This is a genomic window from Pedobacter sp. BMA (genome assembly GCF_001027745.1).
GTDB lineage: Bacteria > Bacteroidota > Bacteroidia > Sphingobacteriales > Sphingobacteriaceae > Pedobacter.
In genome coordinates this window covers 173,015-230,685 of record NZ_LECU01000007.1, presented here as the reverse complement: position 1 = coordinate 230,685, position 57,671 = coordinate 173,015, and the positions used below count along the sequence as shown (strand labels likewise).

Below are 57,671 nucleotides of genomic sequence, written 5' to 3'. Positions count from 1 at the left end.
AGGATGCAGCCTATTATCTAAGCGCCGGAGATGCCGACTGGCCCTTGAATGAGGATAGCGGGCGAAAGTTGGAAAAACTGGATGATGAAGCAGGGCTCTCAGATAAAACACTCATTACCACTGTGGCCGGCGAACAGTTTTATCGGCTTTGCAACTGGCAGGAGACCAATAGCCACATCAACTACCGCCGTTTTTTCACTGTAAACAGTTTAATTTGCCTGAATGTACAGGAACAACAGGCTTTTGATTTATACCATAGCTATATTATAGAACTGGTTGAAAAGGGCGTTTTCCAGGGATTACGGATAGATCATGTAGATGGTTTATATGACCCGAAGCAATACTTCGAACGGTTGCGCAAAGCCGCCGGCGAGGAAGTTTATATTGTGGTGGAAAAGATTCTGGAACAGGGAGAGGAGATGCCTGCTGATTGGCCTGTCCAGGGAAATACGGGATATGATTTTCTGGCAGTGGCGAATAATCTGCTTACCAATAAAAAGGCTAAAAAGCCCTTCAACAAATTGTATGAGGAGGTTACCGGAAAAACGCCGGACCACGAAGCTTTGTTGTATGAAAAAAAACAGGCCATTTTAACGGAGCACATGGCAGGAGAACTGGAAAATCTGTGTGACCTCTTTGATCAGTATCGGCTGGGTGTTGAATACAGCACCACACGGAAAAGACTCAGGGAAGCCATTGGCCTTCTACTCCTGGAAATGCCTGTTTATCGGTACTATGAATATACATTTCCCCTAAACAAGCAGTATCATAAAAAAGTGGAAGCACTGATTTTATCTGCTGAACAAAGGAATAAGAAAAGTACGGCCCCTACCTTACTGCGGCAATTGTTTCTCGACATTCCACAAAGGGCAGACCTACATTATAATGAATGTTTGGGGCAGTTTTTTCAGCGTTGCATGCAATTTACCGGTCCGCTGATGGCAAAAGGTGTTGAGGATACTTTGATGTTTACCTACAATCGCTTTATTGGCCATAATGAGGTGGGTGATGCGGCCGATGCTTTTGGTATTGGGGTCAACGCCTTCCATAAATGGATGGTGAAGCAGCAACAAATGTGGCCATACAGCATGAATGCAAGTTCTACCCATGATACCAAAAGAGGCGAAGACGTGAGGGCCAGGCTGAATGTGCTTACGGATATTCCCAAAGAATGGAAAAAACTTCTTGCTGAGCTGGGTGAATCGATAGCGGTTTTAAAAGGCAGATTTTCAGATTTGCAGGGCATGCACCGGAACGACCGGTATATGCTGATACAAACACTTATCGGCGTAATGCCATTTGCAAAAGATCATGATGAGCAACTCAGCGAAAGGCTGGAGCAGTTTGTGCAAAAGGCACTCCGGGAAGCGAAGAAGAGATCAGACTGGGCGGCACCTAATGAAGAATATGAGGCCGAGTTGTCAGGCTTTGCGACGGCTCTTACAGATAACAAAAACAAAAGTAGTAAGCAGCTTCAGGATTTTATAGCGCGAATTGCCGATTTCGCCATTGTAAATAGTTTGGTACAGCTGATTTTAAAGTTTACCTGTCCGGGTATTCCGGATGTATACCAGGGTACTGAATTATGGGATTTAAGCATGGTAGATCCTGATAACCGGAGGGCAGTTGATTACCCTGAGCGGAGCAAACGCTTAGAATCATCTTCCACCCAAACCCTCCATGAGCTTTGGCAGAGCCGTTTAACAGGAACAATCAAACTGAAACTGGTGCAACAACTAATGGGTTTGCGAAAATCCGCGTCGGATATTCTGGAGGAAGGTGACTACATTCCACTTAAAGTAAAAGGGAGACATTCCAAACACATCCTTTCTTATGCCAGAAAATACCGTAATGAGTGGATTGTTGTGGCTTTACCAGTTGGGTTAGCCAGGGCATGTGACGGAGCTGATATCGATGCATGTGCAGGGCTATGGAAAGATACTGAAATCATATTGCCAAAGGGTGCACCTTTAGGTTGGTCAGATTTGCTTTCGAAAAGGGAAGGACACAAAGATGTGCTGAAAAAGGGTTTGGATGTAGCTGAACTTTTTGATCAGTTGCCTTTTGCAGTGATTAAGCTTGTGAGCAGACCGGCGGAGAGAAGTGCGGGAATACTGATGCATATCAGTTCGTTGCCATCCGCTTTTGCAATCGGTGATATCGGTCCTGAAGCCTATAGGTTTGTGGATTTTCTTCAGAAAGCAGGCCAAAAATACTGGCAAATCCTTCCTATTACGCCGGTTAGTAAAGGCAATGGCTATTCGCCATATTCCAGCAATTCTTCCAGCGCTGGCAATGTGTTGTTTATCAGTCCGGAGCTGCTTTTTGAAAAGGGCTTATTAGATCAAAGTGATTTAACCGCTTTTGAGAAGCCGGCGGGAGATCAGGTTAGATTTGAAGTTGCGGGTGAGCAAAAAAGCTTATTGCTCGAAAAAGCTTATCAGTACTTTATGAGTGGTAAGTTTGATGACATTCGCCAGGATTTTAACAATTTTTTGAAGCATAATGAAAGTTGGCTAGGGGAGTATGCCTTGTATACAGTACTCCAGCAGCAACTGCAATCCGAGGAATGGTATCATTGGCCGGAACCATATAAATGCAGGGACGAAAAGACGCTTAGGGATTTTGAGGAACAATATCAACAGGAGATTGACGCGATAAAGTGGCAACAGTTCATTTTTTTTGAGCAGTGGGGCGAGTTGAAACAATATGCAAACTTACGGGGGATATCCTTTATCGGAGATCTGCCTTTCTATATCGATTACGCAGCGCATGAGGTTTGGGCAAATCCGTCACTGTTTATGCTGGATGAGGATTTGAAACCCACGGCGCTGGCTGGCGTTCCACCCGATTATTTTAATGAAGAGGGGCAGCTTTGGGGGATGCCCATATTTAACTGGGTCACAATGAAAGAAAATGGTTATCAGTGGTGGATGAAGCGGATCAAAAACAATCTGGAACATTTCGACCTGCTCCGGCTGGATCATTTCAGGGCGTTCTCTGCATACTGGTCGATACCAGCCGGGGAGAATACAGCCATTTCAGGGAAATGGGTAGATGGTCCTGCTGATGATTTTTTCAATTCCATAGAACCGGAATTAATTAATCGCCTTATTGCAGAAGATCTTGGTGAAGCGAGTGAAGGCGTTGAAGAGCTTCTAAGTAAATTCAGGCTGCCGGGAATGCGGGTGGTTCAGTTCGCCTTAGGTGCAGATGTATCTGCTTCCTCCCACATTCCTCACAATTATGAATCGCCCAATATTATTGCTTATTCTGGCACACACGATAATAATACAATTAAGGGTTGGTTTATTACCGAAGCAGATGCTGCAACCAAAAAGCGCCTTGAGGCTTACACCGGACAGGCAGTACAAAAGAAAAATATCAATAAAATCCTGATCACGCTAATCTATTCTTCTATTGCAAGGACTGCAATACTGCCTATGCAAGATATTTTAGGACTTGATGAGCGCAGCAGAATGAATACGCCCGGTACGCGAACCGGCAACTGGGGCTGGCGCCTTAAAAAAGGCTATTTAACTGACCGGCTTTCGAAAGAATGGAGCAGGCTTACAGAATTATACGGGAGACGATAGTGTATTAACTTATCGTTCATGTGTTCACCTGTTTGTGGGACAATTGAGGTTGAACACATGAACGATAAGGTTAATTAATTTTTACTTGTCATTAACGGGATTTCAAACCAGAATTCGGAGCCAACATTAATTTCACTATCTACGCCGATTTTACCGTGATGGCGGTGGATGATTTGCGACGATATGTAGAGACCTAAGCCCAGGCCTGAGAAATTGCTGGAAGATTCTTCGACTCTAAAGAAGCGGTCGAAAATAAATTCTGATTTATCTTCAGGAATACCAATACCCTGATCTTTCACTGATAATTTTAATGCTTTACCATCCGCTTTTGCCTTCACGAAAATTTCTTTTCCTTTAGGCGAATATTTAATGGCGTTGGACAGGAAATTAGAAATCACCTGCTCAATCCGGTTTTTGTCTGCATAAATGGTTACATTTTCAACCTCGCAGATTACACGCTGATCGCCGAGGTTGCCCTGAATCCCATCTATAGCTTCATTAACCACTTCCGATACCATGAATTCAGAAAAACTAAATGTCATTTTACCAGCTTGTATTTTGGTTACATCAAGCAGGTCATCCACCAGTCTGGTGAGTTTACCCACCTGCCTGTCTGCTTTATCAATAAAGGCAAAAATATTGTCAAACTTTTTGTCCCTCGCCATTTTCATAGCAAACTGCATATATCCTTTAATGCTGGTAATCGGTGTTTTGAGTTCATGGCTGGCAATGCTCATGAATTCATCTTTTTTATTCATCTGATCCCTGGTGGTGCGCTGGGCAATGATGAGGTCAGTAACTTCAAAACCAAAAAATGATATGCCGTCGATTTTTCCATTGGAAGCATATACCGGATTGATGATGAGATCGAACCAGCTATCGGTTTGCTTACCGGTAACCTGATCCTTCTGCTGAAGCTGATAGGAATTGGCAACGTAGGTTTGTCCGGTTTTCATTACCTGCTGTTCAATCTCCAGCAGTTGAGGTGTGCCGAACTGCGAGTTTTTAGCGAGTGTTTTACCTATATATTCTGTTTGACCGTCGAAGGCGGCATAAGCCTCATTCACGAACTCGTAGGTTAGTGCTGCACCGCGGCGAATGCTGATCAGGGCAGGTGCTTTTTTGAATATGCTGTGAAACTCGTCCTGCTGTTTTTTAATCAGTTGCTGCAACTCATTTCGGCGCTTTTCATTATGCTTTTGCTTGGTAATGTCGATAACATAGGTTACAGCATCAAGCTTGTTTTCCTCATCAAGGACTGCAGAACCCACCATTACGTCGATCAGCTTGCCGTTTTTAGCTCTGTATTGCTTCTCGAAAGGAGGGCAGAAGCCCTCGGTTTTAAGCAGATCGGCCGATATTCTGCTGATGGGCATGAATTCTTCAGGGGTGAGGTCGATCCAGTTGATATTACCCTGCTCAAAATCTTCAATGGTATAGCCCAGCATATCGAGGAAGATATGATTGGCGTTATCAATTCGTCCGGTTTCGATATCGGAGAAAATCATTCCAATCACATTAGAATCAAATATTTTTCTGAATTTACGTTCAGTTAAATTGAGTTTAGTTTCGGTATCAGCCAGTGTTGAGATATCGAGGATTGAACCAACCATCCGGTAAGGGATTTGATTCGCATCAATGATGATGCTGCCCCGATCAAGAATGGTGGCATAACTGTCATTGGCTTTCTTTAAACGATATTGTGCAGACCAATGCTCATCACCATTATTGATCGCATTGTATACGCTTTCCTTTACCCGTTCACGGTCATCGGCATGGATAATATCAAAGTAGAAAACAATATTCTGGTTGGTGATATCCTCAGGGTAACCAAACATGGTGTTGAAGTTGCTGCTTCGCCACATGGTATTATCCGCCAGATTCCAGTCCCAGATGGTATCGTTGGTAGCCTGGGAAACGAGGTTAAACCTGGTTTCACTTTCCGATAATTTTTGCGTTCGCTCGTTTACCTTGAGTTCAAGCTGTGAATTTAACTGTTTCAGGCTTTCGCGCGCCTGGAGAAGATCATTATAGTTGTTCCTGATTTTTTCGTCGGCCAGCTTCTGTTTCGAAATATCGGTTAAGGTAGCTACAAAGCCATCAGACATTTTTACGGCAACCACCTGTACCCAGCTTCGGTTATTCAATTGAAGTTCGAGCTGCAGGTTTGTGCCTTTCTCCACTACGCTGATATATTTTTGCATCAATGCACCATCACTAAGCTCCGCAAGGTTTTCAGAGAAGCCCGCATTTAGCAGTTCATGCTGACTGCGTTTAAGAATTCTGGTGGCCTGATCGTTTAAGGAGATACAGGTAAAGTCGGTGATAAAGTGTTGTTTATTTCTGATGGCCTTAAATGCCAGGATACCATTCGGACTCGCATTGAACACCCCTGATATGATATTATTGAGTTCGGTTAGTTTGGAAATATCTACAAAAGTAATTACTACACCATCCGTTTTTTTATCCTTTCTGATATAAGGTAATATCCTGAGAAGACTACTTGCTCCGTTTTTAAGCAATATCTCCTTCTCCATTACTTTTCCTTTAGATAACACCTGCTGAATATCATCGGTCAGATTTTCAGCAATAATGTTGTGCGAGATCTGCTCGATAGAACGACCAATATCCGCTTCGATGAGGTTGACCATTTTAATGGCCGCCACATTGAACTTCCTGATGTACATATCTGCATCAACAAAGATCTGCCCGATATCGGTACTGCGGAAATAGTTATCAAGGTCATCATTCAGGTCGATCAGCTCCTTTATCTTAAGCTGGTGTTCTGTGTTGAGGGTGTGTAATTCTTCGTTGAGTGATTGCAGTTCCTCGTTGCTGGACTGAAGCTCTTCATTTGCCGAGAGGAGCTCTTCGTTGGTTGACTGGAGTTCCTCATTTGTGGTCTCCATCTCTTCAACGGCCAGCTGCAAGTGGCTCCTGGTTTCATTCAACTCGGCTTCAAGTTCAAATATATATTCATTCTGGTTGCCATCCTGAAAGTCGAACATCCCTGCACTATCTTTTTCAGGAATATTTTCTGCAACACTTTCACCAAATACGATAAGTGTAAATCCACTACCGTGACTGGCATCTGGCGGTTGAACGGATACATTGAGGTAGGTTTCCTTATCCCCGCGTTCAAAACGCAGTCTGCGCAGGTGGATTTCCTCGTTTGCTTTCCAGGCTTTGCGTATAGCGGTGTTTAAAGTGATCGACAGTTCTTTGGAAACCATCTTCAGGATATTCAGCTCTATCTTGCCATCGGGTAGCGAAAGGTATTTGCGGTAATCTCCTATAGCATCCTGTATGATGTATGACTTATCGATATAAATTCCGATAAAGCCCAGGCCCTTAGTGACGAAATCGTTGAAGTTGCGTTCAATCTGGCTAAGGGGAGTTTCATGGATTCCGGATTTCTTTTTTTCCTGATCGGTTACTGACCGGGAACCAGTGTTATAGGTATTGTATCCGGCATAATTGATTATACCGGTTTTTTGAGATAGTTTCCACTTACCGGAGATTTCTGTTAATCCGTTTTTTAGAGATGCTGCAGTTTCACTGGACCCTAAAAAAAGGTAACCGCCATGGTTGAGTGAGAAGTGAAAGATGGACAGTATTTTTTCCTGCAGGATGCTGTTGACATAAATGAGCATATTCCGGCAGGTAACCACATCATTTTTAATGAATGGAGGAGATTTAGTTACGTCGTGTTTAGCAAAAACTACTTGTTTACGTAAGGTGGAGGTTACGCTGTAATATTTGCCATCCTGAACCACATATTTTTTAAACAGTCGGGCTGGAATTTCTTTTTTAATGTTAAGCGGGTACTGATTCCGACCGGCAATTTCGATGCTTTTGTCGTCTATATCTGTAGCAAAAATCTTAATATCGATTTTTTTCTTTGATTTTTCCACGCATTCGTTTGCAATCATGGCTACTGTATAAGCCTCCTGGCCGGTGCTACAGGCACAGACCCATATTTTTAGGGAGTCAACAGCTTTTTTTCTGCTGATGAGTTCGGTAAGTTGTTTTGAAAATGCTTCGAAGGCGCCACTGTCTCTGAAGAATTTGGTTACGCCAATTAAAAAATCTTGCCCCAATACACCAACTTCTGTATTGTTTTTGCGCAGTAGGGACACATATTCATCAAGTGTGCGCATGCCGTTTTCGTTCATGCGCCTTCCAATTCTACGGATGATGGTTGGCGTTTTGTACAAATTAAAATCGTTCCCGCTCTGCTCATATACCAGTGAGAAAATCTCATCGAGCAATTTCTCGTCGATTTTTCCATTTTCGAGCACCTTAACAGGCTCTTCATTCACGTAGTTAAACAGCTCGCGACTAATATCTGCGGGGAGGAGTACGAAGTCGGCATTTCCGGATGCAATTGCACTATTGGGCATACCATCGAACTTAGCTGATGTGGGCTCCTGAACAATCACCATACCGCCACAGTCTTTTATGGCCTGTATTCCTTTGGTGCCATCGGTTCCTGTTCCTGAAAGAATTACGGCAATGGCCTTTTCCTTTTTATCCTCGGCAAGGGTATAGAGGAAGTGATCAATTGCCGTATTGGGGGCTTTGACCAGGGATTTATCGGCTAGTTTTAAACGACCGTTACTTACGGTCATCAGTTTGTTATTGGGTATAATGTAAACGCAGTCCTGCTGTATGGCCATATTGTGTGCCGCCTCAAATACCTTCATATGGGTATGTTTGGCCACCAGTTCAACCAGTAAACTTTTATAATCGGAGGAGAGGTGCTGTATAACAATAAAGGAAAAGCTGGCATTTGCCGGCATATTATCAAAAAATTCGTGAATGGCCTCCAGTCCACCGGCAGATGCCCCGATTGCCACGATGTACTTATCAAATCTTCTTGTGCTTTCTACAGCCATTTTAATGCTCACTCGTTTTTATTTAAATGGTTTTTTCATTTCTGAATCCCAGAAGAAAATTTCTGAATGATTCTGCTGCCTCAATTTCGGTAGCTGTCCATTTCGCCGACTGTCCCCTTACAGTTTGTTGCCAAAGCTTAAAAGAGTTTCTGGGGTGATAGTTTACACCATCTTTATCGAAACTAATCGCTTCATTCGGGTTGCCACCCCAGTTAATTTCCCTGATCAATTCGGGCCTGAAAAAAATCAGTATATCCTCATTATTGGTTCCGAAGGGAATGGCTAAAATTCCACTGGCTAATTCCATGTAGGGCTCGGCCTCATCGTATGCCCGGGCTAACGATTGCGTATTATATATGCCATCAGCAGCTTTGCGTGATGCCCATAAAAGCAGGTTTTCCAATTCCCCGTCCTGTGGCGTTGAGCCGCCAGTAGAGATATTACCATTTATTTTCAGCGCAAATCCAGTTGAATTAAACAGCGAAAATACATATTTGTTTTCATCTGCTGTAAGCCCTTTCTCAATACTTTCGTTGTTAAATATGGTTTCTACTACAGCAGCTTGTATCTTCAGCATTTCGGCACTGCGTCCTAATTCTTCCTGTTTGATGACAGATGAGATGCGGTAAGATATTTCCATACTTAGCCATTCGAAAATGGACCTTATTTCGAGGCCCAGGTATTTTTCTGTGATGTGGTGGCAGGATATCAGACCCCACAACTGGCCCTCTACCATAACCCTGATGGACATGGAGGCTGCGACATTCATATTGGCCATGTATTCCAGGTGTACTGCTGCAATACTTCTCAGATTGCAGTCAGACAGGTCTAAAAATCCGTGTATAATGGGATTGATGACCGGGAAAAGCCGGGAAGCCTTATAACTTCTATTTGGGATTAGCCGGTAAGGGTTTTTGATGTATAACGCCCGGGCTTGTTTCGGCACATCGGATGCCGGAAAAGTCTGGCCAAGATAGCTTTCCAACTCTCCGGTGATCTCCTCGGCGAGTACTGTACCGTTCCACTGGTGATCAAACTGATACATGCGAATGCCATCGAATCCTGCAATCCTTCGGATTTCACGAATACTGGCCTGGCAGATTTCATTTAAATTTTCCGTAGTTTCCAATACAGAGATGAACGACCTTACTTCCTGAAAAACTTCTGAGAAGCTGCGTTCAGGAATTTTATCATCTTTTTCTATCTCCAGAATTGCGAGTTCTTTTTTAACATGAAGCAATACATTAAGGATAAGCTCTTCACCCTCCATTTGATAGGTGCACCTTAAAGGCACTCTGTTTCTTTGTCCTTTAGCGATCTCATTTTGCAGGGATTCCAAATCCAGATCGGGGAAGAGTGATGATATGCTGGTATTGATCAGCTGCCGGATATCGCTGCCAGTAAGCTCTTCGATGTTTTCGCTGCCCTGAACAATATTTAATGTCTGATGATCCAATACCAATAAATAACCATAGTCCTGGATGGAGTTGGTTTGGTGTATGGCCAGGTTTCCGCAGAATTCCGCATCGTAGTTTTTTTGATCTTCCATAGTTTAATGTCGTATCTGATAATACAGCAGGAATTTTATTTTCCTGATAATTTAATGCACGTGGATTGACGTCCGAGATAAAAGTATGTATTTTTCTGTAAAATCCGTTGATTACATTGGTTCACTTGCTTGTTGGCCGCTAATTGCAATAATCTACGCTAAGGGATATTTCCTTTTGACTAAGCGGTGACCTGTGCGGAAGCAAGCTATACCTACATTTGGTTTTAAATCTTTATTTTATGAAGAACATAGGTTTTTTATCATTCGGCCATTGGTCTGATCATCCTTCGTACCTCACTCGCAGTGCGGGTGATACTTTGCTACAGTCAATTGATTTAGCTGTAGCAGCAGAGGAAATTGGTTTGGATGGGGCTTATTTCCGGGTTCACCATTTTGCGAGGCAGCTGGCGTCGCCATTTCCCTTGCTTTCGGCAATCGGGGCAAAAACAAAAACTATAGACATTGGTACAGGCGTGATCGATATGCGGTATGAAAATCCGCTATATATGGTTGAGGATGCAGGTGCTGCCGATCTGATTTCAGGTGGTCGTTTGCAACTTGGGGTAAGCCGTGGTTCGCCGGAGCAGGTAATTGAAGGCTGGAGACACTTTGGCTATGTGCCTCAGGAGGGAGAAACCGATGCAGATATGGGTAGAAGGAAAGTACTGGAATTTCTGGATAAGCTGGATGGAACCGGATTCGCACAGCCAAATCCCAATCCGATGTTTCCAAATCCTCCGGGACTACTACGCCTGGAACCGCATTCGGCAGGGCTACGGGAGCGCATCTGGTGGGGAGCTGCATCGAATGCTACGGCAATATGGGCAGCTGAAAATGCCATGAATCTGCAAAGTTCTACCTTAAAGTTTGATGAGAACGGTAAACCTTTCCATATTCAGCAGGCCGAGCAAATCAGGCTTTATAAAGATGCATGGAAAAAAGCGGGACACAGCCGTGAGCCTAAGGTTTCGGTTAGCCGGTCTATATTTGCCCTGGTGAATGAACAGGACAGGTATTACTTTGGTAACCAGGGTAAAGCTTCCGATAGTTTTGGCTACATCGAGGCTGATCAGCGTGCAGTTTTCGGTAAAAGCTATGCGGCAGAGCCTGATGTGCTCATTGAGGAATTAAGAAAAGATGAAGCGATACAGGAGGCGGATACGGTGTTACTGACTATTCCAAACACCCTCGGGGTTGATTACAACATCCATATATTGTCGTCCATACTGGAGCACGTTGCGCCAGCATTGGGTTGGAAATAAGCGGATTTTGCTTGCGGGAAAAACATCTTATCATCATCTTTAAATTGTAAGGTTCTGTAAATCAGTTGTGCCTGAAATATCTTGAAACTTTATGTGACCAGCCATGTTGCACCAATACTCATTAATATTGATGGGACATTTATTATTCACATGAAAAAAATATTTATTTCAAGCTTATTTTCCCTGGCCTTATTTACAGGAGTGGCTCAGGCGCAGATTCAAAAAGGCAATGTTATGGTTGGCGGTAACATTACAAACATCAATTTAGGTTTAGATGATCCTAAAATTTTCAGTGTAGACATCACTCCGAAGGCAGCATGGTTTATTCAGGATAACCTGGCATTGGGTGGCTATGTAAACTTCGGTTTGGAAACTGCCAAAAATTCGAACACTACAACCAGTTACGGTGTAGGTGCATTGGGCAGATACTATGCGGGTAAAGATACCGAGGTATTGCGTCATGGTCGTTTCTTCGCAGAGGCAACAGCAGGTATTGGTGGTGTTAATGTAAGCAAAGGTGGTGGTAACACCAACGGTTTAAACCTAAGTGTTGGGCCAGGTTTTGCTTATTTCGTAACACCTAACATCGGTTTGGAAACTTTATTAAAATATAACGGATTGGTTGGATTTGGTAGTGCTACTACGCAAAGCAATTTGAACCTTTCGTTTGGCTTCCAGATTTACCTCCCTGGTCAGCGTACTGCAAATAAAGTAAAAGGCGACGTGAAGTAGTCAACCTTATGATACTAAAGACCGGCATTTAGCAATAGATGCCGGTTTTTCTGTTTTGTACGGGGCAGGCGTGGGTGGATGTTTGGTGGGTAAAAGGCGGATATAAGGTGGGTGAGAGGCGGGGAGGGATACAGATTAACTTAAAATCTTTTCTTGAAACGAATTTATCTTGATTTCCATACCTACTTTAATGATTCCGGAACCTTTGTGAAGCAGGTTCTGACCGAACATGATTTTATTATTCAGGCTGCGGTATCCTGCCAGTGTTTTAAGGGGTTCGGCACTTTTGGTGGCTGTTTGCTGGTTCACCGTAACGAGAACACACCGGGCGCAGGGTTTAACTGCAGAGAATGAGATGCTACCCATTTCAAAGGAGTCAAATGCGTCTTCTGCATGCGGTTCGCCTCCCGTAAATACAAAATTAGGACGGAAACGGTCCATGAGTACCGGTGTTTCCAGTTTTTCATTCAGCTGATCCAGTGAAGCCTGACCAATCATCAGGCAGGGGTAACCGTCTGCAAAGCTTACAATTTCCTGATGAGCTGCATATTTTGGATCGACGATTCTCCGGGCTTGTTCCGGCATACTCACCAGTCGCACCGGCATATTCATGAAACCGGAAAACCAGTCGCTCACACTTTTGTCTACCTCAATGCCTTCAGTTAAATCATCCCAGATTGTAACAGGAATAGGTTTTCCTGTAGTTTTGGCAATTGGAAAGGTAATTCGCAAAGTGGGGTTTTCCTTGTGCGCGACAGTAAGGTTTTCAGCAGTAATCGATACCTCTAAAAGTGATAATTGTGGGTACTTCCTTTGCGTAATAAACGTACCAGTGTCATCAATCAAAACCCATTTCCGGTCGTAAAACAGCCCTGTTTCTGCTATCGCAGATTCGGTTAAGCTAATGCCTCCCAATGATTTGATGGGGTATATATAAATTTCTGAAAGCTGAAACCTGTTCATGGGTTAAAGATAGCAAAGCCATCAAAAAACCAAAAGAAGTATTTATTAAAATGCTATGGTTTAGTGCCTGTTGCCTTGTATCACTTTGAAAACGTGTAAAACCTGAGGGAATAGGGCATCCATACTTTCCTGTGCGCCTTTTACTGATCCGGGAAAAGTTAAAATTAGCGTATCGCCAATTAATCCGGCAACACTTCTGGATAACATGGCATAGGGCATCCGTTCCTGTCCATAGCGCCTGGCTGTTTCCATAATGCCGTCAATAGATTTTTCAATTAATGGTGCAACCGCCTCACTGGTCACATCCCTAGGTGACAGTCCGGTTCCGCCTGTGAAAATCAACAGGTCTACCTGAGTGGCCAGTGTTTTTACTTTATCCTGAATGAGGTTGAAATCATCTGGAATTACTTCATAAGTACCTGTTTCTATTCCGAAAGATGCGAGTTTGCTGATAATGGCTTTGCCGGATTTGTCCACACCGCTACCAGATGAGATGGTGTCAGAGCACACCATTACTGCAGCTGTTAAATCTGCATAGTCCAGTTTATTAAAGTCAGTTTTTCCGCCTGATTTTTTAAGGAGCCTGATGTTTTCAATCTCAACCCCTTTGTCGATCGGTTTGAGCATATCGTACATGGTTAGCGCGGTAACTGAGGCGCCATGCATGGCTTCCACTTCTACACCTGTTTTATAAATGGTATGCACTTCTACGGCGATGATGATGGTTAAATCTTTTATTTCGTAGGTGATCGAAGTAAATTCGACCGGCAGGGGGTGACAGTCAGGAATCACATCACTGGTTTTTTTTACCCCTAATAAACCTGCTGCCCGGGCGAATTCAAATACATCCCCTTTAGGCACTTTTCTTTGTTCAATGGCTTCAATGGTTTCTTTTCGCGAAACTTTAAGGGTTGCAGTGGCAATCGCAATGCGAAGGGTATTTGATTTATGCGTAATGTTAACCATACTATTTATTTTCTTTCCACTGATGTGTACCGTCTTCAAAAACTTCTTTCCCCCAGATGGGCAGTTCCGCTTTCAGGCGTTCGACTACTTCTTCACAGGCATCAATGGCCGGTTTTCGGTGTGCGGACGAGGTGAAAACAAAAAGGCAGATTTCGCCTGCTTTAACTAAACCCAGCGATTGGTAAACATGCATGCAGGTGAGGGGGTATTTTGCGAAAACTGCTTCCCTTATTTCATCCATCTGTTTTAGAGCCACATCTTCGAAAGCGGTATAATCAATGGCCGATACCAGTTTACCGTCAATCTCATCTGCTCTGACTTGTCCCAGAAATATGCTGTGCCCACCAATATTGGTTTTGGTGCTATGCTTGCTGATGCTTGTGGAAATAAAGTCGGGTGCAATCGGGCCTTCCACGAATATATTTTTGATTTTCTTTTCACTCATGCTAAGTTGTTAAAAAGTGTTTCCTCCACTTTGCTATGCCTCCTTTTAAGCTGTACATTGTTTTTGTATGGCCATATTTCTGATACAGAGCTTCAGCTGCGGCTACACTTCTGACGCCGTGCTGGCACAGAAGCACAATATTGTTTTGTGTTATTTCAGATGATAAGAAATTATCAAATGCAGACATGGGTACCTGTTTGTAAGTTTCAGTATCCAATCTCGGAAACTCATGTTTTTCACGCACATCGATGATGATGGTGGATTCCTCTTCGCTGAGGCTTAGCATACGTTCCACATCAATTTCAATATAACTGTGGTTTAAAGGCATTGTATCTGGATCACTGGCTTCCATGACCAGGGGTGTATCATACTTCGAGGGACTTATATTCATTTCGTATTGCTCCTGGCTGAGCAGATTATAATGTAATAATTTGTTGATCAGTGGTTTCCCGATTCCGGTAATCAGTTTAATGATTTCCCCGGCGGCCATTGTGCCCATAATACCGGGTAAAACGCCTAATATACCATTTTCTGCGCAATTTGGAATTTCCCCATGAGCAGGTGGAACTGGAAATATGTCCCTGTAATTGGTTTTCCGGCCATCTGCATCCGGCACATTAAAAATGGCAAGTTGCCCTTCGAAACCCGAAACGGCTGCGAAAACCAGAGATTTATGGAGCCGTACACAGGTGTCATTGATGAGGTATCTGCTGTCGAAATTATCTGTTCCGTCGAAGATAATATCGTAATCCCTGAAAACTTCTGCAATGTTTTGAGTACTGATGCGAAGCAGGTGGATTCTATATTGGGGATCGGGGTTCATTTCCTGAAGCCTTTTTGCTGCCACGCTGGCCTTTTTAGACCCAATGTTGGCGGTTCCGAACAATACCTGCCTGTGCAGGTTAGATAATTCTATTGTGTCATTGTCGGCAATACCGATATAGCCAACACCTGCTGCTGCGAGGTATTGCAGTGCAGGGCATCCCAAACCGCCTGCACCAATCACCAACACCTTTGCCTGTAAGAGCAGTTGCTGTGCTTCGGGGCCGAAGCCACTTAAAATCAGTTGCCTTTGATAACGTTCGGTATCCATACTATCCTCCTGAAAAAGGGGGCATAATGGCAATGCTGTCCCCGTTTCTGATTTCACTTTCCTGCTGAACCAGGTTTTTGTTTAAAGCAAGTTTATATTTCATTCCGGCAAGCTGAGGAAAGGTTTTCTCCAGATAGTTTTGCAAACCGCTGGTGGTTTCAATGCCATTAATTTGTATTTTCTGATTTGGAATAAATTCCGAAATCCTGCCAAAACTGATCAATTCTATTTCCATTCTTTTAAATCTTGACGATCACGCGTGAGGTATCAACAATACGCTTACGATTTCTCCTGCTTTAAATTGTTCGCGCTCTTCATCCAGCTGAATCAGGCAGTTTGCCTGTGCAAAAGAACTCAAACGATACGACTCCTGCGCACCAAGTGGCGTGGCTTTCCCGTTTTTGAAGTTTCCCTTCAGAAAATGAGTCAGTCCTTTTGGTTTCCGATAATCGTGGGTCAGCACCCCCTCAAACGCATGTACACTGTTTTCCTTATTGGATAATCTTTTTATTGCCGGTAGCACATAATTATAGTAACAATTCAGCACTGATGAGGGATTTCCCGGAAGACCAAAAATAACTTTATCTCCCTTTTTTCCAAAATATAAAGGTTTTCCGGGTTTCTGTTTCACTTTATGGAAAACCTGCTGAACACCACAGGCGGCTGATGCCTGAAGAACGAAGTCGTAGTCGCCAACACTAACTCCGCCGGTTAATAATACCACATCACTGTTCTCCAAAGCTGTTTTCAAAACCGCTGTCAGCGCTTCGAGTGTATCCGCTGCTGTCAATACTGTTACAGTTGAGATGCCTTCCTGGTACAGTGCGGAAGCGAGCGAATAAGAATTGGATTCATAAACCTGTCCAAATTTTAAAGGCAAACCAGGTTGCTGCAATTCATCACCTGTGAGGATGATGGCAATTTTAGGCATGGGGTAGACCTCCACTTCACTAATTCCTATTCCGGCTAAAAAGGCCAGTGCCGGGGGACTAAGCAGATTTCCTTTTTGCATGGCCAGTTGTCCAGCAGTGATTTCTGATCCAATTTGCCGGACATTAGCGCCTGGCAGCAGTTGTTCATCATCAAAGCTAATTTGATTCCCGTTTCTGGTCACTTTCTCCTGCATTATTACCGTATCGGCCCCTTTAGGGAGTGGTGCCCCGGTAAAAATTCTTACTGTTTCACCGGATTGTATTGTCAGTTCATGTGCGGTACCTGCAGCCATTTCACCAACCAGCAGCAATTCCTTTCCCTTATCTTCAAATATAATGGCATAACCATCCATAGACGACTGGCGAAAGGCCGGAATATTGAAGGCTCCTAAAATATCTTTTGCTAAAATGTGGCCTGCGGCATTCAAAAGCTGTTTAATCTCCGGTTGCAGGGCAGCTGTATGCTCGGTGATCAGCTGTTTCGCTTCACTTACACTGATCATGTCTTATCCTCCAATGGTTATCATGCTCCGGTTTTTGATGGCGTCGGCATCAATGTTTTCAAAATTAGTGATGAGCTGTCCGCCGAGTTCCTTTTTCTTGCTCCAGATGGAAGCTTTGATCAGGGGCAGGACATCTTCATTCTTTCGCAATGCATTCAGCAGATCGGTTTCCCCGTCGGAAAACAAACAGTTTTTAAGTTTCCCGTCGGCGGTGAGTCGCATCCGGTTGCAGGTGCTGCAGAATGGAGCAGTCATGGTGCTGATCACCGCAAAAGATCCTTCATGTCCGGGGATCATGAATGCCTTTGCTATATCGTGCGGGGCAGATTTCACAGGTAAGGTGATAAAATCTTGTTCAATGAGGTTCAGGATTTCCTGGTAGGAAAACATCTTATTGCTGGTCCACTTATTACCGGTAAAGGGCATAAATTCTATAAACCTGATCTGGATGGGGTTGTGTTTTGTCCAGTTGATGAAATCTTTGATTTCTCCATCATTCAGACCTTTCATCACCACCATATTGATTTTAACCGTAATTTTATGTTGCAGCAATAGTTCTATATTACTCCGTACCTGGTGGAATACATCCCGTCGGGTAATCATGAAAAACTTTTCAGGTTGCAGGGTGTCGAGGCTGATGTTTACGGTTTTGATACCTGCTTCGATTAAAACCGGCAGCATTTCGGCAATCCTTGTACCGTTTGTGGTGATTACCAGCTCTACGGGAAGTTCGCCGAGGCCGCGGATAATTTCAGCAGCATCTTTACGTACGAGAGGTTCTCCACCTGTAAGGCGGATTTTTTTTACGCCCTGTTCTACAAAAGTCTTTGCAAGGGCCAGCACTTCATGAGGTTGCATCAGGCGTGAGGCCGGAGTAAAATCGTAATCCTCTTCCGGCATACAATAAAAGCATCTGAAGTTGCAATTATCAGTTAACGATATCCGCAAATAATCATGCACCCTCCCAAACGAATCTTCTATCATTTACTGTTTATTAAATTATTATAGTCTTTTTCGGTATCTATATCAATTTCTCCCATTTCAAACGGAATACTTGCCACATCCTCAATATACTGTTTTATTAAACCTTTTGCACCATTTGTGCCGTTTAAAGTTAACAATTCTCCGAAGTATTTTTTGTTGAACAGTGCAGGGGTGCCAGTTGTTTTCGCATATGTGCAGGTGATGATATTTTGTTGAACAGTATTGGACTTATTTACCAGGTCATTGAGTATGGAATCTGAAATATAAACCTGGTCGGCAACCATAATGATGATGTTTTCCAATTGTGCATTTTTTGCGAGTGCTGTCTGAAGTCCGAAGGCAATACTGGATGACATCCCTTGTTCCCAATCCGGATTTATGGCATAAACCGCTGCGGCATGTCTGGAATGCCCTAGAATCTCTTCTGCATACGCACCAAGTACCACAACTATCGGGCGGAATGCGGTATTCAAGGCAGCTGTGACCGCAATATCCAATAACATCTGTCCGTTGTAACGAAGCAATTGCTTTGGTTTTCCCATTCTGCTTGAATTACCTGCTGCCAGGATAATGATACCAGTATCCATTAATTACTTTTTGAATCGTATACGTGTATGGGTTGTTTTTTCTCTTTAAGCATGCCTGCTGATGCACCTGCAAATAATGCTTTTATTTCTGCGATCACAGAAACTGCAATTTCTTCTGCAGTTTCGGCACCAATATCGAGTCCGATGGGCCCATTTATTCTGGCTTCCTGTGCAGATTTTCCGAGTTCTTCCAGCATTCTGACCAATTTCTTCTTTGGCCCTAAGGTGCCTATATAGGGGGCTTTAGTTTCCAGAAGCAGATTCAACAGGGCAGTATCGTAATTGTAGTTATGCGTCATCAGTACAAAAGCAGTTTGCCCGTTTATTTCTATCAGGGGAATAAGCTGCTCCGGTTTTGCCACCAGAACCTGCTTAGCTGTGGGGAATCTTTGTGTGGTGGCATGCGTTGGCCGGCCATCGGCTACGATGATTTCCCAACCTAAAATGTTTGCCATCCCGGCAAGGGGCTGTGCATCGTTTCCGGCGCCTGCAATGATGAGTTGAATAGGCGGCGGAATGAACTCCAGGAAAGCATCGAACTCCTCTGCTCCGATGGCATAAGATTCGAATCTCGATAATCTGAGTTTCAATACATCAAATGCATCATTTTTTAATGTACCTGAAATTTCCTCCGAAACTTTATCCAGTATGTGGTTTTCCCTAAACAACATGACTGAGCCAGGTTGCGTTTTGCTGTTTAACGAAAACAGGGTCGCAATTACGCAGTTTTCTCTTAATCTGTTTGCTTCCTTTAAAATTTCAATGGGATTGAGTTGGTCTTCAGCAAAGATGGGTTCGAAAAGGATGTGCACAATGCCGTTGCAACCCAGCTGGACGCCGAATTTAGCATCGTCCTCATCTGTGGTATCGTAGGTAACGAGTTTATTTTCACCCTGATGAATGGCTGAAAGTGCTTTCCTCAATGCATCGCCTTCCAGGCAACCACCACTGATGGCACCCGTAAGCATGCCGTCGTCGGTAACCAGCATTCTGGCGCCAGGCCTTCTGTAGGAAGAACCCTCTACTTTAACCACGGTTGCCAATGCCGACTTTTTACTTTCGGCTATGGCTTTCTGGTAAGCGCCGAGGATATCAACAATCTCTTTCATATAGGGAATATAACAGCTAAACTACGAAACCGGTGTGAAATAAAATCAAATACTTATGGAAACGGTAATTTTGGTAGATATATCCGTGATTTATATAAGCACTGCCCCGGAAAATCGCGGGATATTTGTAAATTTGTTGCTTTAAACACTAATTTTAGCTAAGTGAAAACCATTTTTCACTCACAGATTCTACCTTTATTGCCAGTCCAGAATTTTCAAATCCCGTTATCAAAAACTAGATGAACAAGTATTTTTCCAGCATAATTCTTCCATTATTAACAGACATTTGAAGATGATAAAAAGATCTAAAGGTTTTGGTTTTATAATGCTCATTGTATTTGCCGTACAGGTGAGTTCGCATGCACAAAAGCTACGTATTGCTGTGGCGGCGAATGCGCAGGGAGTCATTAAAAAGTTGCAGCTTGATTTTAAAAAGCGCACGGGTATTGAAACAGAAGCGATTATTGGTGCCTCCGGAAAACTCACTACCCAGATTATGAACGGAGCACCCTATGAAGTTTTTCTTTCGGCGGATACTGATTTTCCAGATAAACTTTATGCCGGGGGTTACGGACTTCAAAAACCTAAGCTGTATGCCCTGGGAAGCTTAATCATTTGCGGATCTGTTTCGGGTGATATCAAAAACTGGCAATCTTTGCTGGTGAACGAACGTGTTAAGAAAATAGCCGTTGCCAATCCTAAAACGGCACCTTATGGCAGGGCCGCCGAGGAAAGTCTGAGTTTCTTTAAACTGAACGAACAGATTGGTTCGAAGCTCGTGTTTGGGGAAAGCATTTCCCAGGTGAATACCTACCTGCAAACAGGTGTGGTGGATATGGGCTTTACTACAGAAGCTTTTTTATATGAAAATGTTGATCAGTCAAAATTGAAATGGGCGAGGGTGGACCCCAAAAGCTACTCCCGACTTGAACAAGGTGTTATTTTGCTTAAATATTCGAAACAAAGGGGCGGAAAGAATGCTTTAAAGTTTTATGAATATTTGTCATCAGCCGCTGCAAAGAAGATTATTTCCGGCAATGGCTATCGATTACCCGAATAAAAAATAAATGGATCTGGAACCAATATGGCTAAGTATGAAGCTGGCAATGATTACAACAGCTATCCTGTTGTTTATTGGAATACCTGCGGCTTACTGGCTTTCGCGTAAACAAACCATTTTAAAGCTCATTGCAGAAGCCATCATTACCATGCCACTGGTACTGCCGCCTTCTGTACTTGGATTCTACCTGCTGCTTGCATTTAGCCCGAACAATGGTTTTGGAAAATGGTTGCACCAGCACTTTAGCCTGCAGCTGGTTTTCTCCTTTCCGGGATTGGTAGTGGCATCTATTCTCTACAGCCTGCCCTTTATGATCAGTCCGGTGAAGGCGGCTTTTTCTCACTTGCCCGGATCGATGGCTGAAGCTTCCTACATGATGGGTAAATCGAAAACAGAAACTTTTTACAAGGTATTGTTGCCGAATATCAAAGCTTCTGTTTTTACAGCTGCCGTACTCACTTTTGCACACACATTAGGCGAATTTGGCGTTGTACTGATGATTGGCGGAAACATACCAGGAGAAACGAAGGTGGCATCGATAGCCATTTATGACGCGGTAGAAATGATGGACTACAGTTCTGCAAATCGCTATGCGCTCATTTTATTTGCGATCACATTTATAATCGTCATCAGTGTTTTTGTAATTAACAGAAACGCTGTTAAAAGCCCTTTCGAATGATCAGGATCGCTATTGAAAAAAGAACAGGTCCGCCTACAAGCTTCGAACTTAAGGTTGATACCAGTTTTCGTTTAAATGCGGTTACGCGAATATCCGGACCTTCGGGTGTGGGCAAAACCACATTGCTGAAGATGATTGCCGGTTTTATTCATCCTGACCGGGGAACGATCAGATCTGGTGATGAAGTTTGGTTCGACGGTGACAAGAAGTATTTTAAAAAAGTTCAGGAACGCCATGTTGGTTTTGTTTTTCAGAACTATGCGCTGTTCCCCAATATGACTGTCGAGCAGCACTTGCGCTATGGTACAGATGACCAGCGCTATGTGGATGAATTGCTGCAGCTCGGCGAAATCGAGGCATTGCGCAACAGGTATCCAAAAGCCCTTTCCGGCGGACAGCAGCAACGCCTAGCCATCCTCCGGGCGCTGGCAACGAAACCCAGATTGCTCCTGATGGATGAGCCATTTACTGCATTGGATTCTGCGCTTAAAACACGTCTGATTCACCGGTTAAGCGCTTTGTTTTCATCACAGCAAACTACCGTGATTCTGGTGAGCCACCAGGATACGGAGCTTGATGATAAAAGCGATGTATTTCACCTTAATGGCGTTGAGGAAACCGGCTAGTTTAACCGATCAGCTCGTCGAAATGGATGGGCAGTTTATAAATGCGTTTCCCCGTTGCATGGAAAATAGCATTGGAAATGGCGGCCGGCATGCCTACCAATCCAATTTCTCCAACGCCCTTCGTACCAATTTCATTGATTAACTCATCCTGCTCTTCAGCAAAAATCACATCAAGTTCGCCAATGTCTGCATGAACAGGGATGTGGTACTCCCCAAGATTGGTATTGATGTATTTACCAAGGTTGGTATCCATAATTGTTTCTTCGTGCAATGCTTTGCTGATTCCCCAAACCATTGAGCCTAAGATCTGGCTTTTTGCTGTTTTGGGGTTGATGATTTTTCCTGCGGCAACAGCAGTAACTGCACGGGTTACGGTTACTACGCCTAAATCCTTGTCTACTTCTACTTCTACAAACGAAGCGCTGTGGGTGGCGAGACTGTATTTTCTAAGTTTAAGCATGTGCGGTTTACCCATGTTGGTGGTTTTAATCGGGCGACCGTTGTTGAAAGCGATGATATCTTTTAAAGTGATAAAGATTCCGGGGTCGCTTTTCAGGCATAGCTGTCCAGCGGCAAAAAATACCTCTTCCTCTGCAATTTTATGAAAAGGGGAATGGGGAATTTCACCAGCTTTCTTCAAAAGTTTTTTACGCAGTGCTTTAGCTGCAATGACAATGGCTACTCCTGTGGATGAAGTAATTGCTGAACCACCCTGAAACATGGAAAAAGGCTTTTTGCTGTCGCCATATTGAAAATCTACTTCTTCGATAGATAGCCCCAGTTCATCTGCTGCAATCTGCGTCATTACCGTGAGCGTTCCTGTTCCGATATCTGTCGTCGCGTTGTTCAGCACAAGTTTACCATCACTCGTGATCATGGCCTCCACGCGGGCTGGAAACTGAAAGGCATCCCATATTCCGGTAGCCATTCCATATCCTACCAGTTTGTTACCACGGGTCATGCTTGCGGGTTCAGGACTGCGTTTGTCCCACCCAAATCTTTCGGCTGCCTCCAGGTAACAAGCCCTTAAAGCCTTGCTGGTATATGGCTTTTTACTGGAGGGATCCATATCCGAATAGTTAATCAGCCGAAGCTCCAGCGGATCAATTTTAAGTTTGTAGGATAGCTCATCCATGGTGCACTCTATGGCGTGCAGCGCAGTGCTACCACCGGGGGCGCGCATATCCATCGGCGTATAAACATCCAGCGGCACTACTTTCTGTTCAAACAGTGTATTTGGCGCCGGATATAGCCTGTGGCTCCAGGAAGCTGTAGGTTCTGTATAATCTTCAAAATTTGAGGTTTCAGCAAGTACCCGGTGACCAAGGGCAGTCAAGCGGCCATTAATATCGCTGGCAAAGCGGAGGGTTTGTATAGCAGGTGGACGGTGACTAAAAGAAAACATCTGCTTTCTATCCAACACCACGCGCACATTACGTTCCAGATGCAGTGCAGCCATTACGCAAAGAAATAACTGATACTGCGGGCGAAGCCCTGAGCCAAAAGCGCCCCCAACGAATGGAGCCAAAACCCTGACGTTTTTGTAGCGAAGTCCGAATATGTTGGCTACGTAAAGCTGATTGTTAATGGTGCCCTGTGTTTTATCATATATGGTGAGTTTCCCCGGACCTTCATACACCGTTGTTGTAGCGAAAAGTTCGATGGGGTTATGGTGTTCCGTGCCATGGTGAAATTCGGCCTCTACCTTAACAGCAGCATTAGCGAAAGCCTCATCGAAATCACCGGTTGGCGGCGGTGGGGGTGGTTTTAATGCAGTTGCGAAACCTTTTTTTGCAGCCCTGGCCTCGCCAATGTTCTGGTCGAGGCTGGTTTGAAAGTTTTTCTCTTCAAATTCAAACCGGATCTGGGTTGATGCATACCTTGCGGTTTCGAAATCTTCAGCTACAACCAGCGCAATCGGCTGACCGTTGTACAGGATGTTTTCATCATGTAATGGCTTGAACACCGTGCCTGGAGGGGCATCCATGTCGGTATATTGTAAATCGAACCAGGCCAGCTTTGGACGGTTTTCATGTGAAAGTACCTGAATGACCCCCGGAATGGCCATGGCTCCTGAGATGTCGATGTTAATAATTTTTCCTTTGGTAACGGGGCTGTTAACCACGTAACCATGAAGTAAATTGTCGGCCTGATACTCTGCCGCATATTTTGCTGCACCTGTTACTTTTAACTTTCCTTCTAAGCGGCTTATTGGTTTACCAACAGTTTTATTCAAGTCCATTCCAGTGTTATATTTTGTTCAATTATGCAGCGGGTTGTGCACCCGGAAGTTGTGTTTCAGGACGAAGCGCCATCAGGCAGTTTCGTATGATCGCTTTTTTAGCGAGTTTAATTTTGAAGTCGTTATCGCCAAAACCTTTTGCTCCCTTTAAAATCAGATCGGCCGCAAGGGCAAAGTTTTCTTCAGAAGCGGTTTTACCTTCCAGAAACTGTTCAGCTTCAAATGATCTCCAGGGCTGATGCGCTACCCCGCCCAGTGCAATTCTGGCATCGCTGATGATTGACCCATCAAGGGTAAAAGTTGTAGCAACCGAAACCAGTGCAAATGCATAAGAGTGGCGGTCACGAAGTTTCAGATAGGAGTAATTTCCTTCAAAGCCCTTTTCAGGCAGATCGATTGAGGTGATGAGCTCATTTTTTTTCAGGTTGTTATCCAGATCGGGCCTGTCTCCAGGCAGGCGGTGAAATTCCTTAAACGGTATGGAGCGGGCGCCTTCCGGTCCGCTAACATTTACCACTGCATCGAGTGCAGCCAGTGCTACACACATATCGGAAGGAAAAACGGCGATGCATTGCTCACTGGTTCCGAGAATGGCGTGCATGCGGTTATAGCCGTCTTTTGCAGGACATCCGGAACCCGGATTGCGTTTGTTGCATGGCACTTCAGGATCATAAAAATAATAGCAACGCGTACGCTGTAACAGGTTTCCTCCGTTGGTAGCCATGTTTCTGATTTGCGCAGATGCTCCCGCAAGAATCGCTTTTGAAAGCAGCGGATATTTCTGCTCCACGATCGGGTGATAGGCAGTATCTGCATTTTTTACGCCAGCACCAAGCCTCAATCCGCCGTTTTCCAGCTGCTCAATATTTGAAAGTTCGTTGAGGTGATTGATGTCTATGAGTTCCGCAGGGTTGGTAATGTTGTATTTCCATAAGTCGATCAGGTTCGTTCCCCCTGCAATAAATGAGGTCTTTTCACTGGCGGCCACCAGGGTCACCGCATCGTCAATGTTTGAAGCTTGTTTATACCCGAAATTATTCATAGCTGCCTCCGTCTTTAACCTGCATAATGGCGTCAATAATGCCCACATTTGCGCCGCAACGGCAAAGGTTTCCGCTCATCAGTTCTTTCACTTCTGCTCTTGAATTTGCTTTGCCTTCCTTAAGCAGGCCAATTGCGCTGCAGATTTGTCCGGGAGTACAATAGCCGCACTGAAATGCATCGTGATCGATGAAGGCCTGTTGGATGGGATGGAGTTCCTCTCCGTTAGCAATGCCTTCCACGGTGGTAATATCAGCACCATTTTTCATTACAGCGAGCGTAAGGCAGCTCAATACTCTCTTTCCGTCGCACAACACTGTGCATGCGCCACACTGCCCATGGTCACATCCTTTTTTAGTACCGGTTAAATTGAGGTGATCGCGGAGACAATCCAGAAGGCTTACCCAGGGCTCAATGGATAGTGTGGTATGTTTCCCGTTTATGGTTAAGTCAATCGTATGGCTGCCGGCTGACGTTTGCTTTAGGTCCTGCGTTTCTGTTAGCATAAAATGGCTTGTTAGTTGTGCCTTGTTATGTTGCTAACATTTAAAATCAGGTATAAGTTTTATCAGGGGGGAAATATATGGCCTGCCGGTTTATTTGAGTATGCGGAAAAACTAAACAGGCCCGGAGCGGTGCCGGGCCTGTTTAGCTTAATACTGAATCATTATGATTTAATGAATTCGAGAATATCTTTATTAATCGTTTCTGCTTCAGTTGTTGGCATACCATGTGGGAAGCCAGGGTATGAGATCAACTTACCGTTTGGCAGGAGTTTAGCTGCGCGTGGTGCCTGGTTAAACGGAACAATCTGGTCGTCTTCCCCGTGCATTACCAGAACCGGAATGTTTACACTTTTTAAATCTTCAGTAAAATCAGATTCTGAAAAAGCTTTAATTCCGGCATAATGTGCCAACACAGACCCCATCATCCCCTGGCGCCACCAGTTGTGTTTAATGCCTTCCTGCACTTTCTTGCCCTCACGGTTCCATCCATAAAAGGCAACAGGGAAATCATAAAAATATTGTGCTCTTGTAAAACCGGTTCCCTGGCGAATCTCATCGAAAATTGACATGGGAACGCCTTCCGGATTGCTTTCATTTTGAACCATAATCGGCGTTACGGCGCTGATTAAGATTGCCTTTGCCACGCGTCCTTCACCATGCTTTGCAACGTAACGGATCACTTCACCGCCACCAGTGGAGTGGCCGATGTGAATGGCATCTTTCAAATCAAGTGCCGCAGTCAATTCTGCAATATCGGCTACATAGGTATCCATGTCATTGCCATTAGCGCTTTGTCCTGAACGTCCGTGTCCACGTCTGTCGTGCGCAATTACGCGGTACCCCTGTTGAAGGAAAAACATCATTTGTGTATCCCAGTCGTCTCCCGACAATGGCCATCCATGATGAAACACAATTGGTTGTCCTGTTCCCCAGTCTTTGTAATAGATTTCGGTTCCGTCTTTTACTTTAATAGTACTCATAGCTTTTGTTATTAGATTAAAAAATTAAATGTTTATAACAGCCTTCAAATCATTTGTTGTAGGAGAGGTCGCCTGATCTGAGCTTCGTATATTTTAACAGTTTGTTTAATTCAATTTGTGAGCCATTTATGTAAGTATCTGATAATGAGTTTATGGTGTGTTTATTTGTGTTTAATTTGTGGCTTTATATCGTTAATTTACGTTTTGAAAATGTCTAACTTACTTCACGAATTCAAATTTGATCCCCAGCTTTTTAATTTTGGAGTTTAAGGTAGTTGAAGGAATGTTCAGGATTTCGGCAGCGCCGCCAGGACCAAAGATTTTACCTTTGCACATTTTCAGGATCGTTAATATATGCGCGCGTTCCATTTCTTCCATTGTCCTGATTTTAGATTGATCTTCTCCGGAGAACCTTGTGGCGGAGGCCGCGACAGGAAGTTCAATATTATTGATGGTTTCTCCCTCAGTTAAAAGCATAGTCCTTTCGATCAGGTGCTCCAGTTCGCGGATATTTCCCGGCCAGTCGTAACCCTGTAATTCCTTTAAAACATCTACTGAAATTCCACTCACCGCGGACGATCCTGACTTACGGTACTTGTCGATAAAATATGCCGCCAAGGCAGGGATATCTTCCTTTCGTTCTCTCAAAGCCGGAAGTTCTATAGGAAAAACGTTAAGGCGGTAATACAGGTCGAGACGGAATCTGCCTTCAGCGACTTCCTTTTCGAGATTCCGGTTGGTTGCGGTGATGATTCTGACATTTATTTTTTTGGTGTAGTTGCCCCCTAAACGCTCGATTTCCTTCTCCTGAAGCACTCTTAATAATTTTACCTGGGCTTCCAGTGGCAGTTCGCCAATCTCATCCAGAAATATTGATCCGCCATCGGCTTGCTCGAATTTACCGATGCGTTTTTCATTTGCGCCTGTAAACGAGCCCTTTTCATGTCCGAAAAGTTCGGATTCTATCAACGTGAGCGGTAATGCGGCACAGTTCACGGTGATCAGAGGTTTATTTTTTCGTGGGGATAACTGGTGGATGGTGTGCGCGATCTTTTCTTTTCCGGTACCACTTTCACCTAAAATTAACACAGAGGTATCATCGGGCGATACCAATTCCATTTTTTTAAAAGCGGAGTGTAATAGCGCGCTGTTGCCGATGATGCCATGAAAATCGTTGGGGGTTTCGCTTAGCGCTCTTCTAACCACAGGCTTTTCCAGGCTGATCAATTCAGGCGGAGCTGATGGGGTGAAGACCTCTTTACTATATATAATTTTGTCTAGTACCAGTTCAAGGCTTTTATTAAACTGATTTAAAATTCCTGTATGAACTTTGGTATAGAGGTCGGTGAGGTGGTTAAAAAAAATGAACTGGAATATTTCTCCTGACCTTTCCACTTCAGTAATCAGTGCAGACTCCAATTTAAAATGATCGGAGAGGGTTTGTGTCCACGGACTTTCCATTCTCAGTTTACGGAAATCGTATCCATTATAAATTGCCTTCCCATTATGGCTCACTGCCGATGCATTCCAAAGCTTAAAGTCGCGCATAGAAACGCCGGTTTCTTTCAATAGGGCCTCATGGTTGAGTACATTGAATTTTCCATCCGCCATCCGTGCGATATTTACATCTTTGGCGGATGTTTTCGGGATAGATTTTGTGATCCAAAGGAAATCGAAGGGTACTACAGGGTATATAGCAGCGCTTACCTGCTTCAGGCGTTCAGCAATTGATTCCTGCTTTTCTGCGATATGCTCGATTTGTTTGTGAATTGACGGCTCCGCATGTTGGTTATATTTTAGGTTTTGTTCGTGGCGGTATTGTGCGATGTCGAGCATCACCATCAGGTCTTTTTCACGAAAAGGTTTAACCAGAAAGCCATATGGCAAGGTCGCTTTTGCGGCTTCCAGTATCCCCTGATTGGTATTTGCCGAAATGTAAATAAAGGGAATACCCATTTCAGTGAGCTGCCCGGCCAGGTCGATTCCAGTTTTGTCGCCCTGCAGAAAAATATCGAGCAAAATCCAGTCGGGTTCTTTGGTGCCGATCAGTTCTAGTGCTTTGACCACTGAAGGGGCGATTCCGCAAACTTTATAACCTGCCTTTTCGAGCATAATCCGAAGATCATTTGCTACAATAAATTCGTCCTCTACGATTAAGATTTTCTGTTTCATTTTTCTTTTTGGCGAGCGTAATTTAAACCAGTAATAATCGAAAACTGATTGAGCGCTTTGATGTGGTTCGGTAATCACAATAAAAATACCAATAGTTAAGTTGTTGTTGGCTAGTATTTTATTGATTTAATGCGTTTTTTAAAATGATGATATATCGTCAATTTACTAAATGTCAGGATCGTTTGATCTCCAGTTTTTTAATTTTAGAGTTCAGTGTAGTGGCTGGTATGCCCAAAAGCTCAGCCGCTCCTCCGCTTCCTGCAACTTTCCCTCTACATAGTTCCAATACCCTGATAATATGGTCTTTTTCGTTGTCGCTGATCGATTTTATTGCAGTAGAGGCTGGTGGTAAATCATTCATCAAACCTATTTCCAACTGGTTTGAATCCAGTTTTCCGCTAGTGGAAAGGAGCACATTTCGCAGAATCAGGTGTTCCAGCTCTCTGATATTTCCGGGCCAGTTGTATTGCATTAAACGATCAATAAATTCAGCAGGGATTTCAGTGATGCTTTTGTTTAAGGCTTTTTCATGCTTCTGAACAAAATACCTTGCAAGCAAGGGGATGTCTGATTTACGCTCATTAAGCGATGGAACATGAATCGGGAAAACATTGAGGCGGTAAAAAAGATCCAGTCTGAATTTTCCTTTTGCAATTTCTTTCTCGAGATGGAGATTAGTGGCTGCAATTATTCTGAGGTCGACAGCAATAGGGCATTTGCCGCCAATGCGCTCTATTTCTTTCTCCTGCAGCACCCGGAGTAATTTTGCCTGAAGATCGAAAGGCATTTCACCAATTTCATCCAGAAATATGGTCCCTCCGTTAGCTTCTTCAAACTTTCCAATCCGGGTGGTGATGGCTCCGGTGAATGCACCTTTTTCATGTCCGAACAAAATAGATTCAATCAGGTCGTGCGGTAGAGCAGCACAATTCACAGCCACCATAGGCCTGGCTTTTCTGGGCGACAAACGGTGAAGGCTTCTGGCCACTTCTTCTTTTCCTGTACCACTTTCCCCGGTAATCAATACCGATGTATCCGTTGGTGCTACAATCTTTATTTTATCTAATACATTCAGCAATGCCTTGCTTGTACCAATGATATTTTCGAAGTCATTGTTGGCAACAACAGGGTTGTCATTTTGTTTATGCCTATTGGAAGGTTGAAGTCTGCTGGTGCTCCGCTTCATTTGATTACTGTGTTCTTTCCGGTACCTTGCAATGTCTATGCTTAATAAAACATCGCGCTCGCGATACGGCTTTACTATAAAACCATAAGGACTGGTTAATTTTGCTGCATCCATCACTTTTTCGTTGGAGTTTGCAGAGATGTAGATAAAGGGAATTTCCCTTTCCATCAGGTGATGGGCCAGATCAATTCCTGTTAATCTGCCTTTCAGATAAATGTCTAAAAGTACCAGATCAACCTCCTGTTTGTCAAGTATCTCACGGGCATTCTTTACAGAACTGGCTACTCCTGCCACTAGATAGCCGGCATGTTGTAAAATCATTTGCAAATCGTGAGCAACAATGAACTCATCTTCAACAATTAAAATCTTTTCAGTCATCTTTTATTAATCATTCAATGCGTTTAAATCTGCGGATGTATTTCTGAAGATTAAACTGATTAAAACACCATCGTTGTTTTCCATTTTAAAAACACCGTCAATCTGTGTAGCCAGGCCCATCATTAAGGTTAGCCCGAGAGTGTGGCTTTGCCCGGGATCGAAATCAGGAGGCAGGCCAATGCCATTGTCTTTTATAACCAGGTGATACTGGTCTGGGTTGATCTCTTTCAGTGTGATTTCTATTTTGCCAGATTGCACTAAAGGAAAGGCATATTTAAATATATTGGTAATGGCCTCATTAATTATCAAACCGAGAGGCACGGCTTTAGAGATATCCAGTTCGAGGTTGATCATCTCTATGTCGAAGTTAATTTTTTTACTTCCGGTGAGGCTTTCTTTTAAATATTCCACTAATTCAACCACATAGGGGCGGATATTGATTGTCGCTACCGTATCCGTCTGATAAAGTTTCTGATGGATTAACGCGATGCTTTTTAAGCGGTGCTGACTTTCCTTAATGGCTTCGATTGCTGCCAGATCTTCCAGGTAATAGCTCTGGCTATTTAGCAGGCTCATGGTGAGTTGCAGGTTGTTTTTTACCCGGTGATGCACTTCTTTTAGCAGGCCTTCTTTATCCTCAATCAGTTTGTTTTTTTGTTGCACAAGTACTTCCAGTTGCCCGTAGGCGAGGTCTATCTCGTCTTTTTTCTTTACGAGCGTATCATGAAGTTTCTTTTTCAACCTGAACCGGCCATATATCAAAATCAGCACAAGGGTTAAAAAAGCAAGCCCGGCGATAGTTACATTTTTAATCAGCTGAATGCGGTTTAGTTCCTGGCTCTGTAGTTGCGATTTTTTTCTCAGGAGTTCATTTTCATTCTCTTTTTGCGAAGCCTGGAATTCAATTTGTAACCTTTCGATTGTGCTCAGGTTATCCTGACTTAGCATAGAATCCCTGAGTTTATGGAAAGTTTGCAGTCGGATGATTGCCTCTGCCGGATTGTGCATAGACAGATTAATTTTGTAAAGGACCTCATTCAGGCGGATCTGGCGCGGGAGGGTCATACTGATCTGATTTTCTTTTGCCATTCTGGCGAACTTTAATGCCAGCTGATACTTATTTTGAGCGAAATAAAATTCGCTTAAGGAAAAAAACAATGAGGTTTGGAACGTATTATAATAGTCGTTTAATTCGTGTCTTGCAAGCAGTTTATTAAAGTACTGTTTGGCTAAGTCATATTTTTTTAATGCAGTATAACATTCTCCAAACCCGAGATACATAAAATACTCATGGCCGGTTGTAGCATTATCGACTTCACGCCAGATTTTTTTTAGCAATGTGAGTGCACGGTCTGGATGGCCCAGTTTAATCAGCTGGTTGGAAATTGCCCAGGCCGTGATGAAACGATATGGATCTTTTTTATCTGATCCATAAAGCGTTTTGCTATACCAAAAAATGCTTTCTTTGGCTTTGCCCATGGATTCGTACGCGGAACCCACCCTGTTTAAATAGGTATCGAGCACCTCCTCGCCATTCGCTTGAGCTGTCTTTACGCTCAACAGGGCATAATTTAGAGCGTTGCTCAGTTCTCCTTTTCTTTCATACACAGCCGATAGTAAATCGTATGCCATTGGCAGGTCTGGCAGTTTGTGTTTCTTATCAAGGTAAATAACTTCAAAAAGTTCTGTTATCGCGAGGTCGAATTTTTCTTCCTCCAGATGGAAATCGGCCATTGAACGCAGTAGTGTTGCTTCCAGGTATTTTTCCTTAAATCCGGACCCAACTTCCTTGTATAACTGGTAGGCCATAGCTGCCCGGTTGTAAAAAGTTTTGTTCCTGTAATCGGACACCGTATCAGGAATGTTTACATAATAGGCGTACCAGCCATTCGCTTCGTAGTGTTTGTTGCCTATTGTTTTCGCCAGTTTTATCGCGCGTTCATAAACAACGGTTTGTTTATTTCTTAAATGTTGGGCATCATAAAACCTACCATACATCATGAGGGTGTGGTATTCACTTTCAGCCGATTTAATTTTCCTGCTTAGGACTAATGCCTGATGCAGGGATACTGAGGCCTTCGCTAAACTTGCAGGCTTATCAACGTCCTGTTTAATAAAATAGGAGGCAAGATTAAGCAGGCATTTTACACGGTTGGTGTCGGGGTTTGATGCCGATAAGCGTGCATTTAACTGTTGGAGGGTATCTCTCTGGCTAAAGCTGACAGGTGTTGTGGCCGAGGTGACATTGTTACTCAGTATCATCAAACCAGCAAGCGCCAGACAGGTTCGTATTTTGTTGAAGCGTTGCATTAAGTGGGCATTTACTGAAAACAGGTTAAATATCATCATTAGCGATTTACTTGTTCAGGATATGCTCCCTTGTAATTTTAAATTTTTTAATTTTCGAATTGAGGGTTGTTGCGGGTATGTTTAAAATTTCGGCAGCACCGCCCATTCCCGAGATTTTGCCGTTACAGCGTTTTAGGATCGATAGAATATGGTCGCGCTCGTTTTCGTGAATGGTTTTGATTTTTTGTTCTTCCCCTTTACCTGTAGTTTCTTTGCGGTCAATTTTCGGGAGATGGATTTCTTTCAAAACAGGTCCTGATGATAACAATATGCTTCGCTCAATCAGGTGTTCCAGCTCACGGATGTTTCCCGGCCACGGATAGATCAATAGTTTATTTAAAGCACTCTTTGAAATCGCATTCACCTGCCGTCCGGTTTTTCTGGCAATGCGCTCAATAAAATGAGTTGTTAAGTAGGGTACATCTTCCAGTCGATCCCTTAGCGGCGGGAGCGAAACTGGAAAAACATTCAGCCTGTAGTATAAATCTGCCCTGAAGTTCCCTTTTTCCACCTCTTTCAATAAATTTCTATTGGTTGCTGCTACAATCCGAACATTGATTTTAATTACGCCTTTACCACCAATCCGTTCGATTTCCTTTTCCTGTAATGCCCTAAGTAGTTTAACCTGAAGTTCTAAAGGCAACTCGCCGATTTCATCCAGAAAGAGCGTTCCTTTATGTGCCAGTTCAAATTTGCCAATCCGGCGCTCAGTTGCGCCGGTAAAACTTCCTTTTTCATGACCAAAGAGTTCGCTTTCAGCCAAACTGAGCGGGAGTGCTGCGCAATTGATCTTTACCATCAGCTGATCACGTCTTGGAGAGGACTCGTGAATGGCCCGGGCAATAAGTTCCTTTCCTGTACCGGTTTCACCTGAAATGAGTACGGTACTGTCTGAAGGGGCTACATGATCAATCAGGTTAAACACTCCCTTAAGCGACTGGCTTTGTCCGATAATTTCATCGTAGTTATATTTATGCTGAATTTCTTCCTGAAGGTAACTTTTTTCATCTTCCAGTTTCTGTTTGTATTCATTGATTTCGTTAAGCTGCCGTTCTATCCTTTCATTGGCGATGATGTTTGAGATGGCGATCGATATCTGCAGTGAAATACCATAAAGCAAATCGAAATAGATATTGGAGATGGAGTTTATGTTTTTGGAATATAAATAAAAGAAACCGATGCAACCTTTTGCATCAATCATTTTAAGGCCGATCATTTCCCTGATGCCTTTATTGTGCCAGAAAGCCAGCCAGGCAGGGGCATCGTTCCAGGTTAAAACTTCTTCAACATTAAAAACAACAGGTTGTTCTGCTGCAATCATTGCCCTGCACATCCCATCATCAAGCGTGTATTTTTTTGATGACTGGGGTGGAATGCCGGCCGTTTTGAGGAAATCTTCCTTTTGATTATAAATAAAGGCACTATGTGTCTCCTGGTCATCATTGATGAGGCAGATGACAAAGTCGTCGAAATCAAACAACTTTTTGAGTTTTTGGTCGATGACTTCAAAAAGATCAAGCTTATTCCTAATGGAAGCAATTGAGTTACTCAGTGAAAGGAGTACTGCATTTTCCTTTTCTTTTTGCTCCAGTTTTTTGTTGAGAAGTGCATTTTCTTTATTAAAATCCTTGAGATGTTGCAGGTCAGCGTTCTCCAGGTTTTGAACTTCAAACAAGTTGCTACTTCTTTCCATCCGGCTAAAATAAGCTTTATGAATTTAAAAGTGGCTTAATTCATCTAAAAAAGGTAACGAAATTTCGCTAATAGTTAGTGCAAGCTATTGTTTATCAACCTTATATATTGTGTTACTCTTGTTTAAGAGGCTTTAATAATCTCGTTAATATTTTATTGATTTAGTTAAAATCGTTGGCCTGGAAAAAAGATTGGTTTTCGTAAATCAACGATATATGGTTAATCAAAATTCGTAAAATTGATGTAAAATGTTGTTTTTCAGTGTTTTATGTGATGGTATGTTTCTTGGAACTGAGAGGGAAACGAAAAAATAATTTAATTATGAAACCATCACCAGACTTATTATCCCCGGAAAATCACGCATTAGTACTAATCGATTTTGAAGGTCAAATGGCTTTTGCTACAAAAAGTATTTCCATTACCGAATTACGTACCAATGTGGCTATTATTTGTGGCGCATCTAAAATTTTCAATGTGCCAACTATTGTTACTACAGTAGCTGAAGAGTCGTTTGCGGGCCCTGTATTTCCTGAAATTGAAGAATTTTATCCTCAGGCTACTTCAGGTTACATCGATAGAACTTCTATGAATACCTGGGAAGATGAACCAGCTTATAAAGCCATTACAGGCACAGGAAAGAAAAAACTGGTTCTGGCGGGTTTGTGGACAGGCGTGTGTATCGTTGGTCCGGCTTTATCTGCAATATCGGAAGGTTATGATGTATTTGTAATCACCGATGCCTGTGGCGATGTGAGCAATGAGGCCCACGAAAGAGCCGTACAGCGCATGGTGCATGCAGGAGTAAAACCAATTACTTCAGTTCAGTATATACTTGAGCTACAAAGAGACTGGGCAAGAACTGAAACTTATGTTCCTGTAACCAATCTGATGAAAAAATATGGTGCCGGTTATGGAATTGGAATCCAGTACGCACATCAAATGATCAAACACTAAATCTCAGACTGGATTAAGATGAGAATTACCCATCCCCATTTGGCAATGACCATGGCTTTGTTTTGTTGCTTATTTACAGCAACGGCCTTTGGTCAGGGCATCAGGCTGATGCGCTATGATGAGGATTACAGCAATCTGAAAGATTCGGGCAGAAACTTATACAACACACTAAAGTTTCTGCCACTTTCAGCCAGTAAAAAGGTTTATTTCACGTTTGGGGGAGAAATACGGGAAGAGATTGGAGGCAGGATTAACGAAGACTGGATTAAGGCTCAGGGTTTCAATTATTCTTTCTTACAACGCTACTCGTTTTATACGGATTTGAATATCGGAAAAAGTATTCGGTTTTTCGCGCAGGTTAACAGTGCGCTGGAGAATGGGAGCAAGTATGGACCATCTCCGGTAGATGAAGACCAGCTGGCGATACAAAACCTGTTTGGAGAGTTCAGATTGATCAGGGATTCTTTGAATAAGCTGGCAATCAGAATCGGCAGGCAGGAAATTAATTATGGTTCAGGCAGGTTAATCTCGGTTAGGGAAGGAACAACAGTAAGGCAATATTTTACCGGGGCCAAACTGATGTATGCCCGTCCGCGCTTTACATTAGATGCCTTTGTGCTTGAAGCTGATGAAGTTAATTTTGGCGTATTTGATAACCGCCCCAGCCATCAGGCCAATCTCTGGGGTGCTTATTCGAACCTCAATATCCAGAAAGGCGGAAACTTCGACTTTTATTATCTGGGCATCCGGCGGGATGATGCGGAGTTTGAAGAAGGTATTGCAAAAGAGCTCAGGCATACCTTTGCCACGCGTTACTGGAAAAGCGGAGGTGGTTTCATTTATAATCTCGAAGCCGCTTATCAGTTTGGTAAATTCGGTAATGGCGTTATCAACGCCTGGACAATGGCCATTGAACTGGGCTACACTTTTGAGAAAAGCAGGTTCAAGCCAACCCTAAATCTTCGGAACGACTACATTTCAGGTGACCGAAAAGCCGGGGATGGCACATTGCAGACTTTTAATCCATTGTATCCAAAAGGTGGTTATTTTGGCTTCAACCCCCTGATCGGGCCATCTAATCTGATTGATTTACATCCATATTTTACGCTCAATCCGACAGATCGGATAACTGTTCAGGCTGACGTTGTTTTCAACTGGCGGTATTCGTTAAACGATGGAATTTATCGTCCTGGAGGGAACTTTAATACTGGCGGGTCACTTTCTCCTCACCGCTTTATTGGCACCACCTATCTGCTCAGTGCAGATTATAAATATAACGATCACCTTTCCTTTAGTGTTGGAGGACAATATTTTAAGATTGGCGATTTTATCAAAGACATTGTTCCGGTTTGGGACAATTCAAAATTCTTTAACGCACAGGTATCATACAAATTTTAACCATTAAAAAATATGAAAAACAAGACCACTTTACCATCAAGACCCCTTATCCAACAGCTCAGGATAGCGGTAGTTATATTTTTTGTTTCAGTTACAACAACACCGGCATTTGCACAGGCAACAACCGCCATTGGTACTGCCAAAGTTTGGGGAACGGTTGACGGGATTGCCATCGAAGGCGTAGTTCAGGGCCCATCGGTACAGGTAAGCGACTTACAGGTGGCCTGTGTTTTCGAGTATACTGAAGGAGATATTTTCAAGTCTCCGCCGGCACTTCCACCGGCATTAAATGGTCTGGTTCACCTGGATCAGGATATGAAAGGTTTGCTGACCGAAATCCGCAAGGGGGGCAAATTTCTGGGCCATGCCAATGAAACCTTATTGCTTACGCCGCCAAAAGGTACCATAGGCGGTAGACGACTGTTGTTAATTGGCCTGGGCGACAGAAATAAATTTACACCTGAGCTGATGACGGGCATCGGGAGTGTGGCCATGCGGGAAGCTTTGAAACTTGGCGTGACCAGTTTTTCTTTCGCAAGCGACCTTAAAGATGCGGGAATTGACTCGCCAACGGCCCTGGTTGCCGGAAACGTGGTAAAGGGTATTTTCGAAGCTTACCGTGCACAGCTCTGGCTGAAAGAAAAACAGATGGTACAGGTTAAACCCATCTCAAAAGTAATCCTGCTGGCGGGACCTGCATTTTTCACCACAGCGGGCGAAGGCATCCAGGAAGCTGTTTCAGCCATCAAAAATTAATGATTAAAACCGATATATAATGGGTGCAGATATGATTTTGTTCAATGGTAAAATACATACCATTGCCAGGCAAAAAAAAGAAATAACCGCCGTTGCCATAAAGGATGGAAAATTTGTTGCCATTGGTAATGATGCGGATGTAATGGCTTTTTCAGGCTCCAATACGAAACTTGTAGACCTGAAGAAAAAAAGGGTAGTTCCGGGAATTAATGATTCGCATATCCACCTGATTCGCGGGGGATTGAATTTTAACCTGGAGTTGCGCTGGGATGGCGTGCCTTCACTGGCTGATGCTTTGCGTATGTTAAAAGAGCAGGTTGATGTTACACCCTCGCCCCAATGGGTACGTGTGGTAGGGGGCTGGTCGGAATTCCAGTTCGCTGAAAGACGAATGCCTACACTTGAAGAAATTAATGCCATTGCACCAGATACGCCAGTGTTTATCCTACACTTGTACGACCGGGCATTTATGAACCGTGCTGCCCTGAGAGCGGTTGGTTATACCAAAGACACGCCGGCGCCTCCGGGCGGAGAGATCCAGCGTGACGCTAACGGAGAACCTACAGGGTTGATTATTGCGAGTCCGAATGCCATGATATTATATTCTACCCTGGCCAAAGGACCGAAGCTTTCCCACGAGCACCAGGTTAACTCCACCCGTCATTTCATGACTGAATTGAACCGTTTTGGTATCACAAGCGTAATCGATGCCGGTGGAGGATTTCAAAACTTTCCTGATGACTATAAAGTAGTTGATGAGTTAAATGCACAGCAGCAACTTACGGTTCGCATTGCGTACAATTTATTTACCCAAAGGCCAAAACAGGAGTTTGAAGATTTTGATCACTGGACCGATACGGTGCAGCTTTATCAGGGTGATGATATGTACCGGCACAATGGCGCAGGGGAAATGCTGGTTTTTTCGGCGGCGGATTTCGAAGATTTCCTTCAGCCCCGGCCGGATCTTGCTGATAATATGGAACCGGAGCTGGAGCGCGTAGTACGTTTGCTGGTTGAAAAAAGATGGCCCTTCAGGTTACATGCCACTTACAATGAAAGCATCGGCAGGTTTCTGAATGTTTTTGAGAAAGTAAACCGCGATATCCCTTTTGCAGGCCTGCCCTGGATTTTCGATCATGCGGAAACCATTGACGAGCGCAACATTGAACGCGTAAAAGCACTGGGGGGCGGAATTGCCATTCAAAGCAGGATGGCCTATCAGGGTGAATATTTTACCGAGCGTTACGGAGCCAAAGCGGCACTGCAAACCCCACCCATTAAAAAAATGCTGGAAATGGAAGTACCCGTCGGCGGTGGTTCTGATGCCACCAGGGTAAGCAGCTATAATCCATGGGTTTCCATGTTCTGGTTAACGGCAGGTAAAACTGTTGGTGGATTGAAAATCTACAATGAGGAAACCGTTTTGAGCAGAGCCACAGCTTTAGAACTTTACACCAGAGGCAGTGCCTGGTTTTCCAATGAACAACAAAAGAAGGGCGATATTGAGGTAGGGATGCTTGCTGATTTAGCGGTTTTAAGCCAGGATTATTTTGAGGTTTCTGATGAGCAGATTAAAAGCATTGAGTCAGATATGACAGTCGTTGATGGCAAAATTGTGTACGCGAAAGGCGACTTTTCTTCATTTTCGCCACCCAAAATTCCGATTCTTCCAGACTGGTCGCCTACAAACAGCTATAACGGTTATTATTCTCCGGCAACACACCAGGGAAGTGCGCAAGGAAAAGCTGCAGGCGCGAACGGGGCATCGGTTTTAGCGATGGTACATTCGTGTGTGGGCAGCTGCAATGTTCATCAGCATCGTCACGATGCGGTGAGAACCAGTAATCTGCCTGTAAATAATTACACCGCATTCTGGGGTGCATTGGGTTGCTCATGCTTTGCTTTTTAATATATGGAAACTATCATCAAATACCTGCTATTTTCTGATTTAGGATCAGACCTGAATAACTGGGCAGTACTTTTATTCAGGGTATTGCTGATGCTTGAGCTCTTCAGGGTACACGGAATGAAAAAGTTCCGCGTTCAAAACGGAGAGCAAGAGCATGTTCCAAATCCTTTGGGTTTGCCTGATAAGCTGAACGGCCTGGTGGCAACCTTTTCTGATACGGTGGTGCCGTTTCTGGTTGCCTTTGGCCTGGGAACCCGGCTTTTTTTGCTCCCCTCGATTGGTGTAACCGCAATAGGTTATTTCGTGGTGCACCGGAAAGATTCAGTTGAGGTACGGGATGTGCCCTATATGTACACCCTTGCTATGCTTTTTTTGTGGGCTATAGGTCCCGGTACCTACTCCTTAGATCATTATTTATTCAACACTTTTTTTAATTAACACATCAATATTAAATCACAAAAATTATGGAAGCTAAAATTGGCATCAGTGCAGATCACCTTGCTGAGGTTGCACATTCACTAAGCAAAATTCTTGCTGATGAATACGTTTTATACACTAAAACACGAAAGGCACACTGGAATGTGGAAGGACCAGACTTTTACAACAAACACAAATTTTTTGAAGCGCAGTACACGCAACTGGAAGACATTGTGGATGAGGTAGCAGAACGTATCCGTAAGCTGGGTCATTATGCCCCGGCGTCGCTTAAGCAATTCCTTGAATTGACACATTTAACTGAAGATGACCGCGGTAAAAATGATTCCACAACCTACATCAAAATCTTGCTTGCCGATCACGAGAGTATTCTCATTCACCTGAGGGAAAACATCGATAACTATGCCGGCGCATTGAAAGACGCGGGGACAAGCGATTACATCACAGGCTTAATGGAAACACACGAAACGATGGCCTGGATGCTCAGGGCACATTTATCATAGATTGAAATGGAAGAAAAAGCGCAAAATATCTGGTTTGTAACCTTTGTATTAACCATTATTGCAGGCTATTGCGATGCGATTACCTTTGTTGCAGCAGATAAAATCTTTTCGGCGCATGTTACCGGAAACTTTATTGTGTTCGCCTATCAGATGATCAAAAGTGCTGATGGTGACAGCTGGATTAAGCTGCTGACTTTCCCCATCTTTATGCTTGCGGTAATGACTGGTGGCTGGATCTCGGCGAGGTTTTCGAACAGGCATTTTTTGCTTTTTTGTGAGGGGATTATTTTGCTGGTTGCCGGTGTGATGGCTTATTCACTTGGCTATATAGAGAACGGGGAAATCACCTGGCCGATGTATCTGGTTACGATGATTGTTGTTTTTGCCATGGGCCTGCAAAATGCATTCGGGAAGTTGTTTGCGAAAGAGACTTTTGGTCCGACTACCATGATGACCGGGAATGTAACACAGTTTGCGCTCGATATCAGATCGTTCTGGAATTCGGGTTTTAAAGATGCCGGCTTCTATTCCGGGATCAATAAAGGCTTAATTACTCTGGGAGGGTTTTTACTGGGTTGTTTACTTGGGGCATGGGTGGGGCAGCTTTTTGGCCTGGTTGGGATTGTGCTGCCTGGTGTAGCGATGATTATTTGCTACTACAGTACCAAAGCTTCTTCACCTCCAGAGACCAAATCCTGATATGCGAAACATCCATTATACGAAGCTTATTTTGATGGTCAACCTCAGGTTTCTAATCGTTATTTTTACACTAATCAGCCCTGTTCTTGCAAAAGGACAGGGCATTAGAACAAAAGCAGAAGCTGAGGCTGCAGGAATCAAATTCCGGCAACTGGGGCAGACTGAAAAAAAGGCTGATTTATCAATTGATCTTGGCGCTTATTATCTTAATCTTCCCGGGGAGATCAAAGCCGATTTACAAAAGGCTATGGGTTTGCAGCAACAGGCCATTCAGCTGGCGAGGAAAATTGAGTATCCAAAAGGGGTGGCGAGATCCATGATTCTGAAGGGCAATATCCTAAGGGAAATGGGGAGTAAAGCTTTAAGTAAAAAGGAGTTTGAACAAGCGATTGTTTTTGCTCAAACGGAAGGCCTGAAAGACCAACTAGCAGAAGCCTATGCGGCTATGGGTGGTTTGTTCAGCAATGAGGGTAAAGAACTGGAAACAAAAATCGGCTACAACGAAAAAGCCCTTTCGCTGTATCGCCAAACGGGTAACAGACTGGAGGAAGGAAACTCCCTCAAAAACCTCGGCGATTATTATAATATTAAAGGGCAACCCGATTATGCCATTAAGCTGATGGATTCGGCATTGGTGGTGTATAAATCTTTCGGCTATGCCGAATTGCAGGGCGTTTACAATAATATGTGCATCATTAACATAGGTTTAGGGAATTACTCCAGCGCTTTAAAATACGGGCTGCTTGCAGACAAAACTGCTGAGCGACTTGCCGATACGAGTTTACAAAGAAGCTCGATCGCCAACCATCTGGGCTTAACTTACTACTATCTCCGCAATGATGAGAAAACGCTTGAATACTGGACTAAAGCCAGGGCAATTGCGGCGCGCTATCAGGATGCCGGATACCTGCAAACGGTGATTGCAAATCTGGCGAGCCTGCTGGTGAGGATGAAGCGGTTTGAAGAAGGGATCAGCGCATTGAAGGAAATGGAGCTGAAATATCCACCTACAGATATACAGATGAAGGTAAGAATTCCTTACCTCTTATTTAATAGTTACTATGATATTGAGAAATATCAGGAGGCCGCACCGTATTTCAATACCCTGCTTCAGTTTCATCATGATTTACCTAAAGATGATCCTAACCAGATTTATCTGTATCGCAGTATGATCCGAAAACTGATTCATGATCAGAATTTTACAGCCGCCGAAAATTATTTAAAAGCGCACGAACAGCAAAGCCTGCAACAGAAAAATTTACTTGCACTGGCGCAGTTACACCGGCTATGGTTCAATGTTGATTCTGCTTTAAACAAACCCTGGTCGGCTATTGCGCATTACAAAACCTACAAACGGCTTACAGATTCGATCTGGAACAACGAAAAGAACAAACAAATTTCAGGCCTGGAAATCGAATATGAGACTGATAAAAAAAATAAGGACATTGCGTTGCTGCATCAGAAAAACCAATTGCAGCTGGTGAGAATAGGAAATGAAGAACGAGTGCGCTATATTTTTGTTGCCGGTATTTTAGTTGCATTTTTGTTTGCCGGTTTAATATACAACCGTTACCGCCTGAAAAAACTTAGCAATACAATTTTAGAACAAAAACAAACCGAAATAAATGCACAGAATGAGTTGCTCAGGAAAATTGTCGGAGAAAAAGAGTGGCTTCTCCGGGAAATTCATCACCGGGTAAAGAATAACCTGCAGATCGTGATTAGTCTGCTGAATACGCAGTCGGCCTATTTAGACAATGAAGACGCCTTAGTGGCAATCAGAAACAGCCAGAACCGCATGCATGCCATGTCGCTCATCCACCAGAAGCTGTACCAGTCTGATAACCTGGCGGAAATTGATATGAAATGGTATATCAAAGAATTGGTGGAATACATGATTGAATGTTTTGGAACAGAAAAGAAAATCAGGTTTGAACTGGTTACTGATGAACTGAAACTCGATGTTGCTCAGGCCGTTCCACTGGGTTTAATTTTAAATGAAGCCATTAGCAATGCCATTAAATATGCTTTTCCGGGTTTAAGAACGGGAATAGTAAAGATTCAGTTTGTGGCAATGGAAAACAATGGCTGCAGGCTCAGTATTGCGGACGACGGCATAGGTTTGCCCATTGATTTTGATCCGGATGATACAGAATCGCTGGGGATGAGTTTGATGAACGGACTTACCGATCAGCTCAATGGGAAATTTGAAATGAAGCGTGATGACGGACTGACGCTGGAGATCTCTTTTACCAGGCAAAATGAAATGGCGGTAGAAGCCGTCAGTTACAATTCGGAAGCATAGTTAAATAATAATCAACAATAAATTTAGAAGAAATGAACAATAATATTTTAGGATTGCACCACATTACTGCGATAGCAGGAAATGCACAGCAGAATTTCGATTTTTACACTAAAACAATGGGCTTAAGGCTGGTTAAAAAAACTGTCAATTTTGATGATCCGGGAACTTATCACCTGTACTATGGCGACGAGACCGGCTCGGCAGGGACCATACTTACTTTTTTCCCCTGGGATGGTATTGGACCCGGAACAGAGGGTGTTGGCATGGCTACGGAGATTGGTTATTCGGTACCCGCAGGAAGCCATGAGTTCTGGTTAGCACGCTTTGGAGCCGCGAACATTAAAACCAAAGAAATTACAGAGCGGTTTGGCGAACAGGTACTGGCATTTAAAGATCCGGACGGACTATCATTGAGTTTGATAGTACCAGCAAACGCAGACAGCAGATCTCCATGGGAAACCAATGATATCAAAAAAGATACAGCTACCAGAGGATTTCACAGTACCACCCTTACTTTACAAAGTATTGATGAAACGGCAAAAGTGCTGACAGACCTGTTCGGCTACAGGCTGCTTGCGCAGGAAGGGAACCGTTACCGTTTTATAACCGATACCGTGGAGAACGCTGCTGTTGTAGATTTACTGGAAGTTCCTTCAGGCATCCGCGGCAGAAATGCTGCGGGTACCAATCACCATGTTGCTTTCCGTGTTAAAAATGAGGATATTCAAATGGAACTGAGGGAGCAGATTTTGAGTAAGAACCTGCAGATTACACCGAAGATAGACCGTGATTATTTTTATTCACTATACTTTCGTGAGCCAGGAGGTGTATTATTTGAGATTGCCACCGAAAATCCTGGTTTTACTGTGGATGAGCCTTTGAATGAATTGGGTACCCACCTGAAACTTCCGCATCAGCATGAGCATTTACGCGAAGATTTAGATAAATTACTTCCAAAATTAATCTAGAAAAAATGGCAGAGATCAAATTAAATATTCAGGAAGGTGAACCGAGTTCATTTGATGTTTACGATGAGGATGGAAAAGTTGGTGAGATGATTTTCGATATCAATGGAGCCGACTTAACAGTTTATCATACCGAGGTAGATCCTTCGAAAGAAGGAAAGGGCTATGCAAAATTGTTGCTTGACGCAATGGTTGCGTATGTGCGTGAAAATAAATTAATGGTGATTCCGATGTGTCCTTATGTGCATATTCAGTTTAAGCGACATGAGGATTTATACCGGGATATCTGGAACAAAATAAATGAAGAATAATCATGAAAAATATCATTGAATCAGGAAAAAGCTTAGATCAGGCTGAAAAGGTATTGATTATGATCCATGGGCGGGGCGGAACGGCTGAAGATATCTTGTCGATGGCAGCACATTTGAATGTTTCGGGGTATGCACTAGTTGCGCCCCAGGCTGATGGGAACAGTTGGTATCCATATTCATTTTTAGCACCAAGGGAAGAGAATGAACCTGCACTCTCGAATGCATTGAAGACAATAAACGATACCGTGTTGTATCTTGAAAGTAAGGGGTTTTCTAAAGCGCAAATTTATTTCCTAGGCTTTTCACAAGGTGCCTGCTTAACCCTTGATTATGTTGCGGCGAACGCCGCCGGATACGGGGGCGTTGTGGCATTTACGGGAGGTGTGATCGGTGCACAGCTGGATCATCGTAATTACCACGGCGAATTTGACGGGACACCGGTTTTTATCGGAAGCAGTGATCCTGATGTACATGTTCCTGTTTCACGGGTTAAGGAGTCGACCGTTTTACTTGAAGGTATGGGTGCAAATGTAACGGAGATCATCTACGAAAACATGGGCCATACGATTAGCCACGCAGAAATTGCGCAGGTAAATAAATTGATTTTCAAAGATTAATGTGGTGATGGAAAAGGAAACAGGAAGGATAGAAGCGTTTAGTGACGGTGTTTTTTCGATCGCCGTTACACTCCTGGTGCTGGATTTACATATTCCTGAATCGATGGACGGAGAACATCCAGTAAAACTGCTTGAAGCATTGAAACTTCTGTGGCCAGGCTACATTGCCTTCATCATTTCCTTTTTCAGTATCTTCATTATTTGGGTAAACCATCACAAAATTTTTAAACAAATTTACAAGCGAAATACAGGGCTTATGTTTGCCAACGGCCTTATATTGTTCCTGGTTTCGCTTGTATCTTATCCCAGTGCTTTGCTGGCCAAGTTTTATTTAACCGATTCCAGGCAGCTCTCGGTAACCATTTACACCGGTTTGTTTGTGGCTATTAATATTGCTTTTAACTTATTATGGCAGCAGGCCAGCAGCGACAGGAAACTTCTGCGTCCGGGTATCAGCAATGCTGCAATTGCCAGGCTCCGCAACAATTACCTTTATGGTTTTCCAACCTATCTGTCTGCTTTTATTATTTCATTCTTTTATCCTGATCTTGCTTTAGCCATCTGTGTTTTACTGTGGATCTTCTGGGCAGCGTCTTCAAAAAAAATCAACTTTACTGAATCAGCGGTTACAAAATGATAGCTTATCTCCAGCTTAAAACAGTTGAGCTTGTAGTTTCATCATTATATTTCGTTTTAAAAATCGTTTTTTAGCGAAATATCGTGAGTAGTTTTTATGCGATTTTTGCTCGCTGATGCCTACAGCTATGATTATGGCGTCTGGCATGTTGTTTGAATTCCTGCGTTTGCACAAACAAACCAGATGAAAAATAAAGAGACAGATTTTAATTCCGCGCAGTTGAAGAAAAACGAGGTTGAGCATAGTTCTTCAGCCTGTTTTAAGGAGCTGGCAGGCGCGGTACCGGAGCAGGAAAAACATTTCAGTTTAAAAGATTTGTTTCTTGGTATCTTTTCAAAATTGCACCCTTTATTTTCCATTGATTGCGGAGCTCTCGTGCTGTACAATGATGATAAAGATCACATCACCCGCGCATATCTTACAGAAGCGGTTGCAGGCAAAGTAACTTGTACAGAAACCATTACCGACCCGGTAAGTCTTTCATTGATTAGCCAGGAAATTGCAGGTTTTGATTTTCCGGTAATTAAATCCCGTCAGGACTGGATAGATGATTTTGGAGAGAACCATTGTTTAATTAATCATCCTACAGAATATCACTTTCACTGTTACATTCCCTTAGAAAATGCGGGGAAAATACTCGGGACTTTCGAACTGCATAACCATAACCGGGAACTGAGCAGGGAAGGGTTGACATTTTGCTGCAATATTGCCGATTTCGTTGCGGGATTGCTTTCTGTAATTGCCAGGCCAGACCAGCAGGCTGCAGATAACGTTTCGGGATCTTCAAAGGGCCATGATGTAAGCGGCTTATTGCTGCAGTATGAAGAAAAAATCAGGAATTTAGAGCGGGAGACTGAAAGCCTGAGCGAAGCACTTGCCGAATTTATCCCATCAATGCCCAGTGAAGAAAATGCAATTTATCAACACCCAAAAATTGTGGGTGTGAGTGCTGAAATGCAGGTGGTTTATCGGTTGCTCAACCGGATATCCGGATCAGAAACCACCGTTTTGATTTTAGGTGAAACAGGTACAGGCAAAGAACTGTTCGCCAAAGCGATACATGAGGAATCTGGCAGGAGCCAAAAACCTCTGATTAAGGTAAATTGTGCTGCCATTCCGCCAAATTTAATTGAATCGGAACTTTTCGGGCATGAAAAGGGCAGTTTTACCGGCGCTACGGAACGGCGTATCGGGAAATTTGAACAGGCAAATAAAGGCACTATTTTTTTGGATGAGGTGGGTGAGCTGCCACTCGATTTACAAGTGAAGCTGCTCCGTGTTTTACAGGAAAAAGAAATAGAGCGTGTTGGAGGCAAAACCACCATCCCGGTTGATGTGCGGATCATTTCTGCTACCAACCGTAATCTGCTGGAGGAGGTAGAAGCGGGTAATTTCAGAAGGGATTTATATTACAGGCTAAATGTTTTTCCACTTTTACTGCCACCACTAAGAAGCAGAAAATCGGATATTCAATTGCTCGCGTGCTTCTTTCTGGAACGGTTTAGCGAAAAATCACACCGGCCCTCTGCTGGTTTCTCAAAAAAAGCCATCTCCACATTAACGGCTTACAGCTGGCCAGGCAATGTACGTGAACTGGAACACGTGATTGAAAGGGAAGCCGTGATGGCACAGGGTGCGATGATTCGGAAAGTAAATATCCCGGGTGTTACGGACAAATCTATGCCGGCAATTGCGGGAGTTAAAACAATCTTTGAAAATGAACGGGATCATATTTTCGCTGTTCTGGAGTTATGCGGTGGAAAAATATCGGGGCAGAATGGTGCTGCAAAGCTATTGGGCGTACCCGCCACAACACTTAATTCAAAAATGAAACGGTTGGGTTTGTTGAAGAAACATGTGCTGTAGTGGCAATGATATATGGCTTCCTCTAGACGTAAATTAACGAAATAACGTCACTAGTATTTGTGTGATTCTAATTTAAGTTGCTGATTTTTAGGTTTTTGTTTACGGGTATTGTTCTTGCTTTAATCTTTGTTCAGATCGTAACCAATCAAATTTACCGCAACCTCAATGATATCAAACGACCAGAAAATTACATGCATTATTGTTGATGACAATCCAATTGCACGGGAAAACCTGATCATGCTCGCCAGTCAGGTGGACGATTTAGCAGTTATCAACGACTGTGAAGATGCATTCCTGGCTTATAATTACCTGCAAAGCAATAAAGTCGACCTGATTCTGCTTGATATTGAGATGCCCGGAATGACTGGTATTGAACTTACCAGAAACCTCAGCAACAAAAAAAACCTGATTATTTTTACCACTTCAAATAAAGATTATGCCCTTGAGGCTTTTGATCTTAACGTAGCCGATTACCTGATTAAGCCATTTTCTTCCCTACGCTTTTTAAAGGCAATCGATAAAGTCAGGGACATACTAAACAGCAGATCAGAGCATGTTGAGCTGGCCAATGATGAATTTATATTTGTCCGCGACAGTAATATTGTGCGCCGCCTGGGCGTGGATGATATTTTATATGCAGAGGCCATGGGTGACTACGTTAAGTTTCACACTACCGATAAGCTTTATGCCATTCATACCCGTTTAAAGTCGGTTGAAGACAGGCTCTCTAAGAACAAGTTCATCCGTATTCACCGCTCGTATATCGTGTCGCTACAGCACATTGATACCTTACAGGAAGGAGGAATGGTTGTCAAGGGGAACTTTTTGCCTATTGCCGAGCGCTATAGAAAAGACCTGAACCGAATGATGAATATTATTTAGCACTATGGAAAAGAATAAATCACTGATGCCCGACAGCAGTTTCAACTACCTGATTATTTCTGCTTTTCTGGTTGCAATGGGTTTACTGATTCTGGTGCAGTACAGTTCATCGCGAAATATGAATACGCTGATTGAGGGGAACAAAGAACTTTTAGATGAGTTGCGGACCAGTAATCACTTACGGGAGATTGACAGGGATATTTTAGGTGTGGAAAGCAGGATCAGGGCGGCAATTGCCACCGATGATACGACACATCTTGAAGGCGTTGAAAGTAAAATCCAGGCCGTAAGCATGTACCTGGATTCTCTGGATGATGGAAGTGAGGAACCTGCGATTAAAAAGTACCTGGAGCGTTTGGCTTTTCTCGCCCAGGAGAAGGTGAATACCAAACATCATTTAATGGAGCTTTATCACAAAACCGGCAGGATGAATGATACGACCTCCATCGGGAACCCGCAGGCACGCATTACTTCCGACGAAATTACGGGAACCACACACAAGATTTACAACAGCAGGCAGCAGCGGATGCAGGCGCTGACGAGGAAAATAAATGAAAGCGGACAAAAGGCAAAGGCCTACGGTATTGCTTTAATTGCATTGCTGCTGCTTAGTGGAGCAGCCTTATGCTGGTTTATTACCCGCCAGTTCAGAAACAGAACGCTCCTCATCAATCAACTTAACGATTCGGAAAGAACATCCCGGCAGGCATTAGGCATTAAAGAAAACTTTCTGGCCAACATGAGCCATGAAATCAGAACGCCTCTCAATTCCATACTTGGTTTTACTACACTCCTGCAAAGGCAAGATGTTACGCCTCAGTCGCAGCATTATATTACTTCGATACAACAGGCGGGAGAAAACCTGCTGGCCATCATTAACGATATCCTTGATATTTCGAAGATTGAAGCCGGAATGATGCGAATTGTAAACAAGCCCTTCAGCATTCGTGGTTTGCTGCATTCCGTTGAAGTACTTTTTTCTGAGCGGATAAAATCCAAAGGCCTCGGCTACCTGACTCAAATAGATGACAATGTACCGGATACATTAACCGGAGATGCCACCCGGTTAACGCAGATTATGGTTAATTTGTTAGGGAATGCACTAAAATTCAGTGAAAAAGGCCTGTTAAAAACGGCTGTTTCGATTTCATCGGCGGGTAATAATTCCATCACCCTGAAATTCCGTGTCTCAGATGAGGGCATTGGAATCAAAGCTGAGAAACTGGAGCGGATATTTGAACGTTTCAATCAGGCCGATGATTCTATTACGCGTAATTACGGCGGAACAGGTTTGGGCTTATCTATTGTGAAAGATTTACTGGAAATTCAAAAGGGTACAATTGAAGTAGAAAGCAGCCCCGGAAAAGGAACAACTTTTAGTTTTGAAATTCCATATCTCATTTCTGATGATACTGATGAAGGTGAAGTGGTTCGCTACAAAGTGCTTGAACCCGAATGGATTGGACGGTCTATCCATATTCTGATCGTCGACGATAACATGATGAATCAGGATTTAATGGCCAATATCCTGGGTTATCGGGGCTTTTCTTTTGCCATTGCTTCAAACGGTTTAGAAGCGATAGAGCAGGTAAAGAACGGTTATTTCGACCTGATACTGATGGACATTCAAATGCCTGAAATGGATGGATATTCGGCCACCATTTACCTGCGTACGGAACTCAAATCCGATATACCTATTATTGCCATGACCGCACATGCCATGTCGGGGGAGCGCGAAAAGTGCATCACTTTAGGGATGAATGACTATATTTCCAAACCCGTTAACGAACAGGAACTTCTGGCGCTTATTGAAAAAGTAACGGTGATTCATACCGGTGATGAATTGTTTAATGAACAGTTTATTTATCTGGATTTAACGTACATGAAAGACATGGGTAAAGGGAACGTATCTTATGAAAGGAAAGTTACCGGGCATTTCGTGAACAGGGTTCCGCAAGACATGATCAGTTTGCAGCAGGCGCTCAGGGCAGAAGATTATGGAAAAATCAAACAAATTGCCCATAGTTTGCGTACTACACTAGCGATCATGGGACTTTTGGAACGAACCGTTCAGGTTTTAGATCAGCTGGAATTTCCGGAAAATGATAGAAGGCATTTTGAACAATTAATTTCAGCACTTGAAATGATTTGCAGGGGGGCGGTTAAAGAGGCAGAAGGATATCTTAAAAGTTTAAAATAGGTAATTAACTGGTATGAATAAATTAAAGCTTTACGGTACACCAGAGTCTCCTGAAATTTATCCGATCAGGGACTTTTTGAAAAGGAGCGTTGTTGATTTCGAATGGATTGACATTAGCCACGATGATTTGGGATGGGGGCAGGGCATTACCTCTTTTAATAATTCCGATAAACATCCGGTTATAGAATTTCCGGATGGTAAAGTCATTGTAAACCCCAGCCTTGAAGAAATTGCCTGTAATCTGGGCTGGATCACTGAACCTAAATATACAGAATACGATTTGTCGATTTATGGTGCTGGTCCGGCGGGGTTAAGCGCTGCGGTTTACGCTGCATCCGAAGGATTAAAAACCATACTTATTGAGCGTGAGGCCATAGGCGGACAGGCGGGTACCAGTTCCCTGATCGAAAATTATTTAGGTTTTCCTGAAGGCATTTCTGGCGCTAACTTAGCCGAAAGGGCAAGGCAGCAGGCCCTCAAGTTTGGCGTTGAAATTTTGCTTTTAAAAGAAGGTATCAAAGGTACTTTCTACAACAACAGGATACACGTTGATTTTGCGACGGGTGAGCAGCTGGTGGCCAAAGCCAATATTTGTGCAACCGGAGTAGAGTATGCGCGATTGAACCTTCCGGATGAGGAAAGGTTTTTCCATAAGGGTGTTTATTACGGGGCTGGTGCCAGCGAAGCTTTTTTTTGTCAGGATAAAGACTTGTATATCGTTGGCGGCGGAAACTCTGCCGGGCAGGCCGCTACTTATTTTTCGGGCTTTGCGAAACGTGTTTTTATGGTGATCAGAAAGGGGAATCTGGCAGAAACCCTTTCCGAATATTTAATTCAGCGGATTGCAGCCATCAGTAATATCTTTGTGTTGTACCATGCAGAAGTAGCTGAACTGGAAGGGGATGATTATTTACAGCGTATCAAAATTGTAAACAAAAAGGAGGGAACAGAAACCTGGCACGACACGTCAAAGCTCTTTATTTGCATCGGTGGAAAGCCGAATACAGAATGGGCTTCCGAAACGGCAATTTGCAGGGATAAGAATGGCTATCTTTATACCGGAAATGATCTGGTTAATCTGGATCAGTATAAAATGTGCTGGGCCGCAGACCGCCCTCCTTACCATCTGGAGACCAGCGTACCGGGCTCGTTCGCTGCAGGAGATGTACGGTACAATTCTGTAAAAAGGGTAGCCTCTGCTGTTGGAGAAGGTGCGATGGCGGTTACCCAGGTTCACCAATATTTATCAAAATTATAAAGATGGAACATCACCAGGTATGCAGCCATATTGTGGCTATCAAAGAATTAAAAACTGCAAAGGAAACGGTTTGTGAGCAATGTGTGAAAGATGGAAGCGATTGGGTGCATCTGCGAACCTGCCAAACCTGTGGCATTACGTTATGTTGTGACTCGTCGCCAATGCAACACATGTCGCACCATTGTAGCAATACCAAACATCCTGTGGTTATTTCATCTGAACCCGGGGAAAGGTGGTTGTATTGCTATATCGACGATGAAATGGCAGAATATTAAGGTGTTGAAACACTTCAATTAAATAAACAGCAATGAAAGCAATAGTGATTACAGCATATGGCGGGCCTGAAGTGCTGCAGCAACAGGAACAACCCACACCGTCAATCCAGGGAGATCAGGTATTAATTGCAGTTAAAGCTGCCGGTTTAAACCGTTCCGATGTGGCTCAGCGCGAGGGGAATTATCCCCCTCCACCAGGAGTTTCTGCTGAAATTCCTGGTCTGGAAGTTTCGGGTATTGTAACAGCATGCGGGCCTGACGTGAAAGACTTTCAGGTAGGCGATGAGGTATGTGCGCTTCTGGCCGGTGGCGGATATGCAGAATATGTAGCCGTAGGTGAGGGACAATGTTTGCCAATACCGGCAGGTCTGAGCTTTGCAGAAGCTGCAAGTTTGCCGGAAACTATATACACAGTATGGTCGAACGTATTTCAAAGAGCTGCACTTCAACCTGGTGAACGTTTGCTGGTTCATGGCGGGAGTAGTGGCATTGGCATTACAGCTATTCAGCTGGCTAAAGCACTTGGTTCGCCGGTGGTGGTTACGGTGGGATCGGATGAAAAAGGTGTGAACTGTATTGAGCTTGGCGCTGATTCATATATCAACTACAAAACACAGGATTTTGAAACTGAACTTAAAGACACGGGTGTTGACGTAGTCCTGGACATGGTTGGCGGAGATTATCTGAGTAAAAACATCAATATCCTGAAACCGGAAGGCAGGTTGGTGCACATCAACGCTGTGAATGGCCGGCACGTTGAACTCGATATCTGGAAAGTAATGATGAAGCGTTTAACCATTACGGGAAGTACCCTCAGGAGCAGGGAATATGCATTCAAACAAAAACTTACCGCACAGATTAAACGACATATCTGGCCACTAATTGAAGCCGGGAAGTTTAAGCCTGTCATCTTTGAGACCTTTTTGTTTAACGATGCTGCTGAAGCACATCGGGCGTTGGAAAGCAGCATGCATACCGGGAAGATCGTGCTGGTGCGTTAAAAATATACAATTACTAAAACATTCGCGGATAAGAGGGGTTACATTAGAAAACATAAAGCTATGGGATTTATTAGAAACGCCATTATCGGCATCGCAATATTTGAAGGTATTAAGTACCTGACCAAAAAGGATGTATTAGGAACTTCAAATTTTGAGAAAATCAAGGAGCAGGTTCCGGAATATATTGAGAAAGCCAAGGCAGTAACCGAAGATCTCCGCGCCGGGAAATTACCGCAGGTTTAGTCGCTGCAAAATGCCTCTAGAATTTCACAAAGCACATGCATGCCTTATTGGTATATGCATGTGCTTTGTTATGAACTTTAATAACGCAACCTGTAAGTCACTTTATCCATATACCCTAAGTCGGTTTAAGGAATAGCCCTTTTCGAAGACATTGATGTATAGATAATTATTTCTTACTACTTTCTGTTTTCGCCGCAATTAACTACGCTAATTTCTGTATCTTAGGCCTTTATAATTAAATGAAATGAAAACAGGAACAGTAAAATTTTTTAATGAAACCAAAGGATTTGGTTTTATAATCGATGATAGTACCGGTGAGCAAATTTTTGTGCACGTGAGCGGATTAAAAGATCAGATCAGGGAAAATGATAAGGTAACCTTTGATACTCAGGATGGCAAAAAAGGCATCAATGCAGTGAACGTAAAAGTAGCCTAACATTCTCTACCCAAACTATTACTCATTGGTTTGAAGCCGCATCAGGATTAGTTCCTGCTGAAAAAGAAATGGGGACCATCAAAGATGTTCCCCATTTAAACCAACCAAACTAATGAATGCCCGGAAACCACCCCGGGATCAGATTATAAACGCAGCGCGATTCATTTTGTTTGGGAAAATTTTAATTTAGCGATTAAAATAAGATGTCGTGTCCCAGGCAACTTTAATCGCTCATTTAAAAATACCCAAATCTATTTCGCTTTAAGCCTGTTACCATAGTTAATGTTATTAATTAGCAAGCAAATAAAAGCAGACAATATTTTTTTTCTCATTCTATTTTTTGGTCTTCTAAAATTATTTATCCATTCTATAGGTCTCAGTGAATATGGATTCCATGCTGATGAATTATACTATATCGGACTGGGTAAACATTTTGAGTGGGGTTATCCGGATATCTCCCCTTTTGTTGTGTGGGTAGCGCGACTCTCTGAATTTTGTTTTGGATCATCCACGATTGGCTTTCGTATTTTGCCTTGTTTGATTTCGGCGCTTACCGTTATGTTAACGGGCTACATTACCCGATATTTAGGTGGTGGCAAGTTAGCCATTGTTATTGCCTGTTCGGCTATGATCTGTTCACCGGCCTATCTGGCTACGTCATATTTACTTCAACCCGCAGTCTTTGATGTTTTCTTCTGGACCCTGTTAACCTTTAGTATTGTCGCCTACGAAAAAACAAAGCTTCAAAAATATCTGTACCTGGCCGGGGTTGCACTTGGTTTGGGTGTACTCAATAAATACAGTATTCTGCTGTATTTTGGTTTGCTCACTTTTACTTTTTTAATCATTTCCTTCAAACAATTTGGAAGAATGTTTCCAAAACTGATCCGGCCATCGCTCTTGTTTATTCTGCTCATTACGCCAAACCTTATCTGGCAGTTGATCCACGGTTTTCCAGCTTTCCACTATGTTTATTCCGTGGGTTCATCCATGCTTTCATTTGATATACCAGATTATCTGTTTCAGCTTTTCTTTTTCCACGGGGCAGGCGTTGCGGTGTGGTCGGCGGGTTTCCTCTTATTGATGTTTAACAAAAGAACCGAAGAGAGGCAAAGGATATGGTGCATGGCTTTTTTACTGCTCATTTTTATACTGGCCTTGCTTAAAGGTAAGCTATACTATGGATTGGGCATATTTCCAATTTTCTTTGCAGCGGGAGGGCAGTGCTGGGAGATTCTGCTCAATCGTTTAAAGATACCTTCACGTATTGTTTTTGTTGGAATGCTATACCTTTTTGCACTTTTAAGTTTGCCTGTTGTTATTCCGGTGCTTCCGGTTACCGTTTGCAAAATCTACATCCGGCACATGGTTCGATATACCAGTTTTTCGAGACCCCTGCGCTATGAAGATGGAAGAGCTGGCGATATCCCCCAGTTTTTTGCAGACATGACTGGCTGGAAGCAATTCGCCGGAGAGGTGCTGAAGATATCCAACAGCTTTCCGTATCCAAAGGGCGGACTAAGCATCCTTACCGAAGACTACGCCATCGCTGGTGCACTGAAATATTATGGTAATGCAGCTATGCCCCCGGTGATTTCTGCACACAATAGCTTTTTGCTTTATTCGCCCGAGAACCTCAGAGCGGAAACGGTGCTTTACCTGAGCAGGATCGGGCTGGAAAAAGTTAAAGATTTTGGCAACCAGGTCGTTTGTATTGACCGGATGAAGACGGAAAATTCGCATCTTGATGGGCTTTACATTTACAGAATTACCAGCCCTAACCTAACCTTTCGAAATAAATATTTGGGTGATATACAAAAGTTTTATCCGCATTGATTTTAAGTTTATATATTGAACAATACGCCGGGGAAATTGTTAACTTCAGCATATGCAGATTGAAACAGAAATCCTTATCATCGGTGGCGGGCTGGCGGGCTTAACCGCTGCGCTTCATCTGCAAAAAAACGGGTTTCAAGTTACCCTGATTGAAAAGAATAGCTATCCGCATCATAAAGTATGCGGAGAATATGTTTCCAATGAGGTACTGCCATACTTAGCCTCGCTGGGTATTTCATTAGAAAGTCTGCAGCCAACTTCAATCACTAATTTGCAGGTGAGTTCGGTTGCAGGCAACTGTATTAACATAACGCTGCCACTGGGTGGATTCGGTTTAAGCCGTTATGTAATGGACGATTTTTTCTGTCAGAAACTCATGGAGCGAGGTGTTTCGGTATTGGCAGATACGGTAACCCGGGTCGTTTTTCATGAAACCCATTTTGATGTGGAAACCAGCCAAGGGAAGCATATTACCGCAAAACAAGTTCTTGGCGCTTTTGGCAAACGATCCTCGCTTGACAAAACATTAGGCAGGGATTTTATTCGTGATAAGTCCCCTTATCTGGCCGTAAAGGCACATTATGAAGGGGCATTTCCATCCAGTCTGGTCGCTTTGCACAATTTCAAAGGGGGCTACTGTGGGGTGTCAAAAGTTGAAGCGAATAAATTAAATATCTGTTATCTGGCCAATTATCAGACTTTTAAGCGATTTAAGCATATCGATCAATACCAGGAGGAGGTGCTGTATCAGAATAAGCTGCTGAAAAACATCCTGGAAAATTCAAAGATGATTTTTGATGCACCACTTACCATCAGTCAGATTTGCTTTGATGAAAAGGAGCCTGTGTTCGACCACGTGATCATGATTGGCGATAGCGCGGCATTAATCCATCCTTTATGCGGTAACGGCATGGCAATGGCCATGCATGGTGCAAAAATTGCAGCTGAGCTAACCACGACATTTTTAAAAGATAAAACCATGTCCCGCGCGGGTTTTGAAAAAGAATATACGCAGCAATGGACAAAACTTTTTCGCGGGAGACTCCTGACGGGTAAAATTTTGTCTGCTGCTTTCAACAACACCACGATGCAAAGGCTGGCAATAGGCGCTTTGACTAAAATGCCCGCTTTGCTCTCCGGCACCATCAGAATGACCCACGGAAAACCAATAACAATTGCGAACTAAATGCCAATAGATACAAAATACAGGAGTACCGCACCAGAAATTATGGATGATTTTGCCATGGAAGGTGAAATCCTGACTGATGCGCTAGATAAAATCGCGGCTATCAACAAACTTCTTGGAGGCAATAAAGTAACGCTGGAAGGAATCAGGATGTTGATGTCGGAGAATAAGCTGACCAAACTAAGGATTACAGATGTTGGCTGCGGCAATGGGGCAATGCTCAGGATGCTGGCCGATTACGCCCGTAGACATCGCCTTCATTTTGAATTAAAAGGTATTGATGCGAATAAATGTACCATTGAACATGCCGTCAGCTGTTCTTTGAATTATCCTGATATCCATTACCAATGCAGTGATATTTTTGATGAAACGGCAGGTGAAGAAGATTGCGATATTTTGCTATTTACGCTTACCCTGCATCACTTTTCGGATAGCGAAATCATAGCGCTTCTGAAAAACCTGAGCAAGC

Annotated in this window: 48 protein-coding genes (2 of these 48 running past the window's edge); 29 read left to right on the top strand and 19 right to left on the bottom strand. The window is 43.4% G+C overall.

What is annotated here, in order from left to right:
- A protein-coding gene (gene treY, locus AB669_RS17450; protein ID WP_047800624.1) for a malto-oligosyltrehalose synthase crosses the window boundary here: on the top strand, positions 1-3,596 show its 3' portion. The gene continues 454 nt to the left of window position 1, outside the view; 3,596 of the gene's 4,050 nt are visible here — the last part of the coding sequence; its start codon lies off the left edge, out of view; its stop codon occupies positions 3,594-3,596.
- Positions 3,597-3,670: 74 nt separating this feature from the next.
- On the opposite strand, the gene AB669_RS17445 is transcribed toward treY, so the two are convergent.
- Positions 3,671-8,494 carry a chemotaxis protein CheB gene (locus AB669_RS17445; protein ID WP_047800623.1) on the bottom strand — a complete coding sequence of 1,608 codons (4,824 nt, stop codon included), beginning with the start codon at positions 8,492-8,494 and terminating at the stop codon, positions 3,671-3,673.
- Positions 8,495-8,516: 22 nt separating this feature from the next.
- Positions 8,517-10,043, bottom strand: coding sequence for a GAF domain-containing protein (locus tag AB669_RS17440; protein WP_047800622.1), 1,527 nt, complete (start codon positions 10,041-10,043; stop codon positions 8,517-8,519).
- Positions 10,044-10,282: 239 nt separating this feature from the next.
- On the opposite strand from AB669_RS17440, the gene AB669_RS17435 reads away from it, so the two are divergent.
- Both AB669_RS17435 and AB669_RS17430 read left to right on the top strand, forming a co-directional pair.
- Positions 10,283-11,305, top strand: a complete 1,023-nt coding sequence (locus AB669_RS17435; RefSeq protein WP_047800621.1) for an LLM class flavin-dependent oxidoreductase — start codon at positions 10,283-10,285, stop codon at positions 11,303-11,305.
- 150 nt (positions 11,306-11,455) lie between these two features.
- Positions 11,456-12,037 carry a hypothetical protein gene (locus AB669_RS17430; protein WP_047800620.1) on the top strand — a complete coding sequence of 194 codons (582 nt, stop codon included), beginning with the start codon at positions 11,456-11,458 and terminating at the stop codon, positions 12,035-12,037.
- A 135-nt stretch (positions 12,038-12,172) separates the two neighbouring features.
- Here AB669_RS17430 and AB669_RS17425 read toward each other — a convergent pair whose 3' ends face one another.
- Genes AB669_RS17425 through AB669_RS17385 form a run of 9 tightly spaced genes read right to left on the bottom strand, consistent with a single transcriptional unit; the run spans position 12,173 to position 19,619 of the window.
- A complete protein-coding gene (locus AB669_RS17425) occupies positions 12,173-13,000 on the bottom strand; it encodes an MOSC domain-containing protein (RefSeq protein WP_047800619.1) in 828 nt (275 codons plus the stop codon).
- A 60-nt stretch (positions 13,001-13,060) separates the two neighbouring features.
- The gene (moaCB, locus tag AB669_RS17420) at positions 13,061-13,966 is read right to left on the bottom strand and encodes a bifunctional molybdenum cofactor biosynthesis protein MoaC/MoaB (RefSeq protein WP_047800618.1); all 906 of its coding nucleotides are present in this window, start codon (positions 13,964-13,966) and stop codon (positions 13,061-13,063) included.
- A gap of 1 nt (position 13,967) precedes the next feature.
- Entirely contained in the window at positions 13,968-14,411 is a 444-nt protein-coding gene (locus AB669_RS17415) for a molybdenum cofactor biosynthesis protein MoaE (protein WP_047800617.1), read from the bottom strand.
- A gap of 1 nt (position 14,412) precedes the next feature.
- Positions 14,413-15,504: a ThiF family adenylyltransferase gene (locus AB669_RS17410; protein ID WP_047800616.1), complete on the bottom strand. Its 1,092-nt coding sequence runs from the start codon at positions 15,502-15,504 to the stop codon at positions 14,413-14,415.
- 1 nt (position 15,505) lies between these two features.
- Positions 15,506-15,739, bottom strand: a complete 234-nt coding sequence (locus AB669_RS17405) for a MoaD/ThiS family protein (protein WP_047800615.1) — start codon at positions 15,737-15,739, stop codon at positions 15,506-15,508.
- 18 nt (positions 15,740-15,757) lie between these two features.
- On the bottom strand, positions 15,758-16,939 hold the full coding sequence (gene glp / locus AB669_RS17400; protein ID WP_047800614.1) for a gephyrin-like molybdotransferase Glp: 1,182 nt from the start codon (positions 16,937-16,939) through the stop codon (positions 15,758-15,760).
- 3 nt (positions 16,940-16,942) lie between these two features.
- On the bottom strand, positions 16,943-17,923 hold the full coding sequence (gene moaA, locus AB669_RS17395) for a GTP 3',8-cyclase MoaA (RefSeq protein ID WP_047800613.1): 981 nt from the start codon (positions 17,921-17,923) through the stop codon (positions 16,943-16,945).
- Positions 17,920-18,510, bottom strand: coding sequence for an NTP transferase domain-containing protein (locus tag AB669_RS17390; protein ID WP_047800612.1), 591 nt, complete (start codon positions 18,508-18,510; stop codon positions 17,920-17,922). The genes moaA and AB669_RS17390 overlap by 4 nt, the downstream gene beginning before the upstream one ends.
- Positions 18,510-19,619 (bottom strand): XdhC family protein, encoded by a 1,110-nt coding sequence (locus AB669_RS17385; protein WP_047800611.1) that lies wholly within the window; start codon positions 19,617-19,619, stop codon positions 18,510-18,512. Before AB669_RS17385 ends, AB669_RS17390 begins: the two co-directional genes overlap by 1 nt.
- A gap of 292 nt (positions 19,620-19,911) precedes the next feature.
- On the opposite strand from AB669_RS17385, the gene modA reads away from it, so the two are divergent.
- From modA to AB669_RS17370, 3 genes are read left to right on the top strand one after another with little or no spacing between them, the layout of a single operon-like run.
- Positions 19,912-20,679, top strand: coding sequence for a molybdate ABC transporter substrate-binding protein (modA, locus tag AB669_RS17380; protein ID WP_156166774.1), 768 nt, complete (start codon positions 19,912-19,914; stop codon positions 20,677-20,679).
- A gap of 7 nt (positions 20,680-20,686) precedes the next feature.
- On the top strand, positions 20,687-21,358 hold the full coding sequence (modB, locus tag AB669_RS17375) for a molybdate ABC transporter permease subunit (protein WP_047800610.1): 672 nt from the start codon (positions 20,687-20,689) through the stop codon (positions 21,356-21,358).
- Positions 21,355-21,984 carry an ATP-binding cassette domain-containing protein gene (locus AB669_RS17370; RefSeq protein WP_047800609.1) on the top strand — a complete coding sequence of 210 codons (630 nt, stop codon included), beginning with the start codon at positions 21,355-21,357 and terminating at the stop codon, positions 21,982-21,984. Before modB ends, AB669_RS17370 begins: the two co-directional genes overlap by 4 nt.
- A gap of 1 nt (position 21,985) precedes the next feature.
- Here the strand turns inward: AB669_RS17370 and AB669_RS17365 are convergent, their stop codons facing one another.
- The 8 genes from AB669_RS17365 to AB669_RS17330 form a co-directional block, all read right to left on the bottom strand.
- Positions 21,986-24,226 carry a xanthine dehydrogenase family protein molybdopterin-binding subunit gene (locus tag AB669_RS17365; RefSeq protein WP_047800608.1) on the bottom strand — a complete coding sequence of 747 codons (2,241 nt, stop codon included), beginning with the start codon at positions 24,224-24,226 and terminating at the stop codon, positions 21,986-21,988.
- Positions 24,227-24,248: 22 nt separating this feature from the next.
- A complete protein-coding gene (locus AB669_RS17360) occupies positions 24,249-25,268 on the bottom strand; it encodes a xanthine dehydrogenase family protein subunit M (RefSeq protein WP_047800607.1) in 1,020 nt (339 codons plus the stop codon).
- Positions 25,261-25,773, bottom strand: coding sequence for a (2Fe-2S)-binding protein (locus AB669_RS17355; protein WP_047800606.1), 513 nt, complete (start codon positions 25,771-25,773; stop codon positions 25,261-25,263). Before AB669_RS17355 ends, AB669_RS17360 begins: the two co-directional genes overlap by 8 nt.
- 161 nt (positions 25,774-25,934) lie before the next feature.
- The gene (locus AB669_RS17350) at positions 25,935-26,753 is read right to left on the bottom strand and encodes an alpha/beta fold hydrolase (RefSeq protein ID WP_047800605.1); all 819 of its coding nucleotides are present in this window, start codon (positions 26,751-26,753) and stop codon (positions 25,935-25,937) included.
- A 219-nt stretch (positions 26,754-26,972) separates the two neighbouring features.
- Positions 26,973-28,925: a sigma 54-interacting response regulator gene (locus AB669_RS17345; RefSeq protein ID WP_047800604.1), complete on the bottom strand. Its 1,953-nt coding sequence runs from the start codon at positions 28,923-28,925 to the stop codon at positions 26,973-26,975.
- Positions 28,926-29,097: 172 nt separating this feature from the next.
- The gene (locus AB669_RS17340; RefSeq protein ID WP_047800603.1) at positions 29,098-30,489 is read right to left on the bottom strand and encodes a sigma-54 dependent transcriptional regulator; all 1,392 of its coding nucleotides are present in this window, start codon (positions 30,487-30,489) and stop codon (positions 29,098-29,100) included.
- Between the two features lie 6 nt (positions 30,490-30,495).
- A complete protein-coding gene (locus tag AB669_RS17335) occupies positions 30,496-32,838 on the bottom strand; it encodes a histidine kinase dimerization/phosphoacceptor domain -containing protein (protein WP_047800602.1) in 2,343 nt (780 codons plus the stop codon).
- A 7-nt stretch (positions 32,839-32,845) separates the two neighbouring features.
- Entirely contained in the window at positions 32,846-34,531 is a 1,686-nt protein-coding gene (locus AB669_RS17330) for a sigma-54-dependent Fis family transcriptional regulator (RefSeq protein ID WP_082120719.1), read from the bottom strand.
- Between the two features lie 320 nt (positions 34,532-34,851).
- Between AB669_RS17330 and AB669_RS17325 the strand changes: the two genes are divergently transcribed.
- The 23 genes from AB669_RS17325 to AB669_RS17220 form a co-directional block, all read left to right on the top strand.
- Positions 34,852-35,484 (top strand): hydrolase, encoded by a 633-nt coding sequence (locus AB669_RS17325; protein ID WP_231582702.1) that lies wholly within the window; start codon positions 34,852-34,854, stop codon positions 35,482-35,484.
- Positions 35,485-35,502: 18 nt separating this feature from the next.
- The gene (locus AB669_RS17320) at positions 35,503-36,882 is read left to right on the top strand and encodes an alginate export family protein (protein ID WP_053058457.1); all 1,380 of its coding nucleotides are present in this window, start codon (positions 35,503-35,505) and stop codon (positions 36,880-36,882) included.
- Between the two features lie 12 nt (positions 36,883-36,894).
- Complete coding sequence (locus AB669_RS17315; protein WP_053058456.1) at positions 36,895-37,638, top strand: M17 family peptidase N-terminal domain-containing protein; 744 nt, start codon at positions 36,895-36,897, stop codon at positions 37,636-37,638.
- A gap of 19 nt (positions 37,639-37,657) precedes the next feature.
- Entirely contained in the window at positions 37,658-39,547 is a 1,890-nt protein-coding gene (locus AB669_RS17310) for an amidohydrolase (protein ID WP_047800599.1), read from the top strand.
- Positions 39,548-39,550: 3 nt separating this feature from the next.
- On the top strand, positions 39,551-39,985 hold the full coding sequence (locus AB669_RS17305; RefSeq protein WP_047800598.1) for a DoxX family protein: 435 nt from the start codon (positions 39,551-39,553) through the stop codon (positions 39,983-39,985).
- 26 nt (positions 39,986-40,011) lie between these two features.
- On the top strand, positions 40,012-40,485 hold the full coding sequence (locus AB669_RS17300) for a Dps family protein (protein WP_047800597.1): 474 nt from the start codon (positions 40,012-40,014) through the stop codon (positions 40,483-40,485).
- A gap of 6 nt (positions 40,486-40,491) precedes the next feature.
- Positions 40,492-41,184 carry a YoaK family protein gene (locus AB669_RS17295; protein ID WP_047800596.1) on the top strand — a complete coding sequence of 231 codons (693 nt, stop codon included), beginning with the start codon at positions 40,492-40,494 and terminating at the stop codon, positions 41,182-41,184.
- Position 41,185: 1 nt separating this feature from the next.
- A complete protein-coding gene (locus tag AB669_RS17290; protein ID WP_047800595.1) occupies positions 41,186-43,489 on the top strand; it encodes a histidine kinase dimerization/phosphoacceptor domain -containing protein in 2,304 nt (767 codons plus the stop codon).
- Between the two features lie 32 nt (positions 43,490-43,521).
- Entirely contained in the window at positions 43,522-44,457 is a 936-nt protein-coding gene (locus AB669_RS17285) for a ring-cleaving dioxygenase (RefSeq protein WP_047800594.1), read from the top strand.
- Between the two features lie 5 nt (positions 44,458-44,462).
- Complete coding sequence (locus AB669_RS17280; RefSeq protein ID WP_047800593.1) at positions 44,463-44,765, top strand: GNAT family N-acetyltransferase; 303 nt, start codon at positions 44,463-44,465, stop codon at positions 44,763-44,765.
- Positions 44,766-44,767: 2 nt separating this feature from the next.
- Positions 44,768-45,382, top strand: coding sequence for an alpha/beta hydrolase (locus tag AB669_RS17275; RefSeq protein ID WP_047800592.1), 615 nt, complete (start codon positions 44,768-44,770; stop codon positions 45,380-45,382).
- A gap of 7 nt (positions 45,383-45,389) precedes the next feature.
- A complete protein-coding gene (locus tag AB669_RS17270) occupies positions 45,390-46,019 on the top strand; it encodes a TMEM175 family protein (protein ID WP_047800591.1) in 630 nt (209 codons plus the stop codon).
- Positions 46,020-46,202: 183 nt separating this feature from the next.
- Complete coding sequence (locus AB669_RS21635) at positions 46,203-47,885, top strand: sigma-54-dependent Fis family transcriptional regulator (protein ID WP_053058455.1); 1,683 nt, start codon at positions 46,203-46,205, stop codon at positions 47,883-47,885.
- 165 nt (positions 47,886-48,050) lie between these two features.
- The gene (locus AB669_RS17260; protein WP_053058454.1) at positions 48,051-48,767 is read left to right on the top strand and encodes a LytTR family DNA-binding domain-containing protein; all 717 of its coding nucleotides are present in this window, start codon (positions 48,051-48,053) and stop codon (positions 48,765-48,767) included.
- Between the two features lie 4 nt (positions 48,768-48,771).
- Positions 48,772-50,967 (top strand): hybrid sensor histidine kinase/response regulator, encoded by a 2,196-nt coding sequence (locus AB669_RS17255; RefSeq protein WP_047800590.1) that lies wholly within the window; start codon positions 48,772-48,774, stop codon positions 50,965-50,967.
- A 13-nt stretch (positions 50,968-50,980) separates the two neighbouring features.
- Entirely contained in the window at positions 50,981-52,225 is a 1,245-nt protein-coding gene (locus AB669_RS17250) for an FAD-dependent oxidoreductase (protein ID WP_047800589.1), read from the top strand.
- A 2-nt stretch (positions 52,226-52,227) separates the two neighbouring features.
- Positions 52,228-52,500 carry a UBP-type zinc finger domain-containing protein gene (locus tag AB669_RS21835; RefSeq protein ID WP_082120718.1) on the top strand — a complete coding sequence of 91 codons (273 nt, stop codon included), beginning with the start codon at positions 52,228-52,230 and terminating at the stop codon, positions 52,498-52,500.
- Between the two features lie 32 nt (positions 52,501-52,532).
- Positions 52,533-53,501 (top strand): NAD(P)H-quinone oxidoreductase, encoded by a 969-nt coding sequence (locus tag AB669_RS17245; RefSeq protein ID WP_047800588.1) that lies wholly within the window; start codon positions 52,533-52,535, stop codon positions 53,499-53,501.
- Positions 53,502-53,561: 60 nt separating this feature from the next.
- A complete protein-coding gene (locus tag AB669_RS17240) occupies positions 53,562-53,744 on the top strand; it encodes a hypothetical protein (RefSeq protein WP_047800587.1) in 183 nt (60 codons plus the stop codon).
- Between the two features lie 244 nt (positions 53,745-53,988).
- Positions 53,989-54,180, top strand: coding sequence for a cold-shock protein (locus AB669_RS17235; protein WP_047800586.1), 192 nt, complete (start codon positions 53,989-53,991; stop codon positions 54,178-54,180).
- Positions 54,181-54,462: 282 nt separating this feature from the next.
- Positions 54,463-56,016 (top strand): glycosyltransferase family 39 protein, encoded by a 1,554-nt coding sequence (locus AB669_RS17230; protein ID WP_047800585.1) that lies wholly within the window; start codon positions 54,463-54,465, stop codon positions 56,014-56,016.
- A gap of 52 nt (positions 56,017-56,068) precedes the next feature.
- On the top strand, positions 56,069-57,202 hold the full coding sequence (locus AB669_RS17225; RefSeq protein ID WP_047800584.1) for an NAD(P)/FAD-dependent oxidoreductase: 1,134 nt from the start codon (positions 56,069-56,071) through the stop codon (positions 57,200-57,202).
- Positions 57,203-57,671 carry the 5' portion of a methyltransferase domain-containing protein gene (locus AB669_RS17220; RefSeq protein ID WP_047800583.1) on the top strand. It continues 239 nt past the right edge of the window, so 469 of the gene's 708 nt are visible here — the first part of the coding sequence; its start codon is at positions 57,203-57,205; its stop codon lies beyond the right edge, outside the window. It begins immediately after the preceding gene.

Coding starts and splice junctions, on each gene's coding strand:
- moaCB (WP_047800618.1), bottom strand. CDS start 13,966: ATGGTTAACATTACGCATAAATCAAATACCCTTCGCATTGCGATTGCC.
- AB669_RS17240 (WP_047800587.1), top strand. CDS start 53,562: ATGGGATTTATTAGAAACGCCATTATCGGCATCGCAATATTTGAAGGT.
- modA (WP_156166774.1), top strand. CDS start 19,912: ATGATAAAAAGATCTAAAGGTTTTGGTTTTATAATGCTCATTGTATTT.
- AB669_RS17445 (WP_047800623.1), bottom strand. CDS start 8,494: ATGGCTGTAGAAAGCACAAGAAGATTTGATAAGTACATCGTGGCAATC.
- AB669_RS17435 (WP_047800621.1), top strand. CDS start 10,283: ATGAAGAACATAGGTTTTTTATCATTCGGCCATTGGTCTGATCATCCT.
- AB669_RS17245 (WP_047800588.1), top strand. CDS start 52,533: ATGAAAGCAATAGTGATTACAGCATATGGCGGGCCTGAAGTGCTGCAG.
- AB669_RS17365 (WP_047800608.1), bottom strand. CDS start 24,226: ATGGACTTGAATAAAACTGTTGGTAAACCAATAAGCCGCTTAGAAGGA.
- AB669_RS17250 (WP_047800589.1), top strand. CDS start 50,981: ATGAATAAATTAAAGCTTTACGGTACACCAGAGTCTCCTGAAATTTAT.
- AB669_RS17360 (WP_047800607.1), bottom strand. CDS start 25,268: ATGAATAATTTCGGGTATAAACAAGCTTCAAACATTGACGATGCGGTG.
- AB669_RS17255 (WP_047800590.1), top strand. CDS start 48,772: ATGGAAAAGAATAAATCACTGATGCCCGACAGCAGTTTCAACTACCTG.
- AB669_RS17230 (WP_047800585.1), top strand. CDS start 54,463: ATGTTATTAATTAGCAAGCAAATAAAAGCAGACAATATTTTTTTTCTC.
- AB669_RS17225 (WP_047800584.1), top strand. CDS start 56,069: ATGCAGATTGAAACAGAAATCCTTATCATCGGTGGCGGGCTGGCGGGC.
- AB669_RS17305 (WP_047800598.1), top strand. CDS start 39,551: ATGGAAACTATCATCAAATACCTGCTATTTTCTGATTTAGGATCAGAC.
- AB669_RS17235 (WP_047800586.1), top strand. CDS start 53,989: ATGAAAACAGGAACAGTAAAATTTTTTAATGAAACCAAAGGATTTGGT.
- AB669_RS17280 (WP_047800593.1), top strand. CDS start 44,463: ATGGCAGAGATCAAATTAAATATTCAGGAAGGTGAACCGAGTTCATTT.
- AB669_RS17320 (WP_053058457.1), top strand. CDS start 35,503: ATGAGAATTACCCATCCCCATTTGGCAATGACCATGGCTTTGTTTTGT.
- AB669_RS17290 (WP_047800595.1), top strand. CDS start 41,186: ATGCGAAACATCCATTATACGAAGCTTATTTTGATGGTCAACCTCAGG.
- AB669_RS17285 (WP_047800594.1), top strand. CDS start 43,522: ATGAACAATAATATTTTAGGATTGCACCACATTACTGCGATAGCAGGA.
- AB669_RS21835 (WP_082120718.1), top strand. CDS start 52,228: ATGGAACATCACCAGGTATGCAGCCATATTGTGGCTATCAAAGAATTA.
- AB669_RS17300 (WP_047800597.1), top strand. CDS start 40,012: ATGGAAGCTAAAATTGGCATCAGTGCAGATCACCTTGCTGAGGTTGCA.
- AB669_RS17295 (WP_047800596.1), top strand. CDS start 40,492: ATGGAAGAAAAAGCGCAAAATATCTGGTTTGTAACCTTTGTATTAACC.
- AB669_RS17270 (WP_047800591.1), top strand. CDS start 45,390: ATGGAAAAGGAAACAGGAAGGATAGAAGCGTTTAGTGACGGTGTTTTT.
- AB669_RS17340 (WP_047800603.1), bottom strand. CDS start 30,489: ATGACTGAAAAGATTTTAATTGTTGAAGATGAGTTCATTGTTGCTCAC.
- moaA (WP_047800613.1), bottom strand. CDS start 17,923: ATGATAGAAGATTCGTTTGGGAGGGTGCATGATTATTTGCGGATATCG.
- AB669_RS17440 (WP_047800622.1), bottom strand. CDS start 10,043: ATGGAAGATCAAAAAAACTACGATGCGGAATTCTGCGGAAACCTGGCC.
- glp (WP_047800614.1), bottom strand. CDS start 16,939: ATGATCAGTGTAAGTGAAGCGAAACAGCTGATCACCGAGCATACAGCT.
- AB669_RS17390 (WP_047800612.1), bottom strand. CDS start 18,510: ATGGATACTGGTATCATTATCCTGGCAGCAGGTAATTCAAGCAGAATG.
- AB669_RS17415 (WP_047800617.1), bottom strand. CDS start 14,411: ATGAGTGAAAAGAAAATCAAAAATATATTCGTGGAAGGCCCGATTGCA.
- AB669_RS17315 (WP_053058456.1), top strand. CDS start 36,895: ATGAAAAACAAGACCACTTTACCATCAAGACCCCTTATCCAACAGCTC.
- AB669_RS17410 (WP_047800616.1), bottom strand. CDS start 15,504: ATGGATACCGAACGTTATCAAAGGCAACTGATTTTAAGTGGCTTCGGC.
- AB669_RS17350 (WP_047800605.1), bottom strand. CDS start 26,753: ATGAGTACTATTAAAGTAAAAGACGGAACCGAAATCTATTACAAAGAC.
- AB669_RS17425 (WP_047800619.1), bottom strand. CDS start 13,000: ATGAACAGGTTTCAGCTTTCAGAAATTTATATATACCCCATCAAATCA.
- AB669_RS17355 (WP_047800606.1), bottom strand. CDS start 25,773: ATGCTAACAGAAACGCAGGACCTAAAGCAAACGTCAGCCGGCAGCCAT.
- AB669_RS17335 (WP_047800602.1), bottom strand. CDS start 32,838: ATGATGATATTTAACCTGTTTTCAGTAAATGCCCACTTAATGCAACGC.
- AB669_RS17405 (WP_047800615.1), bottom strand. CDS start 15,739: ATGGAAATAGAATTGATCAGTTTTGGCAGGATTTCGGAATTTATTCCA.
- AB669_RS17310 (WP_047800599.1), top strand. CDS start 37,658: ATGGGTGCAGATATGATTTTGTTCAATGGTAAAATACATACCATTGCC.
- AB669_RS17330 (WP_082120719.1), bottom strand. CDS start 34,531: ATGGAAAGAAGTAGCAACTTGTTTGAAGTTCAAAACCTGGAGAACGCT.
- modB (WP_047800610.1), top strand. CDS start 20,687: ATGGATCTGGAACCAATATGGCTAAGTATGAAGCTGGCAATGATTACA.
- AB669_RS17430 (WP_047800620.1), top strand. CDS start 11,456: ATGAAAAAAATATTTATTTCAAGCTTATTTTCCCTGGCCTTATTTACA.
- AB669_RS17325 (WP_231582702.1), top strand. CDS start 34,852: ATGAAACCATCACCAGACTTATTATCCCCGGAAAATCACGCATTAGTA.
- AB669_RS17275 (WP_047800592.1), top strand. CDS start 44,768: ATGAAAAATATCATTGAATCAGGAAAAAGCTTAGATCAGGCTGAAAAG.
- AB669_RS17345 (WP_047800604.1), bottom strand. CDS start 28,925: ATGAAACAGAAAATCTTAATCGTAGAGGACGAATTTATTGTAGCAAAT.
- AB669_RS21635 (WP_053058455.1), top strand. CDS start 46,203: ATGAAAAATAAAGAGACAGATTTTAATTCCGCGCAGTTGAAGAAAAAC.
- AB669_RS17260 (WP_053058454.1), top strand. CDS start 48,051: ATGATATCAAACGACCAGAAAATTACATGCATTATTGTTGATGACAAT.
- AB669_RS17385 (WP_047800611.1), bottom strand. CDS start 19,619: ATGAAAGAGATTGTTGATATCCTCGGCGCTTACCAGAAAGCCATAGCC.
- AB669_RS17370 (WP_047800609.1), top strand. CDS start 21,355: ATGATCAGGATCGCTATTGAAAAAAGAACAGGTCCGCCTACAAGCTTC.